This is a genomic window from Flavobacterium sp. LHD-85, assembly GCF_030929595.1.
Classification (GTDB): domain Bacteria; phylum Bacteroidota; class Bacteroidia; order Flavobacteriales; family Flavobacteriaceae; genus Flavobacterium.
On record NZ_JAVFVR010000007.1, the window covers coordinates 57672 to 115342 of the forward strand.

Below are 57671 nucleotides of genomic sequence, written 5' to 3' on the forward strand. Positions count from 1 at the left end.
AGAATTTAGCAATTTCTGGGTTTGGCCAAGCTAATCCTAAAACCATCATTGTTAATCCAGAGATTCCGAAAAGCATTAATGTTTTTCCAGCATTTTTTCCACCAACAAAACTTACAGCGATAAATAATAAAATCCAGATTGGGTAAATGTAGAATGAAGAAACATCGTGAGCAGCAAAGATGTTTGCTCCGATAATTACTCCAAATGCAGCAGCTGGTACAATAAATTTAAGTGCGGTATTTACCAAGTTTGAAGTGTTGAATACGTTTACTCCACCATTCCAACGCCCGATCATTAAACTTCCCCAGTAAAGCGCAATAAATGGCGCAACTGCATCTTCCAGAACGTTTCCGAACTCGTGAGTGTGCAATAACGCAGGTAAATTACTGATGATAGTAACCTCAGTTCCAACATAAATAAAAATTCCTAACATACCCAAGTATAATTGCGGATAGTCAAGAATATTGAAACTGCTGTGTTTGTCTTTGATGATTGCTTCTTCCTCTTTTACAGGATCTTCAATCTTAGAAAAGTTCATGAAAACGGCAACGGCAATAAAGGCAAGACCCAAAATGATAAAAGGTAATTTAATATCTTCTAATGAAAGGGATGTTTTTTTGTTGTCTCCCATTCCGAATAAAGCGATACCTAGTAGAATAGCTCCGATAGTTGTTCCGAAAGAGTTGATTCCTCCAGCAAGAGTTAAACGGTGCGCTCCAGTTTCTGGGCTTCCCATTTTAATAGCTAACGGATTTGCTACAATTTGCTGAATTGAAAATCCTAATCCTACTGTAAATAAAGCTGTTAAGAAGAAAGGGAAACTTTGAGTTGTAGCAGCTGGAACGAATAAAAATGAACCTACAGCAGATAAAATTAGTCCTGCAGACAAGGTTCTTTTGTAGCCATATTTTTGTAAAACGTCTACTTTTAACGAAACGATAAAGAATATAATTGATCCAACAAAATAAGCGGCATAGAAAGCCCATGCTACTAATTGAGATTGTACTTGCGATAACGTAAATACTTTTTTGAATACTGGAATCAGGATATCATTGGCTGAACCAACAAAACCCCAAAAGAAGAAGACGATTATCAAAGAGATAAATTGCCCCCATTTGGTTTGCACATTTTCTGAACTCATAATAATAAGGTTAATTTTTTATTTTATTGTTTTTTGAAGACCGTAAATATATTTGTTAGGATTATCAAAAAAAAATAAAAAGGTATAAATAATGTTAAATTTAAACCAACGACTATGTTTTTTCAACAAAGTGTTAATTTTAACCCAGTTAGAAAATGTAATTCGTAATTATATTTTATTCCAATATCTTGTTTTTAACCTCTTTACTGTAGTTTCGGCCTATCGGAATGTTGTAAGATTGTATTTGAACGCGGTTTCCTTCTATAGATTTTACTTTATTTAGTGCAATTACATAGGATTTATGGATTCTCAGGAAACGATCTGCTGGTAATTCTTCTGATAGCGATGTAAGAGATTTATGAGTAATATAGGTTTTGTCTGGCGTGACAACTTTTATATATTCTTTCATTCCTTCGACAAATAGAATTTCCTCAATATTAATTTTCATCATTTTTTTATCGACTTTAATAAAAATATGAGAGTCACCTTTTGCGGTTTCAACTTTAATATTGTTTTTGAGATTATACTCGGTGGTAATTTTATTAATGCATTTTATAAATCTTGGCAGCGGAATTGGTTTAACGAGATAATCCAGTACATCCAAATCGTAGCTTTCTGCAGCAAATTCTCTAAAGGCAGTAGTAATGATAACTTTGGTTTTGTTTTCAATAAGACTGATAAGCTCAAAACCGGTCATCATAGGCATGTTTATGTCTAAAAAGACGGCATCGACAGGAGTACTGTTTATAAAATCGAGCGCCTCTAAAGAGTTATTGAATGTTGCAACAACTTCAAAATCTGTAAAATTGGTAAAATAATTTTGTAAGACTTTGATAGCTAGAGGCTCATCATCAATTAACACGCATTTAATCTTCATTCTGAGTAGGTATTTGCAATCTGATTATGTAGAAATTTAGTTTGGTTTGGTGTTTTAGGCTAAAATTGTTTTTGTAAATCAGTTTTAGTCTTTTTTTTGTATTAACCAAACCAATTCCTCTTTTCGGATTATGATTTTGTGAAATTACAAAATTATTTAAGATTTCAAAATCGAGTATTTTGTTGTCAATAACTTTACAATTGATTTTTATTTTTAGATTTTTGTTATTCAAGCCGCCATGTTTGAATGCGTTTTCAACCAATGAAATAAAAATTAGCGGCGGTACAACGACATCGTCAATGTTGGATTCTAGATTTATGGTTACTTCAACATTTTCAAAACGCAACTTTTCGATCTCAATATAATTTTGAATATAATCTATTTCTTTTATTAATGGAACAAACTTGGTTCCTTTAACATCATATAAAACATATTCCATCAAATTAGAAAGTTTGATGATTACATCAGGAACTTTTTTTGACGATTCTAATGATAGAGCATACAGATTGTTTAAGGTATTAAAGAAAAAATGCGGTTGAATCTGGTTTTCTAAATATTTCAACTTAATCTTAAATTGATTTTCTCTTAAAGATCTGTTTCTTTCTCTTTCTCTTAGCCATGTTAATGTAAGATAGACTGATGAGGCCATTGCCAGTACATACAACTCTCCAATACAGACGGCAACGATATGGTTAATTTCAAAAGGATGATATTCTCTATTGGCTTCTGGCCAGATATTTTCAGATATAATATAATAGGTAAGGGCAGTTTTTGCTAAATAAATGGCAAATAAACTGAGAAGCAATAAAAAAGTATACATAATATACTTCTGCTTAAGTACATATCTCGGAACTAAAACAAATAAATTTAGATATACTAATGGTATAACCAGCGAAAATTCAATTAGGTTAGATTTGAATGCGTACGGGTAATCATTAAAATAAGCACCCCATCTTAAAAAGTTTAAAGTAAAGTATACTCCCCAAAACCAGATATGATTTTGCAGTTTGATGTCAAATTTAACTTTTCTTATTTCTTTCAACTGGCTTTAAGTTCTTTACGAGATTTTTAGATTTTCTTAACAATACTGAAATATTGTGCAACTTTAAACAATTAACTGCAAAAAGCCAATTTTTTTGAATAAAATTTCGCAAAAAAAGGATATTGGTGCTTAATTTTTCTATTAGAACGTTTTCGTAAAGCGTATTATTGAATGATTTATGTCGTTCGTTTAAATTTTGTTGCTGTTGGTTTAATTTATTTTTTTTAACAATGCCTTAAGAATAATTTTACTTCATAACTAACAAAATAAAAATAAACATGAAAAAAATTTTCTTAATCTTTATGATTGTTTTTACGGCGCAAGTTTCGCTTGCACAAGTAAAAAGTGTCAAAGGTGTGATTACAGATTCTGACGGTATGCCATTACCAGGAGCTTCTGTTGCTGTACAAGGAGGTCAAAAAGGAACAACTACCGATTTTGACGGATTGTATACTATTGAAGTTCAAAAAGGTCAGAGTTTGGTTTTTACTTATGTAGGACTAGAAACTCAGACGATAGTTGTAGGAGATGCTGCTACAATTAATGTGAAGATGGTTCAGGGGGCTTCAAATGCATTAAACGAAGTTGTGGTAACTTCTTTAGGTGTTAAGAAAACAAGAAAATCTTTGACTTATGCAGCTCAGGAACTTAAAGGAGAAGAGTTGACTCGTGTAAAAGATGCCAACGTTATTAATACAATTGCAGGTAAAGTTGCGGGTGTTGCAGTAACAAAAAGTTCTGGTGGTACTGGAGGATCTACAAAAGTTGTAATTCGTGGTAACTCTTCTATCATGAACAGCCAGCCGCTTTATGTTATTGATGGTATTCCTTTGTATAATGGAAGTTCAAACCAGCCAAACGACTCTTTTGGTAGTACAGCAGGGGGTAACCGTGATGGTGGAGATACTGTTTCTTTAATTAATCCTGATGATTACGAAGGAATGACAGTACTTAAAGGTGCAGCAGCTTCTGTATTATACGGATCTCAAGGAGCAAATGGTGTAATCTTACTTTCTTCTAAAAAAGTGAAGGAAAATACTGGGAATTTAGCTATTTCTTCTGTAACAACTTTCGAATCTGTTCATTCATTACCAAAATTTCAGTATGAATATGGTGCACCTAATCAGCAGTTTTCATGGGGAGGAAAAGTACAGTCAAATGATTTTGTAAAAGATTTTTTTAATACTGGTGTTACACAAATTACTTCTGCAGCATTTACAACGGGAACAGATATTTCTAGTACAAGTATCTCTTATGCTAATACTACAGCTTCAGGTGTTATAGAAGGAAATGGATTAAAGAAAAATAACTTCGGAATTCGTCAGACAGGTAAATTTTTCAACAATAAATTAACTGTTTCTGCTGATGCAAAATATACTACTCAAACTATTGATAATAGACCAGTAAATGGACTTTATTCAAACCCATTGACAGGGGTATATTTATTCCAAAGAGGAAATGATTTTAATTATTATAAAGATAATTATGAAGTATTTCTTCCTACTCAGAATCTGTATGGACAGAATTTTTATACTCCATTAGATGCTGATATTTATGTTCAAAATCCTTATTGGTTAATCAATAGAAACAAATCTGTTGATAAAGATAATTTCTTTAACGGAAATATCGCTTTAGATTATAAAGCAAACAATTGGTTGAGTATTGGAGCAAGATACAGTTATAACAGAATTGAAAATGATTTTGATAAAAGAATTTATGCTACTACAAACACTTCTTTATCTAATAAAAATGGTAGATACATTAACGTAGCAACTTTAAGCACACAGCGTTATGCAGATTTAATTGCTAAAATCAATACTAACTTCAACGAAAACTTTAGTTTTAATGCAATCGTTGGGACAAGTATTAATAATACTTTAGCAAATCATGCTACTACTTTAGATTCTGGTATAGCTGGTGGACTTGTTAATGCTAACTTATTTACTTTAGGTAATTTTGGATATGTTGGCGGTACAGATAATTTAAGTCTTCAAGCTACAGGTTCGTCAAGGGAAGTTCAGTCTTTATTTGCCTCTGCAACTTTTGGTTACAAAAATATGTTGTATTTAGACGTTACAGGACGTAATGACTGGTCTTCTACACTTGTGAATACAGATACACCATCATATTTCTATCCATCGGTAGGGGTTACAGCTCTTATTAGCGAAATGGCAACTTTACCAGAGTGGATCAATTTTGGAAAAGTGAGAGGAACTTATGCTCAAGTTGGTAATGACGTTTCGGCTTTTGTAACTTCTCCAAAATCAACTGTTCAAGGTGGTCAAATTATTCCTCCTACAGTAGGACCAAGACCTGGTGAATCATTAAAACCGGAATTAAAATCAGAATTTGAGTTTGGTACTGAGTGGAGAATGTTCAACAATAGATTAGGTTTTGAAATCTCTTACTACAATTCAGAAACTAAAAACCAATACATTCAGGTTCCTGCACCTGCAACAAATCCTTATGGTTATGTTAATTATGGAATTAATGCTGGTAGTATTGCCAACCAAGGTATAGAGCTTGTTGTAAGCGGAAAAATTATTGAAGGACAAAAATTTTCTTGGGAGACTATGGTAAACTATTCTCACAATAGAAATAAAGTGAAAGAAATTCCAGAAGAATTAGGAGGTACTATTCCTTTAACTCCAGTAAACAACATCAATTACAGATATGCCTTAACTGAGGGAAGACCATTTGGTGTTATCGAAGGTAGAGGTATTGTTAGAAATGACAAGGGAGAAATGGTTTTAAATGCTGAGAAGAAACCAGTGGTTGAAGCTGATTTCCATGAAGTTGGTAATGCAAACCCAGATTTTATGTTAGGTTGGTCAAACACTTTCAAATTTGGTTCTTTCACAGCTAATTTCTTAATAGATGGACGTTTTGGAGGAGATGTAATGAGTATTACAGAATCGATGAATGATTTTTATGGAGTATCAAAAAGATCTGGAGATGCAAGAAATGCAGGTGGTGTTGCAGTAAACGCAGTTATGCCTGATGGAACAAAGGTGACTTCGATACCTGCACAAGATTATTACAATGCAGTTGGAGGTCTTAATGGGGCAACTGCTGAATATGTATATGATGCTACAAACGTAAGTTTAAGAGAAGTTTCACTTGGTTATACTTTCAATAAAAAAGCTATTCCATTTGTTAATACGGCAACTTTATCATTAATAGCAAGGAATTTATTCTTCTTTTATAAAGATGCACCATTCGATCCAAACATAGCTTTAAGTACAGGACAAGGTTTACAAGGAGTTGATATTTATGGTCTGCCATCAACTAGAAGCATTGGTCTTAATTTAAATGTAACTTTCTAATTAAAACATCATGAAAACAAATAATATAAAAAAATCATTAATCTGCTTCGGTCTTTTAGCCTTAGTTGGCTGTACAGATAATTTTGATGAGATTAATAGTAATCCAGATGGATTTACCTATGAGGAAATAACACAGGATTTTAATCATATAAGAGGACCTTTCAAAGGCATGTTTGATAATGTAATGGTAAATACTCCAGGTTGGAAGTATCAGGTAGCCATTGATTTATCTGGAAATGCTTGGGGAGGTTACACCACTCCTCCAGGTTTTGATGGAGCTAATAATCTTTCTTATGCACTTTCTGATAATTGGAATCTTTGGGGTTGGGAGGCTATTTATGCACAAGTAATGGCAAACTATTTAAAAGTTGAAAGAGAGGCGAAAGGCAAATATGATCAGTTTTATGCTCTAGCTACTATTATTAAAGTACAGACTTTACATAAGGCGGCAGATTCTTGGGGACCAATTGTATACTCAAAATTAGGTACTACAGATGCTACAATTGGATATGATTCTCAAGAAGAGGCCTACATGTTAATGTTTAAAGATTTAGATTTTGCTGTTAATGAATTAACAAAAAGAGTCGATGCTAAAGAAAAAAGTGCATTTACAGACACAGATCGTTCTACATACGATGGGAACTACGAAAAATGGGTTAGATATGCTAATTCATTGCGTTTACGATTAGCAATGCGTATTGTAAAAGTAAATCCTGCACTGGCTAAAGCAGAAGCAGAAAAAGCAATCAGCCAAAAATTTGGTGTAATGACAAAGGTTGATGATAGTTTTATTGTATATAAAAATGTGGCACAACATCCTCTTAGAGTAGCGGCTTATGAATACAATGATAGTCGTATGTCTGCAGATATGGAGTCTATTATGGGGGGATATAATGACCCTAGAATGAGTGTTTATTTTTATGAATCTGAGCAATTTCCTGGACAATACAAAGGAGTTCGTACTGGTGGAACTCAGGGAGATAAAACTCTGCATATGAAATTTTCGAACTTTGGTAAAATAATCGATAAAGACAAACAAGTAGTTTGGTTGAATACGGCTGAAGTATATTTCTTAAGAGCAGAAGGTGCTTTAAGAGGCTGGAATATGGGCGGTGACGCTGCAACATTCTACAAAGCAGGTATTACGGCTTCTTTTGAACAGCTTTCTGTAGGTGGTGCTGCTGACTATATTGCAAATAATGTAAAAACAGCTAAAGATTATGTAGATCCTGTTGCTCCATTTAATAGTGGTTTAGCTGTAAATAAAGTAACTGTTGCTTGGGATGAAACTGCAAGTAACGAAGTGAAATTGCAAAAAATCATTACTCAAAAATGGATTGCTAATTTCCCTGACGGTATGGAAGCTTGGGCTGAGCACCGTAGAACAGGTTACCCTAAATTATTGCCAGTTCTTAACAATCAAAGTGCTGGCGCTATTACTACAGAGTATGGTGTAAGAAGAATAAACTTTGTATCTACTGAAAAAGACGGAAACCCTGAGGGTGTTAAAACAGGTATTGCAAAACTTAACGGTCCTGATAACGGTGGAACTAGAACTTGGTGGGATGTTAATGCTCCAAATTTCTAAAAACGAGAATATTAAGTTTGGTTAGTAGTATGGTATAGATGGTGAAAACTGTCTATACCATATCTTAAAGCCAAAATGGTAACTACTACAAAAAAGAAAAAAATGAAAAGTGCTTTAGAAATAAAACCTGATATTAGTTACAAAAGCGCTGGGAAATTTGAAGAAACTCGTTTTGAGAAAATTCATAACGAAATCTTCAAAAATTCTATTGAAGCTTCTGTAATTGTAGCGCATGAAATTGCGCAGCTAATTAGATCTAAGCAAGAAAAAAATAAACCTTGTGTTTTAGGTCTGGCAACAGGTTCTTCTCCTATTAAAGTTTATGAGGAACTAGTGAGAATGCACAGAGAAGAAGGACTAAGTTTTAGCAATGTAGTCACCTTTAATCTGGATGAATATTATCCAATGACTAAGGAGAACAATCAGAGCTATCATTATTTCATGCATGAGCATCTTTTTAATCATATTGATATCAAACCTGAAAATATTAATATTCCTGATGGTACAGTAGGAATTGATGAAATCAATCAATATTGTATCGATTATGAAATGAATATTAAGAACGCAGGAGGTCTTGATTTTCAATTGCTTGGAATTGGTAGAACAGGACACGTTGGATTTAACGAGCCAGGTTCGCACATTAATTCAGGAACAAGAATTATTACCTTAGATCATATCACAAGAGTTGATGCTTCATCTGCTTTTAATGGTATTGATAATGTGCCGAAACGCGCCATAACTATGGGAGTTTCGACGATTCTAAGATCAAAACGTATTGTTTTGATGGCTTGGGGACAAAACAAAGCAGATATTATCAAACGAACAGTTCAAGGTGATATCAGTTCAGAAGTTCCAGCAACATTTTTGCAAAATCATCCAAATGCAACTTTTGTTCTAGACCAGTCTGCAGCATCAGAATTAACCCGTTTCAAAACGCCTTGGTTAGTTGGTGAATGTCTTTGGACACCTGAATTAAAAAGTAAAGCAATTGTTTGGCTTTGCCAAAAAACAAAACAGTCTATTCTAAAATTGACAGACCGTGATTACAACAATAACGGAATGTCTGATCTTTTGGCTCAAGAAGGTTCTGCTTATGATATGAACATTAATATGTTTAATATTTTACAGCATACCATTACTGGTTGGCCGGGAGGAAAACCAAACACAGATGATTCATTTCGTCCAGAAAGGGCAAATCCGGCAAAAAAGAGAGTTATTCTTTTTAGTCCGCACCCAGACGATGATGTGATTTCTATGGGTGGAACATTTTCAAAATTAATCAAGCAAGGGCACGATGTTCATGTCGTGTACCAAACTTCAGGAAATATTGCCGTTTCAGATGATGAAGCGCTAAAATTTGCAGAAGTGGCCAGTGATTTTATTGGAGAAGGACTAGCTGATATTAATTTCAAATCGGTTATCGAATTTTTGAATAATAAATCCGAAAATCAAATCGATTCTTTGGAAGTTCGAAAATTAAAAGGGCTTATAAGAAGAAGAGAATCTTACGGAGCAACAAGATATATCGGGTTGAAAGATGAGAATACGCACTTTTTAGATCTTCCTTTTTATGAAACGGGACAGGTTAAAAAGAATCCGTTAGGACCAGAAGATATTGCGATTGTAAAAGATATCATTGCAAAAATAAAACCACATCAGGTTTTTGCTGCTGGAGATCTTGCAGATCCGCACGGAACTCATGAAGTTTGTCTAAATGCCATTTTTGCCGCATTAAAAGAACTTAAACCAGAACCGTACATGAATGATTGCTGGTTGTGGCTTTATAGAGGAGCTTGGCACGAATGGGATATTCATGAAATCGACATGGCTGTTCCGCTAAGTCCATCTGAGGTTTTGTTAAAACGTCATGCCATTTTACATCACCAGTCTCAAAAAGACAGAGTAATGTTTCAAGGAAATGATTCTCGTGAATTCTGGGTTAGGGCAGAAGATCGAAATAAAAACACAGCCATATTATACGATGAACTAGGTTTGGCAGAATACGAAGCAATAGAAGCCTTTAAACGTTTTGATTACTAAAAAAAATCTCGATTCATTTTTATAATGAATCAAATAGCAAAATTCAGATTGGTCTCATTGCGAAGTGAGGTAAAAGCTGAAATCACTCTGAGTTTTGTTTTTTATATAATTTAGGATACTGATTAAAAAACTATCCAACCAAAAAAAAGAAAAATGAAATACTTATTTGTACTATTATTTGCAGGTATATCGGCAGGTGCTCAAGTCCAGAAAGAGCAGCTGAATCTTATGCCTTGGCCTCAGAATGTTGTTATTAACGAAGGTAATTTTAATTTAAGCAAAAATTTTAAAGTAAACATTACAGGAAATCCAAATGCTAGAATTTTTGGAGGAGTAACTCGTTTTTTGCGCCGTTTAGATGGTAGAACAGGTATATTTTTTGAACAAGGTTTTATTGAAAAACTAAATGAAGTGCCAAATGCTGAATTGCAGATTAATTGCGCCAAAAGCGGTAAAATTGGTTTGTATGAAGATGAAAGTTATCATTTAGATATTACTTCAAACAAAATTACTCTAAATGCTTCAAGCGATTTAGGTGCTTTACATGGTTTGGAGACTTTATTGCAAATGCTTCAAAACAATTCAAAAACATTTTATTTTCCAGTTTCAAAAATTTCAGATTTTCCAAGATTTACATGGAGAGGTTTGATGATGGATGTTTCAAGACATTTTCAGCCAATTGACGTAGTTAAAAGAAATATTGATGCATTGGCAGCAATGAAAATGAATGTTTTTCATTGGCACCTAGTTGATGATCAAGGTTGGAGAATTGAAATGAAAAAACATCCTAGGTTTACTCAAGTAGCTTCGGATGGAATGTATTATACACAAGAGGAAATTAAAAATATCGTAAAATATGCCGATGAGCGTGGTATTTTAATTGTTCCAGAAATAGATGTTCCAGGTCACGGATCTGCAATTTTAACAGCTTATCCAGAAATTGGAAGCAAAGTGATTACGCTGACAGGAGGGACATCCGAAAAAAATATTCAAGGTACAGCAATCGCTACCTATGGAATTGAAAGAAATGCTGGTATTTTTTCACCAACATTAGATCCTTCAAATCCTAAAACATATCAATTATTAAGTGAAGTTTTTGATGAGGTTTGTCCGTTGTTTCCAGGCGCTTATTTCCACATTGGAGGAGATGAAAATGAAGGAAAAGACTGGGATGCAAATCCTAAGATTCAAGAATTCAAAAAGAAACACAATTTAAAAAACAACCACGAACTGCAAACATATTTCACAATGCAGTTGGCTCCGATGTTAAAGAAACACGGAAAACAATTGATGGGTTGGGAAGAAATTTTAACTAAAGATTTATCTAAAGAAGCTATTGTACATTCTTGGAGAGGACCAAACGAAGGAATGCCAGCAGGACAATCTCTTGTAGATGCTGTTAAAAAAGGATATAAAACAGTTCTTTCTAATGGATATTACATCGATTTGATGTACCCAATTGCGAGTCATTACTTAAATGATCCGATGCCAAAAGGAGCTAATTTAACTAGCGATGAAAAAGCAAGAATCTTGGGTGGAGAAGCTACAATGTGGACCGAATTGGCTACACCAACCACTATAGATTCAAGAATTTGGCCAAGAACCGCAGCAATCGCTGAGAGACTTTGGTCGGCAGAAGATGTAGTAGATGTTGAGAATATGCGCAAACGTTTAGAAAATATTTCTTTCAGATTAGAAGAATTAGGTATTACACATATTCGTAACAAAGATGTGATTTTAAGAAATATTGCCAACAATCAAAATATTCAATCGCTTGAAGAATTTTCTAAAGTTAGCGAGCCTTTAAAAGGATATACTCGTAACAAAGGAGGAACAGAGTATCAGATGTATTCTCCGTTTACTTTGTTTGCAGATGCTTGCGGACCAGATGCAAAAGATGCCCTTGCATTTAATGCAGCAGTAAATCAATATTTAGCAAATAAATCGGCAGATAATAAAGCAAAAGTGACTGCATTTTTTAGCAAATGGATTGCAGTGCATAAAGACTTGACAACGTTAAGTGAAAATGCGCCATTGGTGCAGCCAATTTTGCCTTTGTCTAAAAAATTAAGTGATGCATCGCAAGAATTATTGCTTGTATTAGATAATAAATCGACTTTAAAACCAGCAGATTTAAAAAATTTAATAGAGCAATGCAATACTAAAGATCATGCTGACGTAGAATTGTCAGTGTATGAAAGCTTAAAGAAATTAATATAAATTTTGGTTGAGTTAGTGTTATTAGAGTTACATTAATCAGGCTTTTAATTATCTCTGCCGGAGTTCCTCGGTAGAGATAGTTATAGCCAAGATTTCAGAAGCAATTAGCACTTAACTTATTCGAATAATAAATTATATAAGCCGTGAGAATAAGTATTAACCTTTAAAACCAAATAGAAGAATTAGAATACAATAAAACATGACAAAAAACGAGAGTATAGATTGATGATTAGTCCCAAATTTATCATTTGTATTTAAGATTAATTTTTAGAATTATAAATAAATATCAATCACTGCTATTTACTAATGATTATGAATGAATCAGGAATAGTAATATTTATCTATAGAATGTAATTTGAGTTTATTTCCAATCGACAGCGGGGTTCCAATCTGCAGTTGAGCGAAACCTAGAAGACTTTAAAACTTCTGAGGCCCAATTATTTATTTTCTATTAACTAATATTTATTAACTATGAAACATTATTACAGATTGCTCTTTTTGTTATTGTTTCCCTTACTAGCGTTGGCTCAACCAGCTCACGGAAAAAAGGTAGTGGGGTATTATGCGCAATGGTCTATCTATGCTCGGGATTTCAATGTTCCGAAAATTGATGGAAGTAAAATAACGCATTTAAATTATTCTTTTTATGGGACAACTTATGATCCTGCCCATCCAGAGAATACAAAGTTAAAATGTTTAGATACCTATGCCGACTTTGAGCATATGGAAGGTGGAATTCCGTGGGATGCTCCCGTAAAAGGAAACTTTTATGATTTGAAGAAATTAAAAGAAAAGTATCCTCATTTAAAAGTTTTAATCTCTGTAGGAGGCTGGACAAAAGGACAAGATCTTTCTCCAATTGCTGCAAGTCCTGTAGCAAGAGCGGCTTTAGCAGCAGATATGGCAAACTTTATTACTACATATCCGTTTATTGATGGTTTTGATATCGATTGGGAATATCCTCTTTCGGGCGGAACTGACGGTACAGAAATAGTAAATGGAGCGCCTGTTCCTCCGCAAAAATATAGCCCTGACGATAATAAAAATTTAGTGCTTTTACTGAAAGCAATGCGTCAGGCAATGCCAAATAAACTGGTTACAATTGCTGCTGGAAACAATGTTAGAAATGTTTCTAAACAGTATTTAGGGCCAAACAACAGAGCACAATACGGAATGACAGAAGATATTTCGACTTATTGTGATTACATCACCTATTTCGGATACGATTTTGGAGGAAACTGGTATGATAAAACTTGCTACAATGCTCCTTTATATGCAAGTGGAAATACAAATGACCCGTTGTATGGCGCAACGCAATCAGAGTCATTAGACGAATTGACCAATCAATATTTAAATGTAATTGGTTTTCCTGCCAATAAATTAATCATGGGATTGCCTTTCTACGGAAAAAAATTCGATAACGTTGCGGCAAATTCAACAAACGGACTGTTTGTTGCAGCACCGAGATATATAGTTCCTGGATGTACAAATCCGCAAAACCCAACAGGAACATGGGATGGTTCAGGAGCTTGTGAAAAATCTGGAAGTATCGAAATCTGTGATTTAGTCGGAGATCCAGTTACTAATTCGCATGCTTATTTAGATCCAAATACGATGATGGTAACGCCATCTGCTGCTTCGGCAGGATGGGTTCGTTATTTTGATAATACTACAAAAGTTCCTTATTTATATAATGCTACTAGAAAAGAGTTTATTTCTTATGAAGATAAACAGTCAATGGACTTAAAAGTGCAGTATATAAAATCGAAAAACTTAGCTGGAGGTATGATTTGGGAATTATCTCAAGATACCAGAGGCGCAATTCCAAATTCATTATTAAACCAAGTTGATATTTCTTTTGGAAGCGTTGTTCCAGGAACTATAAGTATTTCGGGTTCTGTAAAAAACGGATCGGCTTTGGTTACAGATGTTACTGTTGAATTGCGTAATGCAGCCAATGCAGTTATCCAAACAGTAGTTTCTCAAACAGGAAATTTCACATTTAATAATCTAACTTCAGGACAAAATTATTCGCTAACAGCTCTAAAAGCGAGTTATACATTTGTTCCAGTATCGTTAAACAATGTAACTGTAAATCAGACAGGAGTTGTAATTAACGGAACACAGCCAACTTATACGGTAAGCGGAACAGTTCTTGACGGAACAACTCCAGTTTCGGGCGTAACCGTTTCGGCAGTTTCTGGAAGTACAACTTTAACAGCAGTTTCAAATGCAAGCGGAGCTTATAGCGTTGCAGGTTTAACAGCGGGTTTAAACTTTACAGTTTCAGCTGCAAAATCTGGATTTTCTTATACTCCCGCTTCAACAGTTTACAATGCAATTGATGCTAATAAAACGTTGAACTTTACACAAGGTGCGGCAGTGGTAACTTACACTGTAAGTGGAACAGTTCTTAATGGAAGTACTCCAGTTTCGGGCGTAACCATTACAGCAGCTTCTACAGCAGGGAATGTTACAGCAACAACTAATTCAAGCGGAGCATATTCATTGACTTTAGCTTCTGGCGGAAATTATACTGTAACAGCAGCTTTGACTGGCCAGACATTTACTCCAGCTTCAACAGTATATTCTAATTTGAATGCGAATAAAACGTTGAATTTTACTCAGGATGTTGCAACAACTACAAGTAAAATTAGCGGAACAGTTAAAAACGGAACAACTCCAGTTGCAGGTGCAAAAGTAGAAATCGTTTTGCCATGGACAGATAATGCACATCCGTGGAAAAGTGTTTTGGCAACAACAGATGCACAAGGAAAATACAGTTTTGATAATGCTGTTACAGACGGTTATACAACAGTTACAAGTTTGAAATTAAATACTTGGTCAAACGGAGAAGTAAATTATTACCCAAATAATTTAGCAAACTTTCCTGTTCCAACAACTCCAACGGTTTACAATTTTAATACAAGTTCAACGGCTAAAGCGGCATTAGCAGCAGCGACAAACTTGATCAGCGGAACTGTAAAAAATGGTTCTACGCCTGTTGCAAATGCAAAAGTAGAAATTGTTTTGCCTTGGACAGATAATACGCACAACTGGAAAAGCGTTCTAGCAACAACAGATGCATCAGGAAATTATATTTTTGATAATTCAGTTGTAGCAGGATATACACAAATTTTAAGCTTGAAATTAAATTCATGGCAAAATGGGGAAGTGGCTTATTATCCAAATAATTTAGCAAACTTTGCCGTTCCTACAACGCCAACAGTTTATAATTTTAATACACAAACAACGGTTGTGACTAAGCCGGTCGTTGCGATTACAGCGCCAACAGCTTCGACGATTGCTATAAATTTAGGGTCATCAATTAATTTTGTTGCAAGTGTTGGATTAAGTGCCACAGATGCGACTACAATCTCATCTGTTGTATTTAATTTAGACGGACAAACTATAAGTGCTACCAATTCATCGGGAACTTATACATCGGTTTGGACACCGGTTGCTAATCAGTTTGGAGTTTCTCATACATTAACCGTTACTGCTACAGCATCAAACGGACAAACAGATTCAAAAACTTATAGTTTTACATTAACTTGTTCAGGTGCAAACTGTCCAAATACATTGCCTGTAATTACTTGGAATTCACCATCAAATACTACGGTATACCAAAGTTCTTTCCAAGCTGTTCCAATTTCAGTGACAGCTGTTGATAGTGACGGATCGATTTCAGGAGTTACCATTACAATCAATGGGGGGACATTTAATATGACAGCAGGGACAAATAATACCTATACGTATAATTTTACACCAACTGCATATCAGGATTATCCAATTGTAATTAAAGCAACCGATAATAAAGCTGCTGTAACAACATTAAACAATACCATTAAAATTGCTACAATAAGTGGTAATAGATTTATTCCGCTTCCTTCTAAAATTATTTTAGGATACGCACATTCTTGGGAAAATACAGCTGCTCCATTTTTATACTTTTCTCAAATGGTTGGAAGTAAATTTAACGTAGTTGATTATTCTTTCGTAGAAACCGTGAACCGCGATGGCTATACACCAATATTAACTACAAATGACGCTAGATATTTGACCAATGGTGTTTTTGATAAGCAATTGTTGAAGAATGATATAAAAGCCTTAAGAGATAGCGGTGTTCCTGTTATTGTTTCTATAGGAGGTCAAAATGGTCATGTTGTTTTAGAGAATGTTACTCAAAAAAATATTTTTGTTAATGGTCTAAAAGCAATTATTGACGAATATCAATTTGATGGAGTTGATATTGATTTTGAAGGCGGATCGATGAATTTTAGCGCAGGAGGTTTAAGAGATATTTCGTATGCGGGTATTTCTGCTTATCCAAGATTGAAAAACGTAGTAGATGCTTTCAAAGAATTAAAAGCGTACTATGGTCCTGGATTTTTATTAACTGCAGCTCCAGAAACACAATATGTACAAGGAGGATATACTACCTATACGGATACTTTTGGTTCTTTCTTGCCAATTATTCAAAACTTGCGTAACGAATTGGATTTGTTAGCAGTGCAATTGTACAACACAGGAGGTGAAAACGGATTAGATGGCCAATATTACGGTACAGCTAAGAAATCAAATATGGTAACAGCCTTAACTGATATGATCATAAAAGGATATAACATTGCTTCAACAGGAATGTATTTTGATGGTTTGCCAGCTTCAAAAGTTCTTATTGCATTGCCAGCTTGCCCAAGTGCAGCAGGTAGCGGTTATCTAACGCCAACAGAAGGAATTAATGCCATGCATTATTTAAGAACCGGAACTACTTTTACAGGAAGAACATACACTATGCAACCTGGTGGGCCTTATCCTTCTTTAAGAGGTTTAATGACTTGGTCTGTAAACTGGGATGCCTCTTCTTGCGGTAATTCATCTGAATTGTCTAAAGCGTACGCAGCTTATTTTGCATCACAAGCTACAGCAAAAACATTGGCTGTAGAAGATATAACGGCAGAAAGCAACACAACTGTGGCTTATTTTAGAAATAATACTTTATCGGTATCTAATGAGACAGAAGACATTGCTCAAGTTGATGTATTCAATACGATAGGACAGAATGTTACAAGCCATAGAAACATTCAAAACAATAAAGAAGTACTGCTTAATTGCCCAAGTTTTGCTAGTAAACAGATTTTTGTTGTCATAGTAACCGATAAATCGGGACATAAGAAATCATTGAAAGTAATGAACTTTTTAAACTAAAAGAATAATTGAAAATATAGAAATAAAAAACGGGACGGTTAAAATTGAGTTTGGTTATTTATGTTTTAATCTATTTTATTTCTAAAAAATGCCACTTTAGGTAATTTGTTATTTGGTTTTTGCCTAAAGATGCGCATTATGAACCTGGTAGTTTTACTGCCAGGTTTTTTTTATATTATACTGATAAAAAAATGGAATGTATAGTGCTCTGTAATTTTTTTTAAAAGTATTTTGCAGTAATATTTAAATGTAAAGTAAAATGAAAAATAGCATCTCTATTATGAAATATATTTTCTGTATAATTGGTTTGATAATATGGGTGCAAGCCTTTTACATTTATAAAGAAAAACAGATTTTTTTAGAAAAGTTAAGTGCTGTCCCGGGTATTGTGGTAGATGAAACAGAAACCAATAGTCCAACTATATCTTTCGTTACAAAAGACGGCAGACAGATTCAATTTATGCCTGATAGCGATGATAATCTGTTAAACTATAGTCCAGGTGAAAAAGTTGAAGTTTTGTACGATCCGAACAATCCTAAAATAGCAAAATTAAATGCTTTCTTTTTTTTATATACCGGAATATTAGTTGTAGGAATTTTTGGGGCAGTTTTCTTTTTAGTTAGCTTCTCATTTTTTCGATCCGATTATTTAAAGAGGAAGAAAAAACACTTTTTACTGCAAAATGGTAAACGCATTGTGACAAGATTTAAAGGACTACAGCTTAATATGCATGTGACTGTCAACAGCAGTCATCCTTATTTTATTTGTAGCAAATGGCTGGATTCTACAAATAATAAGACCTATGTTTTTAAAAGTGAAGATATTTGGCTTGATCCTAAAGATATTAAAATTCATCAGGAAATTGAAGTTTTAATTAATCCATTAAATCCGGAAGAATATTACATGGATATTTCATTTTTGACTGAGATAGATAATTTTTAAATCTCTTTTAAATAGTATAAAAAACTGCTAGTCTTTACTGGCAGTTTTTAAATTTTTACAAATTTAAATAACAATTATTTTTAGGATGACACAAATTTGTTTCAGAATGAAAAAAAATGGGAATGAATCTACTAAATCTGCAGAATCTGCGAGAAACCCTTTGCGAACTTTGCGCATACCTTCACGTCTTCGCGGTTAAAAAACTTTCACTATTTTTGAGGTCAAATACAATTGTTTCAGAATCCATGCAGAAATTCATTAGCTTAATTGCACTACTCTTTATTTTTACCATAAGCACAGCTCAAAATAAATTCGGAAATCCAGAAGTTGATCCCTTACAAATTCAGAAAACGTACGACCAATGGTCGGTTTATAATAAAGGAATTATGCTTTCGAGAGATTTTACCGCACTTGATTCCTCTTCAAAAGAAATCTCAAAAGAAGCTTTTTTAGATCAATTGGCAAATGGGAATTTCATTCCAGTTCGATTGAAATCAGAAGCGAATATGTATGTTTATAAGCTATTCAAAATTCAGGCAAAAACAGATACAAGCATAAAAGCAACAATCAACCAAATTGGTTTTGATGCTTATAAAAACGATAAAATGGAAGGAATGGCATTTCCAAAATTCTCATTCAAAGATTTAGACGGAAATCTGGTGACAAACGAGTCCATGAAAGGAAAAATCATTGTGATCAAATGCTGGTACATTCACTGCACGCCATGCATTAGAGAATTTCCTCAAGTCAATAAATTGGTAGAAGAATATAAAGACCGAAAAGACATAGTTTTTATGAGTTTAGCCGAAGATTCAGCTGAACAGTTAAAAACATTTTTGGCAAGAAAACCATTGTCATATTCAGTAATTCCAGACATGAAAGTTTATATGAATGAATCGTTGCAATTGAATTCATTTCCAACACATTTCATTTTAAACAAAGAAGGAATGATTTCTAAAGTGCTTCCTAATTTTGAGAGTTTAGAAGTGGCTTTGGCGAAAGAAAGTAAGCTGTAATTGAATTAATCTCGCAAAGTCGCGAAGGCGCAAAGTTTTTTTGCAAAGTAACCACATTTTTGTCTTTTCGACGAAGGAGAAATCTCCACAAGTAGCTCGACAAAGATTGGCGATTATAGAAGCGGAGTTTCTCGCGAAGATTTCTCGTACCTCGAAATGACAAGATTACGTAGTAATCAGATTGGTAAAAAAAAACTTTGCGCCTTTGCGACTCTGCGAGAACCCCTCGCCAGCATAAAAAACTTTGAACCTTTGCACCTTTGCAACTCTGAACCTTTTTCCGTACTTTTGCACCAAATTAATTAAAAAGACATTCATGTTAACAGTCAATAATTTATCAGTTCAGTTTGGTAAAAGAATTTTATTCGACGAAGTAAATACTACGTTTACTCACGGAAATATTTACGGCGTTATTGGAGCTAATGGAGCAGGAAAATCTACTTTCTTAAAAGTGATTTCGGGCGATATTGATCCAACTTCAGGGCATATTCATTTAGAGCCAGGAAAACGTATGTCGGTTTTAAACCAGAACCACAACATGTTCGACGAGTATACTGTTTTGGAAACCGTTTTAATGGGAAATAAAGTTCTGTACGCTGTTAAAAAAGAAATGGATGAACTTTATTTAGATTATAATGATGCTAATGCAGACAGAATAGGGGAGTTACAAGTTCAGTTTGAAGAAATGAACGGATGGAACGCTGATTCTGATGCTGCAGCAATGTTATCTAACTTAGGAATCACAGAAGCAGATCATTATACTTTAATGGCTGATATGGAAGGAAAAATGAAAGTACGTGTGCTTTTGGCGCAGGCACTTTTCGGAAATCCTGACTTGCTGATTATGGATGAGCCTACCAACGATTTGGATTTCGAGACAATCGCTTGGTTAGAAAACTTCTTGGCAAACTACGAAAACACTGTAATCGTTGTATCTCATGACCGTCACTTTTTGGATGCGGTTTGTACACATATTTCTGATATTGACTTCGGAAAAATCAATCACTACTCAGGAAACTATACATTCTGGTACGAATCTAGCCAATTAGCGGCAAAACAGCGTGCGCAGCAAAACAAAAAAGCAGAAGAGAAGAAACAAGAGTTGGAAGAATTTATTCGTCGTTTTAGTGCAAACGTGGCGAAATCGAAACAAGCAACTTCTCGTAAAAAAATGATTTCGAAATTAAATATTTCTGAAATTAAACCTTCTAGCCGTCGTTATCCTGCGATTATCTTTGATCAGGATCGTGAAGCAGGAGATCAGATTTTAAATGTAGAAAACTTAGCGGCTTCTGTAGACGGAGAAGTTTTATTCAAAGACATTAACTTGAATATGGCAAAAGGCGATAAAATCGTTCTTTTCTCTAAAGATTCACGTGCTACAACTGCTTTCTACGAAATCTTAAACAACGAACAAAAAGCAGATGCTGGAACTTTTGATTGGGGAATTACAACAAACCAAGCGTATTTACCAGCTGAAAACCACAAATATTTCGAAAACGATTTGACTTTAGTTGATTGGTTACGTCAGTATGCTAAAACAGAAGAAGAGCGTGATGAGGTATTTATTAGAGGTTTCTTAGGAAAAATGATTTTTTCTGGAGAAGAAGCTTTAAAAACGTCTAGAGTTTTATCTGGAGGAGAAAAAGTACGTTGTATGTTGTCTAGAATGATGATGGAGCGTGCTAATGTTTTAATGTTAGACGAACCGACAAACCACTTAGATTTGGAGTCTATTACCGCTTTCAACAACTCATTGAAAAACTTTAAAGGTTCTGTAATCTTCACAACGCATGACCACGAGTTCGCGCAAACTGTTGGTAATAGAATCGTAGAATTGACACCAAACGGAGTTATCGATCGTTACATGACATTTGATGAATATCTTGATGATGAAAAGATTCAGGAACAAAGAAAGAAGATGTACAATCTTTAATCTATAAATCACAATATTAAAAATCCCAAATTCCAAATAAAACTTGGAGTTTGGGATTTTTTGTGTTTAAAAATATAGCCACTAATTACACGAATTTCCACGAATTAAATTTGTGCTAATTTGTGTAATTCGTGGCAAAAAAAAACAATCCCAGCTATAAAAATTGGAATTTGGGATTTTTTATTTGTTTATTTTACTACTATTTGCTTCCGAACATTTTAGCGAAAATCCAGATAATAATCGCAATGATAAAGATTACGATAAAAATTCCGAATCCCATTCCGGCTTTGAAAATGTCTCCAATAATTTCACAGCTTGTAAATGAAAATAGTATTATAAATACCATTAACAATCTTAGTATTTTATTTTGCATGGCTCTGATGTTTTAAATTGATACTTAAAATTACTTCAGCAATAGGCAAAATGTGTTATAGAATTTTTTGGAAATGTTTTAGGATTTGGATTTTATAATTTTGATTTCTAAAGTGACAAGCCCAATAATTACTGCTATTTCCATTAGAAAGTAAATAATCCCAAAGAAAGAAACACTTTCATAATTGTAGATTAAAATGCCAAATGTTAGGATGCAATAAAGAATGTTAGCTGTACAGATTATTTTTAAATATGGTTTCCAATTTTGTTTGACTAAAAAGTAACAGCTGAGGGAATAAATGAAAAATAGGAATGCAATAATTGAAAGGTATTTGAAAATATCTTTTGGTAAGCCGAAAAAATCATTGAAAATTCTAAGTATAAAAAAGAGTAGGATGGAAGTAAGCAATGCTCCAAAGCTATCTAATAGAAATATATTTTTAGGTTTTGCTGTAAATTGTTGGATGCTTTCTTTCATTTAAGTTATCATTTTTCGGCGTCCATATTCATTTTTTACATCTGCTAATTTTAATTCCATACAATTGTCCAAAGTTAAAAAATGAATTGATTTTGATGCTTTGCCAGTTTGATATTCACTTAATAAATCTTTCCATATCGAAGGGTAAAATATGCCTAAAGAAAAGAAAAGTAAACAAGGAAAAGTAAAGTTGCCATTTCCAATTAAATATGCTTGCATTCTGATTTCATCTTTCATTGTCATTTCGTACTCCAAAATGACGTGTTTTAGATCATGATTTTCAAATTTCGGAATTAACCTATATTGCTTGTTGTCTAACATTTCAGCAACTTCTCGTCCAACCGTCCCGTATTGTAAGGTTCGTAAATGATTTAGCTTTGGAGTTAAATAATTTTTTCCATGAATGAGTTCTAAAAGCCAAATAATGCCGCCTGTTACTTTTATGTCTTTTGATTTTCTAAGGATATATCTCATTTGAAGGTTATATACTTTGTGGGCACGGAAAGAATTTCCGCGCTATCGGGTTAGGAAGATTTTTTGTAGTGCTGTTTTCATTTACGATTATCAATAAGATATCATTAAAATACTAATGATTTAAAAAATCTAAAGCTTTTTGTGTCAAAGTACATTTCTTCTCATGAAAAAATGCTAAACATTTTCTTAGCTCCAAATCATTGTTAGTATTTCCAACAAAAGTATATTTAGAATTTGTTTTGGTGATTTCAATATTAGTGGTTTTGTAAGCTAAATAAATATCTATTTTTTCAATGTTCTCGTAACATTCGGTTTTACTCCATAAGCCACCTCTATGTTCAAAAGAATCTTCTTTTAAAATTAACTTAGGATTAAAGTTGTTGGTTCCCCAAACAAATGGAAGTTGCATAGTTTTTAAACCTACGAAGCCAGCAATTAATTTCACATCAATATCTTTTCTATTAATATGTACAACGATAGGGTTTTGACCATCTAAATCTCTTTTTGAACGACCAAATAAACCTATTTCGCTTTCATTAGAATGAGCTGTATTTATTTCTGATGGATGAACATATGTGTACATACCGTAATAATGACCAGATACTGTCCATCCTTCAGCTTTTTTAAGTGTAGCAACTCCAAAATCACCTGCAGGAGATCCTATATGAACAGGACCGTACTCAGACATAATCTTAATTGCTTCTTTTCTTATGTCTTCAATCTTATCAGTATTGTTAAAAATAATGTAACTGCCATTTTCAAATAAAACCCAATCTTGGAATTTAGGGTTGATGGCTAGTTTTACATTTTCAATTAAAGTTTGGCTCATTGTTTTTGTTTTGAAACTTATGAAATAAAAGTATTTAAAACACTAAAATATATTATAAAAGGGAAAGTAAAATGTAAAAGGCAAAAATATTTCCAACCCTAACACCCCAACAAATAAAATCAGATTCCGTATATTTGCGCAACCAAACATTACAATCACTTATGAGTCAAAAAGTATTACTTAATTCGAAAGAAGTTACTATCATACTCCATCGTTTGGCTTGTCAGTTAATCGAAAAACATCTTGATTTCTCAGAAACTATTTTAGTTGGAATTCAGCCAAGAGGCGTTTTTTTAGCTGAACGTTTAAAACAAATATTAGAAAACGAATACAAGGTTCCTGAAATTTCTTTAGGATATCTGGACATCACTTTTTTTAGAGATGATTTCCGTCGTACTGATAAACCGCTTGAAGCCAATAAAACCCAAATCAATTTTATAGTCGAAGACAAAAAAGTCATTTTTATTGATGATGTTTTGTTTACCGGAAGAAGTATTCGTTCGGCATTGACTGCCATTCAGTCTTTTGGAAGACCTTCAGAAATTGAATTATTGGTTTTAATAGACAGACGTTTCAGCCGTCACTTACCAATTCAGCCCGATTATAGAGGCCGTCAGGTAGATGCTATTAATGGTGAAAAAGTAATTGTAAGCTGGAAAGAAAATGATGGTGAAGATGTTGTTCACCTAGTGACGAATTAAGTTTAATCGGTTAACCGGTTAATTGTTTAATCGGTAATTACACCGATTAAGCGATTTAAAAAAAACGATTAAACAATTCAACGATTAAATATATAAACACACACAATGAAAGAATTAAGCGTAAATCATTTATTAGGAATTAAATATATCAACGAAAATGATATTAACCTGATTTTTGAAACGGCAGATCATTTTAAAGAAGTCATTAATAGACCAATTAAAAAAGTTCCTTCATTACGAGATATTACTATTGCCAATATTTTCTTCGAAAACAGTACCAGAACCAAACTTTCTTTCGAATTAGCGCAGAAACGTTTATCTGCTGATGTGATCAGTTTTTCTGCAGCTCAGTCATCGGTTAAAAAAGGAGAGACTTTGATTGATACTGTAAATAATATCCTTTCGATGAAAGTGGATATGGTTGTAATGCGCCACTCTAATCCCGGAGCGGCTTATTTTTTATCTAAAAATGTCAAAGCGAGTATTGTAAACGCTGGAGACGGCGCGCACGAACATCCAACTCAGGCTTTATTAGACAGTTATTCTATCAGAGAAAAATTGGGCGATGTTGCTGGAAAAAAAGTAGTTATTGTAGGCGATATTCTGCATTCGAGAGTGGCCTTATCTAACATATATGCTTTGCAGATGCAAGGCGCAGAAGTAAAGGTTTGCGGACCAAAAACTTTGATTCCGAGATATATTGAATCTCTGGGTGTTACAGTTGAACCGAATTTGCGAAAAGCCTTAGAATGGTGCGACGTAGCGAATATGCTTCGCGTACAAAACGAACGTATGGATGTGAATTTCTTCCCATCAACGCGTGAGTATGCACAGCAATATGGAGTAGACAAACCACTTTTGGATTCGCTAGGAAAGGAAATCGTAATCATGCACCCAGGACCAATCAATAGAGGAGTAGAGATTACTTCTGAAGTTGCTGATTCTGATCAGTCTGTGATTTTAAATCAGGTGGAGAATGGTGTGGCGATTAGAATGGCGGTTATTTATTTGCTGGCTTCTAAGATTCAATAGTTTTTTAGTTTTCAGTCACAGTCGCAGTTTTCAGTTTTGAAATGAGTGTTACACTGAGCGTAAAACTTGAAACTTGAAACCTGAAACAAAAAAACTTATTAAATTAGCATAATCAAATATAAGCCCCTCAAAAATATAAAATGAAAGTAGATCAAAAAGGACATACCGTTACGATTAAAGATACTCAAGGAGATGTAAACGCTTTCTTGGAAAAAGTGACGCAACAATTTAAAACCTTTGAAAAACAAAATATTATAATCGATTTATCAGCTGATTCTAATATTTCAGAGAATGATTTAAAAGCTTTTTTACCGCTTTCTAAAGCTCATAAAAAAGCAAAAAAATCGTTTGTAATTGTAGCTTCTGATCTTGATTTTAATGCTATTTCTGATAAATTAGCTGTTGTTCCTTCACTTTTGGAAGCTCATGATATTATCGAAATGGAAGAAATAGAAAGGGATCTAGGATTTTAATATTGGTTTAATTGTTTATTCGTTTAACCGTTTAATCGATTTGATTAATTTTAACCGATTAAACGATTTACCAAATAAACGAATAAACAATAAATTGAAACTAACTATACTTGGCTGTTATGCCGCAACTCCCAGAACGCTTACTAATCCGACTGCGCAGGTTTTAGAGATTAAAAACAGATTGTTTTTAATTGACTGTGGAGAAGGAACTCAGGTACAGCTTCGTAAAAACAAGATTAAATTTTCCAAAATTAATCACATTTTTATCTCACATCTTCATGGAGATCATTTGTTTGGATTAATAGGAACTATTTCCACTTTTTCGCTTTTAGGAAGAACCACAGATTTACATATTTATGGTCCGAAAGGAATTAAAGAATTAATCCTGATTCAGTTAAAACTTACAGAATCTTGGACTACTTATTCTTTGTTTTTCCATGAATTAGAATCGAATCAAAGTGAAATTATTTTTGAAGATAAGAAAGTTATTGTAAAAACAATTCCGTTAAAACATCGTGTTTATACGAATGGCTATCTTTTTCAAGAAAAACCAGACGAAAGAAAACTTGATGTTGAAGCCGTTCAACACTATAATATTCATGTTGCCTATTATCAGAAAATAAAAAACGGAAGCGACATTAGGCTTGACGATGGAACTGTTGTTGAAAACAAAAAACTTACTTTTGATCCGCCACCAGCAAAAGGTTATGCATTCTGTTCTGATACAGTTTACAACGAAGAGATAATTCCGATTATACAGAACACCGATATTTTATATCACGAATCGACATTTTTGGAATCTGAAGCAAGATTGGCAGAAAAAACACTCCATTCGACAGCAAAAGAAGCAGCAAATATTGCTTTAAAGGCCAATGTAAAGCAGCTTATCTTGGGGCATTATTCGACGCGTTATGATGGTTTGGAGCCATTTAAAAAAGAAGCAGAAGAAGTTTTTCCAAATGTGCTTTTGGCAGATGACGGGGTGAGTTTTGAGTTTTAATCAAAGGTTTTGAGATGCTGAGGTTCTAAGGGACTAAGTTTTGGTGTAGTTATTTCAAGTTTAAGGTGACGGAATCTTAATATATGATTGTCACACTGAGCGAAGTCGAAGTGCTTTTTTTGAGTAGAACTTGCTTTGTAGATGTGGGCTTCGACTACGCTCAGCCTGACAAACTTGAAACCAGAAACAAAACAAATCTAAAATCTAAAGTCAACAATCTAAAATAATAAATCATGAATGATTTAAGCAATTATAGAAAATCTTACGAGAAAAGCGAATTATTAGAAACTAATATTCCTGAAGATCCGATTAATCTTTTTAACCGATGGTTTCACGAAGTGGAAGATTTTGGCGGAAGCGGGGAGGTGAATGCCATGACGGTTTCGACAATTGGATTGGATGGTTTCCCGAAATCGCGTGTAGTTTTATTGAAGAAATTTTCTGAGGAAGGATTTATATTTTACACCAATTATAATTCTGAAAAAGGGAAAGCAATAGAAGCTAATCCAAATGTTTGTTTGTCTTTTTTTTGGCAGGAAATGGAGCGTCAGGTTATTATAAAAGGAATTGCCCAGAAAACATCTGAAATTATTTCGGATAATTATTTTGACTCTCGTCCTGATGGAAGCAAACTTGGAGCGATTGTTTCTCACCAGAGCGAAGTGATTCCGTCGAGAACATTTTTAGAAGAAAACTTAAAAAAACTAGAAGCTGAGTTTGAAGGAAAATCAATTCCGAGACCTGAAAATTGGGGAGGATATATTGTGACTCCATTGCAAGTTGAATTCTGGCAGGGAAGACCAAATAGACTTCATGATAGGATTCGTTATACTAGCCAGTCAGATTTTTCTTGGAAGATTGAAAGGTTATCTTCGTAAAAGTATTTTTACGTAGGAATTTTATATGTAAAATTAAAAAATTAGTGCATTTCATCGATTATTTTTGCACTTTAACGGTAAATTGAATACGTTTGGAATACAATAAAGCAAACGATATTTATTCAAAGATAAATTTAAAGGATTTGCCCCAACATTTACTTTAAACCGCTAAAATGCTGATGATTATGAAAAAGATTATGCGCACCATGTTGTTCATTGCGATTTTAGTCGCAATGAACGCATGTTCTGCTGACACCGCCGAGGCAAGCTCGGATACTGCATCGCCAACAGAAGCGCTTGTTGCTAACTACACTTATAACGATACCGAAATAGAAACGATGAGGTTGATAAACGAATACCGTGTGAGTATTGGTTTAAATGCTTTAGAAAGAATTAATCATATTTCTTATAAATGTGAAGAGCATAATAAATATATGATTGAGAATAATGTTGTAGATCATAACGATTTTGTTGCTAGATCTTCTAATATGACAAATGTATTGGGAGCGAAAAAAGTAGGAGAGAATGTTGCTTACAATTATAAAACTCCTGAGGCAGCAGTAAAAGCTTGGCTTGATAGCCCCGGTCACAAAGAGAACATAGTTGGCGATTATACTCATTTTGGATTATCTGTGACAACAGATTCTGCTACAGGAAAAAAATATTATACTAACATATTTGTTAAGCTTTAAAGATTTATTGAACAGGTTGGTTTTTTAAAAGTCGTTGCGATTCATAGAATTACAACGACTTTTTAAATTAAAAAAAGCTGCCTGTAGGCAGCTTTTTTTCGTATGTTTTTTTAAGATTATAATGCTGTAATAATAAATTCGCTTCGTCTGTTTGCCTGATGTTCTGCTTCAGTACATGGAACTCCGTCAGCACATTTGTTTACAAGCTCTGTCTCTCCGTAGCCTCTTCCAGTTAAGCGGTTTGGCGCAATTCCGTTTTTAACGAGCCATTGTACAGTCGATTTTGCTCTTCGATCAGATAAAGCTTCGTTGTATTGGTGCGAAGCTCTGCTGTCTGTGTGCGAACGGATATCTAGTTTCATCGTTGGATAATCGTTCAAAACAGCCAGTATTTTTTCTAGATCTAAAGCGGCTTCTGTTCTAATGTTAGATTTATCTAAATCAAAATAAATCATTTTAATACCAAAACATTTTCCTAAATCATCGCCCACAGTAACTTTACAAGTTGCTTTTTCCAGAGCAATCGGAAGGTTAGTTTTACCATTTGTTTTTTCAATAGTAACACTTAACTCTCTTGTTGTGTAGTCAGGTTTTTCGGCTCTTACATAATACGTTTTTCCGCATTCTACATCAAAGGTATATAATCCAGTACCATCGGCAACTGCAGAATTTTTTAGATTCATTTGATCATCATATAATGTAACTTTTGCTCCCGGAAGTGCAACTCCTGTTTCTGCGTCAGATATTATACCATACAGCTCTTGGGCACATTTAAGTCTTCTGGTTTCTAGAAATTTATAGATGTCATCAGATCCTTGTCCGCCATCTTTATTGGAAGAAAAGAAACCTCTTCTGGTTTCAGGATCAATAATATAAGCAAAATCATCTTTTGGAGAATTGACATCTGCTCCTACATTTTGGATTTCGCTTATTTTTCCATTTTTATCAATGTTGGCAACAAAGACGTCTAAACCTCCTAAGCCAGGATGTCCGTTAGAAGAAAAGTATATCTCGTTTTCAGAAGTTAAATAAGGATATGTTTCTTTTCCTTCTGTATTAATTGTATTTCCGAGATTTTCTGGAGGACCATAGCCACCGTTAGCGTTGATGCTTACTTTATATAAATCGGATTCTCCTATAGAACCAGGCATGTCGGAAGCAAAATATAGTGTTTTTTCATCTGGACTAAGAGCTGGGTGAGCCGTACTATAATTATTGCTATTGAAAGGCAGCTCAGTAATATTGGTCCATTTATTATCTTTTCCCAGCTCTGCTTTGTAAAGTTTTACTAATGTGACTTTGCCTTCGTCTTTTCCTTTTTTACCATCAATAAAGTTATTTCTTGTAAAATAGACTGTTTTTCCATCTTTTGTAAAAACTGGAGAAGCCTCATGAAATCGGGTATTAATAGCCGATTTAAATTTGTTTACTTTAGATGTACCGCCCGTTGCAGGGTCTAAATCGGCATCATAAATATTTGTAAAATATTCGCCTGTCCATTTGTGTTTGCGTTTTATGAAATTTCCAGTATCTCTTGCAGAGGCAAAGTAAATTTTGTTATTGTAAACAAATGAACCGTAATCTGAGTACCTACTATTTATGCCTGCATCTTCTATCTGGTACCTCCCAGAATTTTCTTTTATCTTGTCCATATAGTTTGCATTTTCTTTATAGAGCTTTCCCCTATTGTCATTTTTTGAAATGGCATTAAAATCGTCCAAAAGCTTATTGGCTTTAGCCATATCACCAGTTGATTTTAGGGATTGCGCATATCGAAAATAGTATTCTGGTTCGGGATTTGGATTCATTGCAAATAATTCGCCGTACCATTTAGCCGCGTTTTGAAAATCTGAATTAAAATAATAGGCATTTCCCAGTTTTTTAAACATGTCTTCAGATTTGTAGCCCTTATTGGCAACTTTTTCATAAATTTTTATTGCATCTACGTAGGCATAGCCATCATATTTTTTGTCTGCAGCATTTATTTTTGACTGCTGAGCATAACAGCTAAATGAAAAAGCGCCTATAATTGTAACGAAAAGTAGTGTATAGTTTTTCATGATACCTTATTTTTAGAAGAAACGAGGAGTTGTCATTTTGCCTTTGTTTGAGAAGAATTCATAACGCAGGAATATCTCATGTGAACCTGAATTGTAATTATTTAAATTGGTGGTTTCTCGATCGTAGCCGTACCCTAAATAAAGTCCGTCTGTAATCTGAAATCCTACCATAGCACTTAAAGAAGCGCTCCATCTATAGGCTGCACCAAGCATAAATTTATCATAGAACATGAAATTGGCAGATAAGTCTACCTGAAGCGGTGCCCCTTGAACCATTTTGGCTAAAATGGCGGGTTTAAATTTTACATATTCGTATTTGTCAAGATTGAATACATAACCTCCCATTAAATAATAATTGATTTTGTCTTTAAAAATTGCTACATCATTATCGTCGTAACGATTCGTTTCAATAAAATTAGGAACAGACAAACCAATATATGCTTTGTTAGAATGCCAGTAAACTCCAGCACCCACATTTGGAGAGAATTTATTATTTAAATCCTGAAACTGAGGATCTCCTTGATCTGCAGGATTTAATTTTGTAACATCTAAATTGAAGATGTTTGCAGTTCCTTTAATACCAAATGAAAGTTTAAAATCGGCAGATGTTTGTATTGTATATGAAACATCGACTGAAATGTTGTTTTCATTTGTTGGCCCAATTTTGTCATTTACTAATGAAGCGCCTACACCTAGTTTACTATTATTTATAGGAGAGTTAACTGAAAAACTGCTTGTTTCTGGTGCTCCGTCAAGACCAACCCATTGGGTGCGGTAAAGACCAAAAATACTAAGTGCTCCACGAGAACCTGCATAGGCAGGATTTATATTTATTGTGTTATACATATACTGTGTATACTGTGCATCTTGCTGTGAATACCCTGAACATGTAACTAACAGAATGACGAAGAAAAATAATTTTGTTCTCATAGTAGATTTTATTTAATAATTACTATTGACTATTTAAATCATTGAATTTCAATGTGTTCTATTCAAAATTAATCAAATTTTTCGGATTTTTTTTAAACACCTTGTAAGCTAGTTGCTTACAAGGTGTTTTAATTACTATTTGGATAGATATAAATATCCGTCTAATTTATGTTCTTGAACATTGTTGTTTCCATCCAGAGATTTATAGTTAATAATGTAAAAATAAGTTCCAGTTGGTAGTCCATCAGATTGCTTAACAGTTGTTCTTCCTCTTGAAGTTCCATCAAAAGCATTTGTTGTATTATTGTAGTTCGTAGTTTCAAAAACTAAAACTCCCCAGCGGTTATATATTTCGACAGAATTGCCTGGATAACAAGTTGTGTCATCGATATTGTCAATTTTGAAGAAATCGTTTATGTTGTCGCCATTTGGAGAAAAAGCATTATGTACTAAGACATTACCACAAGCTAGGACTCTACAATCATCATTGATTTCCATGTTTAATACTATGCTTCTTGGGCATCTTTCATCAGCTATAATGTATTCAAAAGTATAATTGCCCAGTGCTAAACCAAAAGGATTAAGAATTCCACCCTGTAAGGCATTAGTATTGCTTCTATCCTGCCAAACTCCTGTTAAAGGACTTCCTTCTGGAAGTAGGTTGCTCAAGTTTATCAGTGTTGAATCATCTGTACAAGCTGTACTTGTGGTTTCAATAACACCCTGAGGCAGTACTATAATAGTAACAGTTGCAGAATCGCAATTTTCAGAACTTAATTTATCACAGATGGTATAGCTGTAAGTGTAAGTGCCAGCAGGTGTTAAGCTAGATACATTTACGTTTCCAGAAGCATCAACTGTAATGTTTGGATCAGTTTTAGTATTATTTCCTTCAGTAAGAAGTGTAAAGCTTACTAATTCTAATGTTACAGGAGTTCTTCCTTTCAAATCATTGCTTAATATATTGCCTACAAGTCCAAAAGAGTTACATCCGATATTACTGTAGGTGTCATCATTTGCAACTACACGGGAAATAATAGTAACAGTTACTATAGCAGTATCACAATTTCCAAAATCGGCTTTTTCGCAAATTTGGTAAGTTAATGTGTACGTTCCACCTTGCGTATTCGGTGCGACATTTACAGATCCGTCAGGGTTTAATGTTAATGAACCTGTTGGGTCGGCAACAGCAGTTGTCAATGTAACATCATTTATGTTTACTGTAGAGCCATTTAATGTGTCATTAGTTAAAACATTAATTACATTAGTTTGCCCTGAGTCTCCAATTATTGGTGCAGGAGTATCATCATTGGCTACTATAGCAAATGTTGGTCTAGCAGTACAGAAAGGATCTGCAGGAGGATAGCTAACAGTGATAGTCTGACTAGGATTTAGAGATAAGGTCACATTTGCAGTTGGACGTAATTTTTCGAATCCGTCAGCTCCTTCAATCCATCTATTGTTTTCAAAAATCCAGCCTGGCCAGTCAATTCCTTTTCCTTGATCATCTACCACAGCTCCAGGCCATAGTACACGTCCGTTTAATGGCAGATCAGTCATTGTTGTTACTACATTGTTATTGCTATCTGCCCACGCAATGGTCACGCCATTTATAGGAGTAAAGTTTCCTGGTGTTACTGTATAATCAAGATAAGGAACATCGTTTACGCATATTGATGTAGCAGTAACGGTCATTACTGGAGCTTCTATTGTAACTGTAATAGTTGCAGTGTCGCAGTTATCTGTCTGATCAGCTTCGCAGATTTGATATACCATTGTTAATGTTCCTACTGGAGCATTTGGCAATACATCAACTGAACCATCAGCATTTAATTGTAAAAACTCGTTTGGTGTTACAGTTGTTATGATTACATCAGATGCAGTTATCGGATTTCCTTCTAAGGTATCATTTGGCAATACATTTAATACATTAGTAGTAGTATGGTTTACACCTGCAATCGGGCCTGCGCTGTCATCATTAGCCACAATGTCTTTGTATTCTTTACAGCTTACTCCGAAATCAAGATCTAAATGAACTAAATCTTCTGGTGTAACTGTAACGACATAACCGCTATCTGTTGTTGTTTTACAAACTGTATGCAACTGTGCTTTACTTGTTTTTCCAGCTATGTTTTTAGCAGACATTGAAGGAATAACTTTTACCAAGCCAGTAAATCCTAAGTTTGCAGCCATAGTGTCGAAATTTGCATCTCTTACCAGTTTTACTGTATATTGTCCATAAGGATTTTCACTTTCTGGGCGGTCTCTCCAGTATCCTGCAATTCCTATAATAATATCTTTGTGGTATCCATTTGGACCATCAACAATTACATTTGGACTAAGTGCATTTCCGAAACCACCAGCATTTAACTCACCAACATTTAGAGGGCCGGCAAAGCTTCCGTCTCCGTTAAGATCTATCCATTCCCATTGGCTATAGTCAACAGCTCCATTTGAGTCTGGAATGTTTTTGGTAACAGCACCATCGTTATTAGCGTCGTACCATTCATCTTGAATTCCGTTGCTATTGGTATCGTACCAAACATAATCTCCAAGAACAGGAAGTGTTGAAGCTCCGTATTGGAAGTTATGAACTTGGAAAGCACACTCTTCTAGAGTAGTAAAGAATAAGCTAGAATCAATAGGGTATAATTGATATGCACTATTTAAATTAGCATCTTGTACTTGTACCAAATAACTTCCGGCTGGCATTCCTGTGAAACTGTACATTCCGTCTGCACCTGTAATACGCATTTGTATTGGTCCTGTAGTTGTTCCCTGAGGAATCAATGTTACAGGTACGTTTGCAAGAGGAGTGTTAGTATCTACATTTATGATTTGGCCAGATATTTTAACTCTATAATTTGGCTCTGTAATTACCACTGTTGCAGTTGCTGTACAAATTTCATTTTCAGTATTTACTGAAGATGTTGCAGTAAGTGTATAGGTTCCAGCTGGCAGATTAGTATTTCCAACTACCTCATTGTTTTGATTGGTAATAACTACAGTAGCTCCAGGAGTGCTGGTAACTGCAATTGAACCGTCGCTTTCTCCTTGGCAGCTTACATTTGTAGCAATACCGCTCACAGAAACTTTATTTTCAACTGTAAAGGTTTGAACTAATTCAGTTTTATTGCCTGCACAGTCTGTTAGTGTAAAAGTTCTGGTTAAGATGTAAGATTCTCCATTACATCCAGTTCCTCCATTATTAGTGTCGCTTACTGTGATATTTACAGCTCCTGAGCAATTGTCTGTGGCATCTTTTATGTCATCTGGACTTCCTGCTGGAATGTCTGCAGCACTTTGTATGTTCGCAACATCTGCTGGTGCAGTACCTGTTGGAGGCGTAGTATCTCTTACTGTTATAATTTGAGTATAAGAAACTGAATTTCCTCCACAATCACTTGTAGACCAGTTACGAGTTAAGGTATATTCTGTACCGCATTCGTTTTTAATATCGCTTTTAGTCTCACTGAAAACAATTGGTAAGTTTCCATTGCAATTATCAGAAGCTTCCATATTAAATGGCTCTGGAACTGCATCACAAGAAACTGTAATGTCTGCAGGAAGTTCACCAGCGAAAGTTGGGTTTGTAGTATCCTGAATTGTAATTACCTGAGTAAAAGTATCAGAGATGTTACCACAGTTATCTTTTACAGTCCAAGTGTTGGTGTAAGTTCCTGCGTTTGCACAGTTTTCAGAGGCAACAAATGATCCGCTTACTTTCTCGATGTTTAAAACATCTGAATCGCAGAAGTCAGATGCTGCAGGGAATTGAGCCTGAGCAGTAGCAAGAGCTTCCGCATCACTGCATTCTAAAGTTACATCTAGAGAGCCAGTAACGGTATTCCATGTTGGCGCTGTTGTGTCCTGAATAGTGATTACTTGAGTGAAAGTGTCAGAAGTATTTCCGCAGTCATCTTTAACTGTCCAAGTGTTAGTATAAGTTCCAGCATTTCCGCATCCTTCAGTAGCAACGAACTGTCCGCTTACTTTTTCAATGTTTAAAACATCTGAATCGCATAAGTCAGCAGCTGCTGGGAACTGAGCCTGAGCAGTGGCAAGCCCTTCTGCATCACTACATTCTAAAGTCACATTTAAAGTGCCTGCAACGGTATTCCATGTTGGCGCTGTAGTATCTTGGATTGTGATTACTTGAGTGAAAGTTTCAGAAGTATTTCCGCAATCATCTTTAACTGTCCAAGTGTTAGTATAAGTTCCTGCATTTCCGCATCCTTCAGAAGCTACGAACTGACCGCTTACTTTAGTAATGTTTAAAACATCAGCATCGCATAAGTCAGAAGCTGCTGGGAATTGAGCCTGAGCCGAAGCAAGACCTTCTGTGTCATTACATTCTAAGGTTACATCTAAAGCTGTTGGAGCAGTAGTCCAAGTCGGAGCAGTTGTATCTTGGATTGTGATCACTTGAGTGAAAGTTTCAGAAGTATTTCCGCAGTCATCTTTTACTGTCCAAGTGTTGGTATAAGTTCCTGCATTTCCGCATCCTTCAGTGGCAACGAACTGACCGCTTATTTTAGTAATGTTTAAAACATCAGCATCGCATAAGTCAGAAGCTGCAGGGAATTGAGATTGTGCAGTGGCAAGACCTTCTGTGTCATTACATTCTAAGGTTACATCTAAAGCTGTTGGAGCAGTAGTCCAAGTAGGAGCAGTTGTATCCTGAATTGTGATTACTTGAGTGAAAGTTTCAGAAGTATTTCCGCAGTCATCTTTAACTGTCCAAGTGTTGGTGTAAGTTCCTGCATTACCGCATCCTTCAGTGGCAACGAACTGACCGTTTACTTTAGTTATGTTTAAAACATCAGCATCGCAAAGGTCAGAAGCTGCTGGGAACTGAGCTTGAGCTGAAGCAAGACCTTCTGTATCGCTGCATTCTAAAGTTACATTTAGAGAACCTGTTTGTGTTGTCCAAGTTGGAGCAGTAGTATCCTCAATTGTGATCACTTGAGTGAAAGTATCAGAAGTATTTCCGCAATCATCTTTAACTGTCCAAGTGTTGGTATAAGTTCCGGCATTTCCGCATCCTTGAGAAGCTACGAACTGACCGCTTACTTTAGTAATGTTTAAAACATCAGCATCGCATAAGTCAGAAGCTGCTGGGAATTGAGCCTGAGCAGCAGCAAGTCCAGTTGTGTCGCTGCATTCTAAAGTCACATTTAAAGTGCCAGCAACAGTATCCCATGTAGGAGCAGTTGTATCTTGGATTGTGATTACTTGAGTGAAAGTTTCAGAAGTATTTCCGCAGTCATCTTTTACAGTCCAAGTGTTGGTGTAAGTTCCTGCATTTCCGCATCCTTCAGAGGCAATGAACTGTCCGCTTACTTTTGTGATGTTTAGAACATCAGTATCGCAAAGATCAGAAGCTGCTGGAAATTGAGCCTGAGCGGCTGCAAGTCCAGTTGTGTCGCTGCATTCTAAAGTTACATTTAAAGCTGTTGGAGCAGTAGTCCAAGTTGGAGCAGTAGTATCCTGAATGGTAATTACCTGAGTAAAAGTTTCAGAAGTATTTCCGCAGTCATCTTTTACAGTCCAAGTATTGGTATAAGTTCCCGCATTTCCGCATCCTTGAGAAGCTGCAAACTGTCCGCTTACTTTTGTGATGTTTAGAACATCAGTATCGCAAAGATCAGAAGCTGCTGGAAATTGAGCCTGAGCAGAAGCAAGTCCAGCAGTATCACTGCATTCTAAAGTTGCATTTAGAGAACCTGCCTGTGTTGTCCAAGCTGGAGCAGTTGTATCCTGAATTGTGATTACCTGAGTAAAAGTTCCAGATGTATTACCGCAGTCATCTTTTACAGTCCAAGTGTTGGTGTAAGTTCCTGCATTTCCACATCCTTGAGAAGCTGCAAACTGTCCGCTTACTTTAGTGATGTTTGAAACATCGGCATCGCATAAGTCAGAAGCTGTTGGAAATAAAGCTTGTGCTGCTGCAAGACCAGTTGCATCGCTGCATTCTAAAGTAGCATTTAGCGAACCTGCTTGTGTTGCCCAAGTTGGAGCAGTAGTATCCTGAATTGTGATTACCTGAGTAAAAGTTCCAGAAGTATTTCCGCAGTCATCTTTTACAGTCCAAGTGTTGGTATAGGTTCCTGCATTTCCGCATCCTTGAGAAGCTGCAAACTGTCCGCTTACTTTAGTGATGTTTGAAACATCGGCATCGCAAAGGTCAGAAGCTGTTGGGAACTGAGCCTGAGCAGCAGCAAGTCCAACAGTATCACTACATTCTAAAGTTACATTTAAAGTACCGGCAGCAGTTGCCCAAGTTGGAGCAGTAGTATCCTGAATAGTGATTACCTGAGTAAAAGTATCAGAAGTATTTCCGCAATCGTCTTTTACAGTCCAAGTGTTGGTGTAAGTTCCAGCATTTCCGCATCCTTGGGAAGCTGCAAACTGACCGCTTACTTTAATGATATTGGTTACATCGGAATCGCACAAGTCAGATGCTGATGGAGACATTCCTTGAGCTATAATAAGTCCAGCCGCATCGCTGCATTCTACAGTCGTATTTAAAGAACCGGCAGCAGTTATCCAAGTTGGAGCAGTTGTATCCTGAATTGTGATTACCTGAGTGAAAACGGAAGATGTGTTGTTGCAGTCATCTTTTACAGTCCAAGTGTTGGTGTAAGTTCCAGCATTTCCGCATCCTTGAGATGCCACAAACTGTCCGCTTACTTTAGTGATGTTTGAAACATCAGCATCGCATAAGTCAGAAGCTGTTGGAAACAAAGCTTGTGCAGCTGCAAGTCCCGCAGCATTACTGCATTCTACGGTTGCATTTAAAGAACCGGCAGCAGTTGTCCAAGTTGGTGCAGTAGTATCCTGAATAGTAATTACTTGAGTAAAAACGGAAGAAGTGTTATTGCAATCGTCTTTTACAGTCCAAGTGTTAGTGTATGTTCCTGCATTTCCGCATCCTTGAGACGCTACAAACTGTCCGCTTACTTTAATGATGTTTGAAACATCGGCATCGCATAAATCAGAAGCGGTTGGGAACAAAGCTTGTGCAGCTGCAAGTCCTGCAGCATTACTGCATTCTACAGTTGCATTTAGGGAACCGGCAGCAGTTGTCCAAGTTGGCGCAGTAGTATCCTGAACGGTAATTACTTGAGTAAAAACGGAAGATGTGTTGTTGCAGTCATCTTTTACAGTCCAAGTGTTGGTGTATGTTCCTGCATTTCCACATCCTTGAGATGCTACAAACTGTCCGCTTACTTTAGTGATGTTTGAAACATCAGTATCGCATAAGTCAGAAGCTGTTGGAAACAAAGCTTGAGCTGCTGCAAGACCAGCTGCATTACTGCATTCTACAGTTGCATTTAAAGAACCGGCAGCAGTTGTCCAAGTTGGTGCAGCAGTGTCTTGAATAGTGATCACCTGAGTGAAAACTGTTGAAGTATTATTGCAATCGTCTTTTACAGTCCAAGTGTTGGTGTAAGTTCCAGCATTTCCGCATCCTTGAGATGCCACAAACTGTCCGCTTACTTTAGTGATATTTGAAACATCAATATCGCATAAGTCAGAAGCTGTTGGAAACAAAGCTTGTGCAGCTGCAAGTCCCGCAGCATTGCTGCATTCTACAGTTGCATTTAAAGAACCAGCAGCAGTTGTCCAAGTTGGAGCAGTAGTATCCTGAATTGTGATTACCTGAGTGAAAACTGTAGAAGTATTATTGCAAATGTCTTTAGCGGTCCAAGTGTTGGTGTAAGTCCCAGAGTTTGCACATGCACCAGCGGCAAAAGTTCCGCTCACTTTTGTATAGGTTACGGTTCCACCGCAATTGTCAGTAGCAACAGGAGCTTGATTTTGTGCTGCTGTCAATCCTGCCGTATCGCTGCATTGCAAAGTAGCATTTAAAGCGCCTGCTTGAGTTGTCCAAGTTGGAGCAGTAGTATCGTTAACAGTTACTATTTTTTCACAAGTAGAACTGCATCCATTTAACGTAGTAGTTAATAATAATTTAAACGTTGTATTACAAGTGGAGCCAGCTTGAACCGTTACGTTTTGTAAATTTGTAGCCGATGTAATTGTAGCACCATTTGCAGTTGCCGGAGGCAAAGACCACGAATAGCTGGTCATATTGGCTGGAGCCGAATAAACATTAGAAGAAGACAAACATACAGGACCACTAGTGCCAGTAATAGAACAAGCAGTTGGAGTATTTACCGTTACGGTTGCTTCACTTGTCGCAATATTACTTCCAGAGCATAAACCTGAATTAGAAAATATTGCTCTGAATTTTGTGGTTTGTGTTAAATTGCCAGTATTATAAGCTGTTAAGCCTACAGTATTAGCAATATCTACCCAAACTGAAAATGGAGCAACAGATGATTGCCATTTAATTACATTAGAACCAGCATTGAGACCTGTTATTGTTAAAGCAGCACTAGCTCCTGAACATATAGTTGAGTTGGGTCCAACTGTTCCTTTTAGTGGAATTCCAAAAGTAAGTGGAGTATTAGTACATAGACTTGAATTAGGTGAGTTACCACTAACAGAAGCTAATTTTGTAACGTTAATTACGCCAGGATTATTGGGATCACAAATGTTAATTCCCAAACTTCCAAAAGGAATATTAAACTCTAAAAATGTAGAACCAGAATTACAATTGGCATTACCCGATTTAGCACCAAGACCTGGAGGGATAACATTAGTTTGAGTTTTAACATTGCCATTTCCCGTATATAAAGTAAAACCATTTCCGTTAGAATTAATTTCTAAGATATATTCAGCACCAGCTACAGTAATGGTTCCTCCAAATGAATCTGATGTTAATCCTGTTGCTGGATTATTATCGGTATCTAAGTACAATCTAAAAAGTGCCGAACCACCATTCCCAATGTCCATACCTAATCTTAAAACTTGATTTTGGGTATCAACTTTAGCGCGAATCGTCCCAATGTTACATGTTGAAGAAGGGTTAGCTAATATAACTGTGCTATAAACTGTTCCAGTTGCATATTCATCACCACCTGAACCAGGGCCAGGACAGTAATTGCCATCATATGTATTCTGAGAATAGCCACTTGTAATAAATATTAAAAGCAACGTAATATAAACGTACTTAATATTAATATTCATGAAATAAGTAATGTTTTTCATAATCTCTAATTTTTTAATCTTTAGTAAATTTATTTTGAGATTCTTTGAGTTATAATCCGTTTTAAGTGATTATAAATTGCCTAGGCTTGTTCTTAATTAAAATTTAGTAGTGACTTAAAGATTGGGGCTGTAGAAAAAATGAGTGTTTTTTGTTTTTTTAGGTTTAGGTTAATGTTCAGTAAAAATCTCAAGAAGATGGAAAAACTGTTCTATTCATTTAAATGGGACAAATAGGTTATTAATCACATCATACATTTCTAACAAAAAAATAACTTACAATTTTGACACTTTTTAGGACCGTTCAAGTGACACTTTTTTATTCTTATAAATTGTTTCTCTGTTTTGTGATATATTTAATATTTTAACAGAATCAAAGTTATATTAGAGTTTTTCTAATACGATTTTTTTATCTGTAACTAACCTAAAAACTCGTTGAAGTGTTGTTTTTTTGTCAAAAAATGACTGAAAAACACTTTTTTTTAACTCAAAAAAGTAAAATTTTTCTTCTCCTTTTTTTGCTTTATTCATGATATTAAGTTTTTTTGTAGTGTATTAAATGATTAATAATCAGGTATTTAGTTAATTTTTTAGAAGATTGCAGAATATCGACTAAATACTAATTTTATAGATGAAGTACATAAAATGACAAAAAGCGGCTTTTCTAATTTTTGTAGTCCAAAAGTTTTACAGGTGATTTATTCTTGTTAAAATTTTGTTATAATGTTAACGGAAATAAAAAAAAGAAAAGGTTTGAAATTTCTTTTGTAAATTAGAACTTAATTAAAAAATTACCTGCGAATCAGGTTTTTAAAAAATGCTACTTATGAAAAATCTTATATTAATTCGTCATGCGAAATCTAGCTGGGAAGCACCACTAAAAGATTTTGATCGTCCATTAATGAAAAGAGGAATTTTAGATGCGCATGATGTTTCATTAAATATTTCAGAGTATCTTCCAAAAACGTATATTATTTGGAGCAGTACTGCCGCGAGAGCTACAGAAACTGCTTTGATTTTTGCGCAAAACATATCTTATCCGTTAGAAAGCATTATTTTTAGGGATGATTTATACACTTTTGATGAGAAGCAACTCGAAAAAGTTATTAAATCATGTGATAATAGTTTTGAAAGCGTTATTCTTTTCGGACATAACGAGGCTATTACAAATTTTGTTAATAAATTTGGGGATGTTTTTATAGAAAATGTACCAACTTCAGGCTTTGTTTCGTTACAGTTTGATGCCGAAAGTTGGGACACGATCCATAAGGGCAAAACACATAAAACTATTTTCCCCAAAGATTTAAAATAATTACAGTGTACGAACAGAAATATATCGATAGAGAAAAAAGCTGGTTAGCGTTTAATGCAAGAGTACTTCAAGAAGCAGGAGACAATACAGTGCCACTTTTAGACAGACTGCGTTTTGTTGGAATTTTTTCAAACAATTTAGACGAATTTTTTAGAGTTCGGTACGCAGCTATTCGGCGATTAAGTCTCTCAGGCATTTCTGGCGAAAAATATTTAGGTGGTATTTCTGCCCACCAATTAATTAAAGATATTACCGAAATCGTAATTCAGCAGCAATCTGAAAGTTTGCGTATTCTAGGAAATATTGAGGCTGAACTTGAATCTGAGAATATTTTTATTATCAATGAAACGCAGATCACACCAAAACAGGAGTGTTTCTTAAAAGATTTTTATACCCAAAAATTAAGTCCAGAATTGGTAACTATCATTTTAAATGATTTGGCCGTTTTTCCAATTCTAAAAGATACATTAGGATATTTGGCAGTTCGTTTAGAGTTGGCCAATGATGAGGTTCGTTATGCCTTAATTGAAATTCCAAAAAACATCAACAGATTTGTTGTTCTTCCTTCTGAGGACGAAAAACAATATGTTATTTTGATAGATGATGTTATTCGTTTTAAACTGAAAAACATCTTTAATATATTCGATTACAAGAGCGTTTCTGCTCACATGATTAAAATTACCCGTGATGCGCAATTGGATATAGACAGTGATTTGAGTAAAAGTATGCTCGAAAAAATCGCTTCGTCTGTAAAAGACCGCCGAATTGGAGAGCCTGTTCGTTTTATTTACGATAATTTAATTGAAGAAGATACCCTGCAATTTTTCTTGGATAAAATGAAAATTGTAGAAACAGATAGTATAATTCCAGGAGGAAGATATCATAATCGTCGCGATTATATGAGTTTTCCAAATCTTGGTAGATACGATTTGTTGTACAAGCCAAACGAACCGTTGCCAGTTCCTGGCTTGAACCTTGAAGGGAGTATTCTTGAAAAAATCTCTAAAAAAGATTATTTGGTGCACGCGCCTTACCAGTCATTCTCTTATCTGACTAAGTTTTTGCGTGAAGCGGCTTTAGATCCAAAAGTTACAAGCATTAAAATTACCTTATATCGTTTAGCTAAGAATTCACAAATTATCAGTTCGCTGATAAATGCGGCCAAAAACGGCAAAAGGGTAGTAGTGCAAATCGAACTTCAAGCACGTTTTGATGAAGCTTCGAATATTTCGTATGCAGAACAAATGCAGACAGAAGGAATCGAACTTATTTTTGGTATCAAAGGATTGAAAGTGCACAGTAAGATTTGTGTAATTGAAAGAATGGAGGAAGGTAAAAACCGTCGTTACGGATTCATTTCAACGGGAAACTTCAACGAAGCAACAGCAAAAATTTATACCGATGTAACGCTTTTTACTTGTCATCAAGGAATTTTAAAAGATACATCAAAAATATTTGAGTTTTTCGATATCAATTATAGAGTCCATAGATACAAACATTTAATCGTATCGCCTCATTATACAAGAACTAAATTCATCAAACTAATTGATCGTGAAATTCTTCATGCATTGGCCGGAAGAAAAACACACATCAAATTAAAAATGAATAGTTTGTCTGATTTTAAAATGATCGATAAATTATATGAAGCAAGTAATGCGGGAGTGAAAATCCAGCTTCAGGTAAGAGGAATATGTTCTCTAATTCCAGGAATTCCAGGAATGAGTGAAAATATTGAAGCTATAAGTATTGTAGACAATTACTTAGAACATTCGAGAGTTTATATTTTCGGAAATGCTGGTTTAACTGAAGTTTACATTTCTTCTGCCGATTTTATGACCAGAAATCTTGATGGCAGAGTCGAAGTAACCTGTCCGATTTACGATCTTGAAATCAAAAAAGAATTGATTGATAATTTCAATATTGCATGGAAAGGAAATGTAAAAGTGAGATATCACTCCTATAAATTAGATAATAAATATAAGCCTAAAAATCATCATGCCCCATTTAGAGCACAATTTGAAACCTATAAATATTATCAGAATAAAGTAGCGATACTTGAAGAGGTTCCTCAAAAAGTAAATTAATAATAAATACCAATTTCAAATCATAAAGTGAGCATGATTAATATTAGGAAGTTTGCAGCGATAGATATCGGTTCAAATGCGATGAGGCTTTTGATCGCTAACGTTGTGGAACAAGAAGGCAAAGAACCGCAGTTTAATAAAAGTTCCCTTGTTCGTGTGCCAATTCGTTTAGGACAAGACGCCTTTACAGTTGGAGAAATTTCACCAGAAAATATAGATCGAATGGTAGATGCCATGAAAGCATTTAACCTTTTGATGAAAGTACATAAAGTAGAGCGTTATATGGCATTTGCAACTTCTGCAATGCGCGAAGCCTATAATGCCAAAGAAGTTGTGGCTTTAATTAAGAAAAAGGCTGACATAAAAATCGAAATTATCGACGGTAAAAAAGAGGCTGCAATTATAGCTTCTACAGATTTGCATCATTTAATTAAATCTGACGAAACCTATCTTTTTGTAGATGTTGGAGGTGGTAGTACAGAGTTTACCTTATTTTCTGACGGAAAAATGATTACTTCAAGATCTTTCAAAGCTGGAACCGTTCGTTTATTGAACAATATGGTTCATGATTCAGTTTGGGATGAAATCGAAAAATGGATTAAAACCAACACGGCAGATTATGATGAGGTAACACTGATTGGTTCTGGAGGAAACATCAATAAGTTGTTTAAAATGTCTGGGAAACAGCAGGAAAAACCGCTTTCGTACATTTATGTTAACTCACAGTATGCATTCTTAAATTCGTTGACTTACGAGCAGAGAATTGCCGAATTAGGTTTGAACTCCGACCGTGCCGATGTAATTATCCATGCAACTCGTATTTATCTAAATGCGATGAAATGGAGCGGTGCGCGCCAGATTTACGTTCCTAAAATCGGACTTTCTGATGGTATCGTAAAAGCAATGTATTACGGTAAAATTTAATATTATTTTTTTTAATGAATAAAGGCAGACTAGAAGCTTTTAGTGATGGCGTTTTGGCAATCATTATAACGATTATGATTTTGGAAATTAAAGCGCCGCAAGGACATGAATTTGCAGATTTAAAACCGCTTATTCCGAAGTTTTTAAGTTATATTTTGAGTTTTATCTACGTTGGAATATACTGGAATAATCATCATTATTTGCTTCATAGTTTATCAAGGGTAAACGGAAAAGTATTGTGGAGCAATTTGCACTTTTTGTTTTGGCTGTCTTTAATTCCCGTTTCTACCGCTTGGATGGGGGAGCATAATTTTGAGAAAGCTGCAATGACAATGTATGGTGTTGTGTTGCTTCTCTCGGCAATCTCTTATATTATTTTGCAATATACTATTATGTGTACCGAAGGGAGTGATTCTGCTTTGAGAAAAGCGCTTAACAAAGATTATAAAGGTAAAATCTCTTTAGTTCTATACGTTATCGGAATTGTTACGGCATTCTTTAACCAGTGGGTTTCTGGAGCAGCTTATTTTACAGTTGCCATGTTATGGCTTATTCCAGACAAAAGAATCGGAAGGATTTTTTCTTAAAATGAATAGTTTATGAAAGCTGTTTTTCAGTCCATTCAAGATTTTTCTGCAGATGAGTTAAGCCTTTTAGAGAGCTTGATTACATTTCGGACCTTAAAAAAAGGAGAACTTCTGTTGGCTGAAAATCAGGTTTGCAATGAAATAGTTTTTATAGAAAAAGGAATTCTCCGTTCCTTTTTTGTTAATCATAAAGGGGACGAAATCACCAATTGTTTTGCTTTCGAAAACGAGTTTATGGCTTCTTTTGCCAGTTTTATCACAGAAGAAAAAGCAGAAGAAAGCATTCAAGCACTTACCGATACAGAATTGCAGATTCTAGACCGAAAAGCTTTAGAAAAATTATATCAATCAGGTTTTAACTGGCAGGAAACAGGCAGAAAATTAACCGAATTAGAATTCGTAAACCTGCACAAAAGAATGGTTTCTTTTCAAAAATTATCGGGTGCAGAGCGTTACGAAGAACTTTGCCAAAATCATCAAAAGTATATTCAGTTAATTCCGCTGCAATATTTAGCTTCTTATCTAGGAATTACTCCGAGACATTTAAGCAGAATCAGAAAGGCTATTGTTTAATTTTTTTTGTTTCATCCTCCCGATGGTACAATGTCATTAAGTTAAGAGATTTTTGATTTCAGATTTGAGCTGAGAATTAAATAATAATATTCAGATATAGCCCGTAGTTTCAACCACGGGAGTACAGATTGTTTTTTTTTATTGTGTCCACGTGGTTGAAACCACTGCCTATGTGTAAAAATAGATGCAAAAAGATAACAATCGAGATAAAATGATTTAAGCAGATTTTCTTTAATATATTTATTCGTAATTAAAATTTGCGCAAATCTTCAGTCTTCAAAAATCTGCTTTATCTGCTCAATCTGCGTGAAAAATAATTTCAGGACATTTGTCCAGTAAAAGAAAATGTACTAATAGTATTTTTGAAAAAACATAAACATGAAAAAAATACTGATTATAAACGGACACCCAAATGCGGAAAGCTTCAATTTTGGAATTGCAGAATCGTATCAAAAAGGCGCCATTGCTTCAGGTACGCAAGTAGAAACCATCATAATTGCTAATTTAAATTTTAGTCCAAATCTCAAATTTGGTTATCAGAAAAGAACCGATCTAGAACCTGATTTATTAGAATCTTGGGAAAAAATAAAAAGAGCCGATCATTTAGTTTGGATTCATCCCGTTTGGTGGGGCGGACTTCCAGCGATAACAAAAGGATTTATAGATCGTTTGTTTTTGCCTGGAATGGCTTTTGAGTATCGCGAAAATTCGGTTTGGTGGGATAAATTGCTAAAAGGCAAAACAGCACACATTATCACAACCTTAGATCAGCCAAGCTGGTATTACAGATTGTTTTTCGGAAGACCTAGCGTGAATCAATTAAAGAAATCTACTTTGGAATTCTGTGGTATAAAACCAGTCAAAGTAAGTTATATCGGAATTGTAAAAGGTTCGACCGAAGAACAAAGAAAAAAATGGCTAGATAAAGTTTATAATTTCGGGCTTAAAAATAAATAGTTTTTTGTTCGCTACGACTCGAGCGATAGCAAATTGGCGGTAAATCTAATAAATTATTAGACATTATTAATAAAGGAAAAAAATTCGTGAAAATTCGAGAAATTCGTGGTTAACAAAAAAAATTAATCCTTCAAATCCAATCCAAATGTTGAACGCAAAAGCTCAATGTTTGGGTTGATTTCTAAGAAACGATTATATCTGTCTTGGTTATTATAAGTTCGTTTCGTTTCAGCCTGTTCATTTACAATTACTTCAATTGTTATATCGTGATTATGCAAATGACCTTTTAAATGCCCCAACAAACCATTCATCTGGCTTTCAAACTCTAGTTTTGATCCTTCGTTTGGAAGTTCGTAAGAAATTGTTGTTCCGTTTAGAATTGGATCGCTAATCAATAGAATCGATTCCATAATTCTAAGGCCTTTTTGTCCTAAACGTTCTGCATATTTGTTCCAATGAAGACGCATGTCGGTTTCGTTAAATTCCTCGGTAGGTAAAACAGAAGAAGGTTTAACGTACGATTTCGTGCTTGCTTCCAATTCTTTTTTCTTGCGGATACTAGCAAGAGAAAAGGCAGAAACTTTTGGAGCGCCGCTTGTATCTGCTTTTGGAACTTCTGGAGTTTGAACTTTTGGAGTTTCAGCAACTTGTTCTGGTTGAGGAATGGCAACTTTAGTTTCAGTTACAGCTTGAGAAGTTTGATTCTCGGTCGCTACAGAACTCTCAACTTTGGACTTTGGACTTTGCACTTCGACTATAGAATAGCCTCCGTTTTTAAAGTAAACAGGCGGAATTATGAATTGCTCAACTTTTTTTTTTCTCCATCAAAGTTGATAGAGGCCAATTGCATCAAACATAATTCAACTAAAAGACGTTGATTCTGACTTAATTTGTATTTTAAATCGCAGTCGTTTGCAATATCAATTCCTTTAAGTAAAAATTCCTGAGAACATTTTTGCGATTGTGTAGCATACATTTGCTGTGCTTGTTCACCAACTTCTAATAAAGTAATAGTCGAAGGTGTTTTGCTTACTAATAAATCTCTGAAATGTGAAGCCAAACCAGCAATAAAATGATGTCCATCAAAACCTTTGGCTAAGATATCATTGTATGCTAATAAAAGTTTCGGAATCTCATTTTCCAGAAGTAAATCAGTAATTGAAATATAAGTTTCGTAATCTAAAACGTTTAGGTTTTCGGTTACTGCCTGACGCGTCAAATTTGTTCCGCAGTAGGAAACTACACGGTCAAAAATAGACAAAGCATCACGCATGGCACCATCTGCTTTTTGAGCAATAATGTGCAATGCATCATCTTCAAAAACGATTCCTTGACTTTCAGCAACATCAGCCAAATGTTCTTTAGCATCTTTTACTGTAATTCTTTTGAAATCAAAAATCTGACAGCGAGATAAAATCGTTGGAAGGATTTTGTGTTTTTCTGTTGTTGCTAAAATGAAAATAGCATGTTTTGGCGGTTCTTCTAATGTTTTAAGAAAAGCATTAAAAGCGGCCGAAGACAGCATGTGGACCTCGTCAATGATATATACTTTGTATTGTCCAGTTTGTGGCGGGATTCGAACCTGATCGATAAGGTTACGAATATCATCAACCGAGTTGTTTGAAGCAGCATCTAACTCGAAAACGTTAAATGCGAAATCTTCGGTAGGATCGTCATATCCAGGCTGATTTATTTTTCTTGCCAGGATACGCGCGCAGGTTGTTTTACCAACTCCACGTGGTCCTGTAAATAAAAGAGCAGACGCTAAGTGATTGGTTTCAATAGCGTTCAACAAAGTGTTTGTAATGGCTTTTTGCCCCACAACATCCTTAAAGGTCTGCGGGCGGTATTTTCTTGCCGATACTACAAATTGTTCCATATTCTCTTTTATTCGATAGCAAATATAGAGTATAATTTAATGATTTAAAAATTTAAAAATTGAAAGATTTTTAAGTGGTTGAATTGTAGAAAGAAAAAAATATTATCTGCAACGTTTAAAGAAAAAGTAATACTTTTAATGCAAAATATTTAACAGCCTATTTATTATTAATTAGAAAATATGAACGCAAAACAAATAGTTAAATTAAGTAATATCATCGGAATTTCCTCTATACTTTTATTAGTATACTGGGTCTTTACATTTATTGTAATTGAAGTTTTCGGACTAAAGGTTTTTAGAGAAAACATGACCGAAAGCTTTTATTTAAGCATTCTCGGTATTCTTGCTCTTATGGCAGGATCTCTAATAGTGAATCTCATGTTTAATTTGACGAGAATTGCCGAAAGAAAAAATGAAGATGAAGTAAACACAAAATCAAATCGACGCAAGTTTGCTGTTCTGCTTTTAATTTTCCCGTTAATTCTAGTTATACTTTTTGGTGGTGATTATTTGACTTCTGCTAAAAAGGAAAAAATGCTGATTGATTCTGCAAAATCAATCATAGAATCAAACAAGTCAAATAGTGATAAACTTCTAAATTATACTTTTTCTAAAGCGTATATCAAGGAAACCACCGGTATTTTACGAGTTTTGTCTGAAACAGACAATAACTTTCCAAGTGTTACCTTAATAGTGAAAGATTCGATTAAGGATTCGCCTGTTTTTCTTGGTTTTAATGCCTATTATGATGAAATTTTGGAAGCAAATGATAGTATACGGCCTAAGAAAGTAAATTATATTTATAAGACAACTAAAGAAGAAAGAGCTTATTTGAATGAGGTTTTTGATAAAAACAATGATAAATTACGCTATAGTTCGAGAAAAGGAAATTATGAATTGTTTTACCCATATAAAAAGAATGGAAAAACGATCATTATCTATTTTTCTGAACAGCAGCGATATGGCAAAATAGGAAGCTGATAAATTTATAAGTTATGAAGAAGTATTTTCTACTGTTAGTTTTGCTTGCAGCATTTAGCGGAAAAGCACAAAAAACGCGAACGAGTCCAATTTATCAGTTGCGAATCTATGAGATTTTCGAAAGCAATAAAAAAATCTTTCATGAACGTTTTCGTGATCATGCCATGCGTATTATGGAGAAATACAACTTTAAAATCATTTCGATTTACGAATCAAAATCAGATAAGAAAACTGAATTTGTATATTTTTTGGAATGGCCAGACGAAACAACGATGAAAAAAGCTTGGGAAGATTTTAGAAAAGATCAGGAATGGATTGACATCAAAAAAATGTATACCCAAAAATATGGCGATGTAGTTGGTAATATCGAAGATCGGGTATTGACTAAGCTTGATTATTCTCCTAATTAAAAAAATGAGAAGAATTTATTTTTATGCCATTCCTAAGGAACGAAAAGAATTTCAGTTTCTAGGAATGACATAGGTTATTGAATACTTTTTTTGTTCTCATTTTTTTTTACTTGATTTATAAAAGATTTTTTCTTTTGAAACCGATTGTTCTAGCCCTGATGGTAGCGGCATCCTTTTGTGGCGGGGTTCGCCACAAAAGATATAGCGGACAGCAGGTTCCCGGCTCCTAAAATTATCTTCCCTTAATACTTAAATCCAATAAAAACTGCGCTGTTTCTTGATCTGAATCGGCTGAGAAACCAGCAACATAAACTCCTTTTTTGCCCGTAGTCGACTTAATTCCGTATACAACTGCCTCATCCGCTGGGTCTGACTCACCCTCGTATCGATACACATGAACAATTTCAAATTTCTCAGGATTCTTTTTAATTGCGTCTGCATTTCGATTAAAATCGCACGTAAATCCTTTTTCATTCAATTGATCTAAAGCCTTTGAAACAGTTGCGTAATGATACATTCTTTTCATGATAAACTGTATTTAAAATTATAGAATTCTAAAGATAACTATTTTAAAATTAAAAAGTTATGATAAAATTCATAAAAACTGAAATTTAAAATCATTATTGTTAGTTCTTAAATCGCTACTTTTGCAGCGCAGACCGCCTTATCGTCGTCCCGATTCATCGGGAGGGAGGAAAGTCCGGACACCATAGAGAAGCATAGCGGGTAACGCCCGTCGGTCCCGATGAAAATCGGGATTAGGACAAGTGCAGCAGAAAGTATGTACAGGTAATGCTGTAGTGAAACCAGGTAAACTCTATGCGGTGAAATACCAAGTATATCGGCATTTAAGGGCTTCTCGTCCGTTGCCGAAGGGTAGGTAGATTGAGTCCATCAGTAATGGTGGATCTAGATAAATGATAAGGTATTGTTTTGTTGCAAAATAAGACAAGAACAGAATCCGGCTTACAGGTCTGCATTTTTTATATATTTGTGAACTATCTAACTAATCCTCATGAATATTACCACTCCAAATCCTTCTTCAAAATTTAAAAAAAGCCTTTTTAGAACCATTGTAACCAATCTTACTTTTTGGGTCTTAATTGCTATTATTTCAGGCGTTTTGCTAGGACATTTTTCTCCAGAAAATGGCGTAAAAATGGAATTTCTAGGCAAGAAGTTTATTCAGCTTATTTCACTTTTTATTGGTCCAATTATTTTCTTAACCATTGTTTTGGGAATTTCGGGAATGGGAAACTTGAAAAAAGTGGGGCGCATTGGCGTTAAAGCTTTAACCTATTTTGAAGTAGTTTCAACCGTTGCTCTTGCAATTGGCGTTGCTGTAGCATATATATTTAAACCTGGAAAAATTGATAAATCGGGATTGACTTTTGGCGATGCAAGCCAATATACAAATGGCGGAGCAAAGGATTTTTCGTGGTTGCAGTTCTTCTTATCCAACTTTACATTACAGGTTTTATTGGCTGCTATTATATGCGGAATCGCGCTGAACTTTTATCAGAAAAGAGAACAGACTATTTTGGTTTTAGAGCGCTTTTCTAAAGTAGTTTTCTTTGGTTTAAAATATGTAATGTATCTCGCTCCAATTGGTGCTTTTGGCGGAATGGCTTATACAATTGGGAAATTTGGTCTTGCCACTTTGATTCCGCTTGGCAAATTGATGCTATGTGTTTATCTGACTATGGCGTTGTTTGTCTTTTTGGTTTTGGGAAGTATATTACGATATTACAAAATCAGCATTCTTTCAATTTTAAAATATATCAAAGAAGAACTTTTGCTGGTTCTCGGAACTTCATCTTCTGAAGCTGCTTTGCCAAGCATTATGGTAAAACTCGAAAGAATGGGCTGCAGTAAATCGGTTGTGGGATTGGTGATTCCGACTGGTTATTCTTTTAATTTGGACGGAACCTCTATTTACCTTTCAATGTCGGTTCTGTTTATTGCGCAGTTGTATGATGTGCATTTAAGTTTTTTCGAAATTCTAACTGTAATCGGAATTTTGATGATTACTTCTAAAGGCGCAGCAGGCGTAACTGGAAGCGGATTTATTGTTTTAGCATCAACCTTAACAGCATTGCATAAAATTCCAGTTGAAGGTTTGGCATTTCTATTGGGTGTAGATAAATTTATGAGCGAAGCTAGAGCGATTACCAATTTAATTGGAAACACAGTGGCAACCATAATAATTTCTAAAACAGAAAGAGATTTTGCAGAACTGAATCTTGATCCTTTATCAGAATGATTTTGCCACAAAGACGCTAAATCGCAAAGCTTTTGTTTTTCTTTGAGCTTAAAATTGCTCGCAAAGTCGCGGAGTCGAAAAGATTTTTTTTGAGTTGCCTCCAGCTTTAGCTGGAGTTTACGGAGAATTAAATTTTAAAGGCTTTAGCCAAACAGCTTCTAGTTTGGCTAAAGCCTTTGTCTTTCTTTAATTTGTGATCATCCAGCTAAAGCTGGACGCTATTTAAATTGAATTTTATAAATAATCTTTGCCTGCAAAGTTAAAAAAAATTAAAAAAAAATCTTTGCGATTTTGCGCCTTTGCGAGATTAAAAAACTTCGTGCCTTAGCGCCTTCGTGGCAAAAGAAAAGACTACGATTCGTCCTTCGTTGTTCGCACCAGACTAATGCCCGACATGAAAAATACGATTCCTAATATTCCGTAAATAATAAGCGATTTTATATCTCTGGTTTCTCCGGACGTGCCAGCAAAAATAACAGCTGTATAAATAAGTCCTATAATTCCGAGGATTGTAAGCAACCCGCCGAAAAATCTTTTTAGGTTCATGATTGTTAGATTTAAAAGTTCTCTAACAAAGTTAAATTTTACAAAGATAATTCCTGTTATACAATTGCTTATGCAAAATTATATGATTCGAATGCTATTTTTCTATTTTAAATTCCAATCCGATATTTCTAACGCTTTCTATTTTGATTTTTGGATCTGAATTAAAATACTTTCTAAGTCTGCTGATAAAAACATCCATGCTTCGTCCTGAGAAATAATCGTCTTTTTTCCAGATTGACATTAAAATCTGATCTCTTTTTAATAACTGATTATGATTCAAATATAAATACTCAATAAGAGATGCTTCCATTTCTGTAAGCTGCTGAACATGATTTTTATTGTTAAGAGTTAAGCGTTCGTTATCAAAAATATACGAACCAATTTCGATTATGTTATTTCCGTCTAGACTTCTTTTTTGTTCGATTCTTTTTAGGATATTCTGTAGACGAAGAACCAGTTCGTCAACCTCAAAAGGTTTTGCGATATAATCGTCTGCGCCAAGTTTTAGACCAATGATTTTATCTTCTTTTAATTTTCTCGCTGTTAGAAAAATAAAAGGAATTTCAGGATTGATATTAATAATTTTTTCTGCCAATGAAAATCCGTCCATTTTGGGCATCATAACATCAAAAATACAAATGTCAAAAACCTGGTTTTTAAAATAGTCCAAAGCAATCTCGCCGTTTTCTGCCCAGATTACTTCAAATTGATGTAGTTCTAGATACTGTTTTAAAATTGCAGCAAAATCAAAATCGTCTTCGGCTAAAAGTAATCTTTTCAAAATAAGGGAATTAAACTTTTAATAAAATAGTAAATTGGGTTCCTTTTCCTAACTCGCTAATAACGTTAACAGAGCCTTGATGTGCTTTTACAATTTGGTCAACATAATACAAACCTAAACCTAAACCTTTTGTATTATGCAGATTTCCTTGTTGCACACGATAGAACTTTTCAAAAAGAAAGGCTTGCTTGTTTTTAGCAATTCCAATTCCGTCGTCTTCAAAACTGATAGAAAATTGATTTTCTACCATTTTTGTTTTTATTGTAATAGTGTTAGATCCGTATTTTGCAGCATTTTCCAAAACATTCAAGAAAGCCGTTGTTAAATGAAATTTATCCAAAACTAGAATCGTTTTCTCAGTTTGAAAATCGGTTTTAAGATTGATTTTTGGAAACGTAATTTTAAAATCATTCACAATAGAAAGCAGAAAATCTTCGGCATCTATTTTTTCTTTTTGCAATTCAATTTCATTTTCTGCTAAAGAATTCGCCATAACCTGATCAATCAAATTTTGAAGACGGTTATTCTGGCGTGAAATTGTACTCACAATGGCGTTGAAATTTTCTTCGTTTTCACGAATGCTTTTCTGTGCCAAAATCTTTGTCGAGATCCCTAAAGTAGCCAACGGTGTTTTTAGTTCATGCGTGATATTATTGATAAAATCGGTTTTTACATCACTCACTTTTTTCTGTTTTATTAAAGCTTTTAAGGCAATGACAAAAAGCGTGATTAAAGTCAGAATTGATAATAAAGACAGAATAAGAATAAAAGTCATTCGTCTCAGAATTATCATTTCCCAATCCAGTACAGAAACATACATAGAATCTTCTGTCAGCAATTGATATTCCTGATTTTCAAAAGTTCCGTTGGTTGTTCCAACATAATTTCTAACTAAAAAAGCATGATTTAAAGACGCCAGATTTCCATACAATTTATTCTGAATAAAAGGTTTTTCCGAGAAAATCGTATCGGCTTTTTTGGCACTTTGATATAAAATAAATTTGTTGAGAACAATCGCAAAATCAATTTTAAAATTCGGCAAATCTCTTTCGAATTTTCTTTGGATTTCTCGAGTTACAGCGCTCTGGTATTCATTCTGTAAAACGCCAATCTTAATATCTAGTTTTGTGTTTTTTCCTTTTATATATCTTTCAGAAAGGCTTTTGTAAAGCGCTTCTTTTTTTGCTACAAAAGCTGAATCAATATCGCTGTAATTATTCGAAATCTGAGCAATTTCATTTTTAATCTGCGTATGAAACTGTGCCACTTTATATTCGTAGGCTGTTTTTACCAAATAACATTGCACGGTCATAAGCACAATTAGTGCAATGACAGAAAATGCGATTAATAAATTGATTCTTTGTTTCATATTCCTTCGAATTCTGTTTCAAAAATACAGTTTTTACCATACAAATGGGAGATTAACCCTGCATTAACCTACGATTAACTTTCGGAAGTCGGTTTTCAAAGCATTTTTGCAGCAACACTAATCAATTTAAATTTTAAAATGAATCTTTACCAGCCATTAAAACTTCTAATAGCACTTTTACTTTTTTGTCTTTCATTTATTGCTAATGCACAGAATGAAACACCAAAAGATTCTACTTCAAATCAATTAGATGAAATCGTTGTCACGCAGGAGAAAAAGACATTTACAAACTCAAACGGAAACATAAAAGTTGACGTTGCCAATTCGGTTTACAGCACAATTCCAAATCCAGTCGATTTGCTTTCAAAATTGCCATCGGTTCAAGTAAGTACTGATCGAGAAAGTATTTCGATTGTCGGAAAAGGAAATCCGCTCATTTACATTGACGGGCAAAAAGGAACGATAACCGATTTGAATGCTTTAAGTGTCGCCGATATAAAGACAATTGAGATTATAAAGAATCCATCTTCTAAATATGAAGCCGAAGGGCGTGCGGTGATTTTAATTACCAGAAAACTAAGTAAAAAGGACAGTGTTAGAACTGAAATTTCTGAAGTGGCATCTTTCAAAAAAAACTATAACAACTATTTAGGCTTTAATTCCAATTTTAAAAAAGGAAAATTAGAATGGAAAGCCAATTTTAATTACAATAGATTAAATCCTTGGGAAAAGCATACTTTAGATTATGAAATTCCAAAAGCTTCCATTGTTTCCAATTATGATGTAATGGCAAATACGCATCGCAATCAATACATTTTTGGAGGCGGAATGTTTTACAAAATAAAGGAGGAGGATTATTTCTCCATTAATGTAAATGGAAAGCTTCAGAATGATACTTTCGACATTAACACTTTTACTTTTAACCAAAATCAGGATCAAGTAAACAATGTTTTCACGCTGAGCGATAATTCGAGTAAAAAGGATTTTGTAAATGCATTTGTGAATTATTCAAAAAGAATAAAATCGATAGACACACAGCTTTTTGCTGGTTTCCAGTATTCTAATTTTAATCAGCATTTAGAAAGTTTAGTGGCCAATAATTATAATGAAACCGATTTTGAATTGTCGCAAAATCGTGATCAGAAATTTAATGTTGATGTTTTTTCTGGAAGAATCGATTTGGAGAAAAAGTTTAAGAATGAAATGAATCTGGAATATGGTGCATTGTATCTAAAGGCAAAATCAGTATCAAACGCAGACATTTTTGATTTTGAGAAAAACTCTAACGAAATTTCAGATTATGATTTTAAAGAAGAAAACCTAGCGGCTTATATCCAGTTTTCGGGAAAGCTGAAAAAAGTAGACTTTTCATTCGGACTAAGGGCCGAAAATACCAATGTATACGCAAAATTTAGAACGCAAGTTTCGCCTTCTATTGATAAAAATTATACCAATTTGTTTCCGAAAGCCAATATTGCTTTTTCTATTGACAGTACAAAAAGCATTATTCTAGATTATGCAAAAAGTATTGTGAGACCTAAGTATTCTTCATTAAGCCAAATAGCAACTTATATAAATCCATATTTTTTGTACGGAAGCAGTATAAATTTGGGTCCGGCATTTGTAGACGAAATTTCGAGTTCCTTTCAATATTTGGATAAAACTTTAAAATTTAGTTATTATCAAACTAAAGATGTTGTAAATCCGACTTTTGTATTTAATGAAGAAACAAATGTTCTGATGATTACCGATATTAATTTTAAGCGAGAAAGCGGTTTTACAATAGATTTGACGCTTCCATTTACCTATAAGTTCTGGACAGCAACAAATTCTCTCATTTTTGCAAAAAGTAAGACTGAAGATGACGCAGCTTTATTGCATCCATCAAAACCTTATTTATATTATTATTCCAACAATACGTTTAAATTGCCTAAGGAATTTGCTTTTGTTCTTTCTTTCTGGGGAATGACGAAACAAAACGATGGAATTTTTGAACGAAAAGCCAATTTTATAGTCGATTTGTCGCTGGCAAAAACATTTGGCAAAAACTGGAGCTGTACTTTAAATTACAATGATATTTTTAAAGCCACGACTTATACTGATGCCTTTAGCATTAATAACATAAATTCAAAGTTTAAATATTGGGTTGATGCAAATGAGATTTCTGTTGCAATTCGTTATTCTTTCGGAAAGATAAAAGATTCAGAATACAAAGAAAAAAGCGTCAATGAAAACGAAAACAGAATCAGATAAGGTTTAAAATTCCAAAAAATAAAAATTCCAAATTCCAATCCTGATATGTCAGGGAAAAATTGGAATTTGGAATTTGAGATTTCAATTTTAAAATTTGGTATTTGGAATTTTAAAATTTGGATTTTTTTAATTTATCCTTCATCTTCTTCAGTTTCTTTTTTAGAAACATCGTGTGGTAATTCTTCGTCATCATCTGTAGAATTTAGTTCGAAGAAACTAAAAAACGAACCGCCGTAACTTTTCTGGAAAGAAAAATTAATCATGTGGTCTAGTTTTGTATATTTTGAATGCTCGATAATCATCATGCCGTCTTCTTCCAATAAATCTCTTTCAAAAACGGTTAAAACAATTTTCTCAAAAGTTGCTTGGTCTAACCCGT

Annotated in this window: 41 protein-coding genes and 1 other RNA gene (2 of these 42 cut by a window edge); 25 read left to right on the plus strand and 17 right to left on the minus strand. The window is 34.5% G+C overall.

Features of this window, described 5'->3' with window-relative positions; translation table 11 throughout:
• The 3 genes from RB618_RS13290 to RB618_RS13300 all read right to left on the minus strand — a co-directional run.
• Positions 1–1141 carry the 5' portion of an MFS transporter gene (locus RB618_RS13290; protein ID WP_308069168.1) on the minus strand. The gene continues 329 nt to the left of window position 1, outside the view, so 1141 of the gene's 1470 nt are visible here — the first part of the coding sequence; its start codon is at positions 1139–1141; its stop codon lies off the left edge, out of view.
• 175 nt (positions 1142–1316) lie between these two features.
• On the minus strand, positions 1317–2018 hold the full coding sequence (locus RB618_RS13295; protein ID WP_308069169.1) for a LytTR family DNA-binding domain-containing protein: 702 nt from the start codon (positions 2016–2018) through the stop codon (positions 1317–1319).
• Positions 2008–3060 carry a histidine kinase gene (locus RB618_RS13300; RefSeq protein ID WP_308069170.1) on the minus strand — a complete coding sequence of 351 codons (1053 nt, stop codon included), beginning with the start codon at positions 3058–3060 and terminating at the stop codon, positions 2008–2010. The genes RB618_RS13295 and RB618_RS13300 overlap by 11 nt, the downstream gene beginning before the upstream one ends.
• Positions 3061–3338: 278 nt before the next feature.
• On the opposite strand from RB618_RS13300, the gene RB618_RS13305 reads away from it, so the two are divergent.
• The 8 genes from RB618_RS13305 to RB618_RS13340 all read left to right on the plus strand — a co-directional run bounded on the left by RB618_RS13305 (position 3339) and on the right by RB618_RS13340 (position 21337).
• Complete coding sequence (locus RB618_RS13305; protein ID WP_308069171.1) at positions 3339–6386, plus strand: SusC/RagA family TonB-linked outer membrane protein; 3048 nt, start codon at positions 3339–3341, stop codon at positions 6384–6386.
• Positions 6387–6396: 10 nt separating this feature from the next.
• Positions 6397–7974 (plus strand): RagB/SusD family nutrient uptake outer membrane protein, encoded by a 1578-nt coding sequence (locus RB618_RS13310; protein ID WP_308069172.1) that lies wholly within the window; start codon positions 6397–6399, stop codon positions 7972–7974.
• A 102-nt stretch (positions 7975–8076) separates the two neighbouring features.
• The gene (nagB, locus tag RB618_RS13315; RefSeq protein WP_308069173.1) at positions 8077–10014 is read left to right on the plus strand and encodes a glucosamine-6-phosphate deaminase; all 1938 of its coding nucleotides are present in this window, start codon (positions 8077–8079) and stop codon (positions 10012–10014) included.
• Between the two features lie 153 nt (positions 10015–10167).
• Entirely contained in the window at positions 10168–12234 is a 2067-nt protein-coding gene (locus tag RB618_RS13320) for a family 20 glycosylhydrolase (protein WP_308069174.1), read from the plus strand.
• A gap of 471 nt (positions 12235–12705) precedes the next feature.
• The gene (chiA, locus tag RB618_RS13325) at positions 12706–17442 is read left to right on the plus strand and encodes a T9SS-translocated chitinase ChiA (RefSeq protein ID WP_308069175.1); all 4737 of its coding nucleotides are present in this window, start codon (positions 12706–12708) and stop codon (positions 17440–17442) included.
• A 259-nt stretch (positions 17443–17701) separates the two neighbouring features.
• A complete protein-coding gene (locus RB618_RS13330; RefSeq protein WP_308069176.1) occupies positions 17702–18385 on the plus strand; it encodes a DUF3592 domain-containing protein in 684 nt (227 codons plus the stop codon).
• 245 nt (positions 18386–18630) lie between these two features.
• Complete coding sequence (locus RB618_RS13335) at positions 18631–19401, plus strand: TlpA disulfide reductase family protein (protein WP_308069177.1); 771 nt, start codon at positions 18631–18633, stop codon at positions 19399–19401.
• A gap of 316 nt (positions 19402–19717) precedes the next feature.
• Complete coding sequence (locus RB618_RS13340; protein ID WP_308069178.1) at positions 19718–21337, plus strand: ABC-F family ATP-binding cassette domain-containing protein; 1620 nt, start codon at positions 19718–19720, stop codon at positions 21335–21337.
• Positions 21338–21536: 199 nt separating this feature from the next.
• Here RB618_RS13340 and RB618_RS13345 read toward each other — a convergent pair whose 3' ends face one another.
• The 4 genes from RB618_RS13345 to RB618_RS13360 form a co-directional block, all read right to left on the minus strand.
• The gene (locus tag RB618_RS13345; protein WP_308069179.1) at positions 21537–21710 is read right to left on the minus strand and encodes a hypothetical protein; all 174 of its coding nucleotides are present in this window, start codon (positions 21708–21710) and stop codon (positions 21537–21539) included.
• Positions 21711–21788: 78 nt separating this feature from the next.
• On the minus strand, positions 21789–22187 hold the full coding sequence (locus RB618_RS13350) for a hypothetical protein (protein ID WP_308069180.1): 399 nt from the start codon (positions 22185–22187) through the stop codon (positions 21789–21791).
• Positions 22188–22661 carry a hypothetical protein gene (locus RB618_RS13355; protein WP_308069181.1) on the minus strand — a complete coding sequence of 158 codons (474 nt, stop codon included), beginning with the start codon at positions 22659–22661 and terminating at the stop codon, positions 22188–22190.
• 112 nt (positions 22662–22773) lie between these two features.
• Positions 22774–23490: a hypothetical protein gene (locus RB618_RS13360; RefSeq protein ID WP_308069182.1), complete on the minus strand. Its 717-nt coding sequence runs from the start codon at positions 23488–23490 to the stop codon at positions 22774–22776.
• Between the two features lie 161 nt (positions 23491–23651).
• Here RB618_RS13360 and pyrR point away from each other — a divergent pair, with 161 nt between their 5' ends.
• The 6 genes from pyrR (at position 23652) to RB618_RS13390 (ending at position 28266) form a co-directional block, all read left to right on the plus strand.
• Positions 23652–24191, plus strand: coding sequence for a bifunctional pyr operon transcriptional regulator/uracil phosphoribosyltransferase PyrR (pyrR, locus tag RB618_RS13365; protein ID WP_008468864.1), 540 nt, complete (start codon positions 23652–23654; stop codon positions 24189–24191).
• A gap of 105 nt (positions 24192–24296) precedes the next feature.
• On the plus strand, positions 24297–25223 hold the full coding sequence (locus RB618_RS13370) for an aspartate carbamoyltransferase catalytic subunit (RefSeq protein WP_308069183.1): 927 nt from the start codon (positions 24297–24299) through the stop codon (positions 25221–25223).
• 140 nt (positions 25224–25363) lie between these two features.
• Positions 25364–25696 carry a ribonuclease Z gene (locus tag RB618_RS13375; RefSeq protein WP_308069184.1) on the plus strand — a complete coding sequence of 111 codons (333 nt, stop codon included), beginning with the start codon at positions 25364–25366 and terminating at the stop codon, positions 25694–25696.
• A gap of 94 nt (positions 25697–25790) precedes the next feature.
• Positions 25791–26696: a ribonuclease Z gene (locus RB618_RS13380; RefSeq protein ID WP_308069185.1), complete on the plus strand. Its 906-nt coding sequence runs from the start codon at positions 25791–25793 to the stop codon at positions 26694–26696.
• 233 nt (positions 26697–26929) lie between these two features.
• Complete coding sequence (gene pdxH, locus RB618_RS13385; RefSeq protein ID WP_308069186.1) at positions 26930–27574, plus strand: pyridoxamine 5'-phosphate oxidase; 645 nt, start codon at positions 26930–26932, stop codon at positions 27572–27574.
• 173 nt (positions 27575–27747) lie between these two features.
• A complete protein-coding gene (locus RB618_RS13390) occupies positions 27748–28266 on the plus strand; it encodes a CAP domain-containing protein (protein WP_308069187.1) in 519 nt (172 codons plus the stop codon).
• A 116-nt stretch (positions 28267–28382) separates the two neighbouring features.
• Here RB618_RS13390 and RB618_RS13395 read toward each other — a convergent pair whose 3' ends face one another.
• The 4 genes from RB618_RS13395 to RB618_RS13410 form a co-directional block, all read right to left on the minus strand.
• Positions 28383–30326 carry an OmpA family protein gene (locus RB618_RS13395; RefSeq protein WP_308069189.1) on the minus strand — a complete coding sequence of 648 codons (1944 nt, stop codon included), beginning with the start codon at positions 30324–30326 and terminating at the stop codon, positions 28383–28385.
• A 12-nt stretch (positions 30327–30338) separates the two neighbouring features.
• Complete coding sequence (locus tag RB618_RS13400; RefSeq protein ID WP_308069190.1) at positions 30339–31256, minus strand: type IX secretion system membrane protein PorP/SprF; 918 nt, start codon at positions 31254–31256, stop codon at positions 30339–30341.
• A 135-nt stretch (positions 31257–31391) separates the two neighbouring features.
• Positions 31392–40376, minus strand: a complete 8985-nt coding sequence (locus tag RB618_RS13405; protein ID WP_308069191.1) for a gliding motility-associated C-terminal domain-containing protein — start codon at positions 40374–40376, stop codon at positions 31392–31394.
• Positions 40377–40757: 381 nt separating this feature from the next.
• Complete coding sequence (locus RB618_RS13410) at positions 40758–40904, minus strand: hypothetical protein (RefSeq protein WP_308069192.1); 147 nt, start codon at positions 40902–40904, stop codon at positions 40758–40760.
• A gap of 295 nt (positions 40905–41199) precedes the next feature.
• On the opposite strand from RB618_RS13410, the gene RB618_RS13415 reads away from it, so the two are divergent.
• The 6 genes from RB618_RS13415 to RB618_RS13440 all read left to right on the plus strand — a co-directional run bounded on the left by RB618_RS13415 (position 41200) and on the right by RB618_RS13440 (position 46810).
• The gene (locus RB618_RS13415) at positions 41200–41685 is read left to right on the plus strand and encodes a histidine phosphatase family protein (RefSeq protein WP_111377238.1); all 486 of its coding nucleotides are present in this window, start codon (positions 41200–41202) and stop codon (positions 41683–41685) included.
• A 5-nt stretch (positions 41686–41690) separates the two neighbouring features.
• A complete protein-coding gene (gene ppk1, locus RB618_RS13420; RefSeq protein WP_308069193.1) occupies positions 41691–43769 on the plus strand; it encodes a polyphosphate kinase 1 in 2079 nt (692 codons plus the stop codon).
• Between the two features lie 33 nt (positions 43770–43802).
• A complete protein-coding gene (locus tag RB618_RS13425; RefSeq protein ID WP_111363603.1) occupies positions 43803–44693 on the plus strand; it encodes a Ppx/GppA phosphatase family protein in 891 nt (296 codons plus the stop codon).
• 14 nt (positions 44694–44707) lie between these two features.
• Complete coding sequence (locus RB618_RS13430) at positions 44708–45280, plus strand: TMEM175 family protein (RefSeq protein ID WP_308069194.1); 573 nt, start codon at positions 44708–44710, stop codon at positions 45278–45280.
• Between the two features lie 12 nt (positions 45281–45292).
• Entirely contained in the window at positions 45293–45853 is a 561-nt protein-coding gene (locus tag RB618_RS13435; RefSeq protein ID WP_308069195.1) for a Crp/Fnr family transcriptional regulator, read from the plus strand.
• Positions 45854–46231: 378 nt separating this feature from the next.
• Complete coding sequence (locus tag RB618_RS13440) at positions 46232–46810, plus strand: NAD(P)H-dependent oxidoreductase (protein WP_308069196.1); 579 nt, start codon at positions 46232–46234, stop codon at positions 46808–46810.
• Between the two features lie 122 nt (positions 46811–46932).
• Here RB618_RS13440 and RB618_RS13445 read toward each other — a convergent pair whose 3' ends face one another.
• Together RB618_RS13445 and dnaX are read right to left on the minus strand one after the other, a co-directional pair.
• Positions 46933–47559, minus strand: a complete 627-nt coding sequence (locus RB618_RS13445) for a DNA polymerase III subunit gamma/tau (RefSeq protein WP_308069197.1) — start codon at positions 47557–47559, stop codon at positions 46933–46935.
• A 44-nt stretch (positions 47560–47603) separates the two neighbouring features.
• Positions 47604–48689 carry a DNA polymerase III subunit gamma/tau gene (gene dnaX, locus RB618_RS13450; protein WP_308069198.1) on the minus strand — a complete coding sequence of 362 codons (1086 nt, stop codon included), beginning with the start codon at positions 48687–48689 and terminating at the stop codon, positions 47604–47606.
• Positions 48690–48869: 180 nt separating this feature from the next.
• On the opposite strand from dnaX, the gene RB618_RS13455 reads away from it, so the two are divergent.
• Together RB618_RS13455 and RB618_RS13460 are read left to right on the plus strand one after the other, a co-directional pair.
• Positions 48870–49670, plus strand: a complete 801-nt coding sequence (locus RB618_RS13455) for a hypothetical protein (protein WP_308069199.1) — start codon at positions 48870–48872, stop codon at positions 49668–49670.
• Between the two features lie 14 nt (positions 49671–49684).
• Positions 49685–50080, plus strand: coding sequence for an NIPSNAP family protein (locus tag RB618_RS13460; protein WP_308069200.1), 396 nt, complete (start codon positions 49685–49687; stop codon positions 50078–50080).
• Positions 50081–50312: 232 nt separating this feature from the next.
• Here the strand turns inward: RB618_RS13460 and RB618_RS13465 are convergent, their stop codons facing one another.
• Positions 50313–50606: a hypothetical protein gene (locus RB618_RS13465; protein WP_308069201.1), complete on the minus strand. Its 294-nt coding sequence runs from the start codon at positions 50604–50606 to the stop codon at positions 50313–50315.
• Positions 50607–50731: 125 nt separating this feature from the next.
• On the opposite strand from RB618_RS13465, the gene rnpB reads away from it, so the two are divergent.
• Positions 50732–51065, plus strand: an RNA gene (rnpB, locus tag RB618_RS13470) — RNase P RNA component class A.
• 30 nt (positions 51066–51095) lie between these two features.
• Positions 51096–52343, plus strand: a complete 1248-nt coding sequence (locus RB618_RS13475) for a cation:dicarboxylate symporter family transporter (protein WP_308069202.1) — start codon at positions 51096–51098, stop codon at positions 52341–52343.
• 640 nt (positions 52344–52983) lie between these two features.
• Here the strand turns inward: RB618_RS13475 and RB618_RS13480 are convergent.
• Positions 52984–53670 (minus strand): response regulator transcription factor, encoded by a 687-nt coding sequence (locus tag RB618_RS13480; protein ID WP_308069203.1) that lies wholly within the window; start codon positions 53668–53670, stop codon positions 52984–52986.
• Positions 53671–53680: 10 nt separating this feature from the next.
• Positions 53681–55039, minus strand: a complete 1359-nt coding sequence (locus RB618_RS13485) for a HAMP domain-containing sensor histidine kinase (RefSeq protein WP_308069204.1) — start codon at positions 55037–55039, stop codon at positions 53681–53683.
• A gap of 138 nt (positions 55040–55177) precedes the next feature.
• Between RB618_RS13485 and RB618_RS13490 the strand changes: the two genes are divergently transcribed.
• Complete coding sequence (locus RB618_RS13490; RefSeq protein ID WP_308069205.1) at positions 55178–57292, plus strand: TonB-dependent receptor domain-containing protein; 2115 nt, start codon at positions 55178–55180, stop codon at positions 57290–57292.
• 131 nt (positions 57293–57423) lie between these two features.
• Here the strand turns inward: RB618_RS13490 and RB618_RS13495 are convergent, their stop codons facing one another.
• Positions 57424–57671, minus strand: partial view of an RsmD family RNA methyltransferase gene (locus RB618_RS13495; RefSeq protein WP_111377221.1) — the 3' end only. The gene runs 358 nt beyond the window's last position; 248 of the gene's 606 nt are visible here — the last part of the coding sequence; its start codon lies beyond the right edge, outside the window; the stop codon is at positions 57424–57426.

Coding starts and splice junctions, on each gene's coding strand:
- RB618_RS13360 (WP_308069182.1), bottom strand. CDS start 23,490: ATGAGCCAAACTTTAATTGAAAATGTAAAACTAGCCATCAACCCTAAA.
- RB618_RS13335 (WP_308069177.1), top strand. CDS start 18,631: ATGCAGAAATTCATTAGCTTAATTGCACTACTCTTTATTTTTACCATA.
- RB618_RS13375 (WP_308069184.1), top strand. CDS start 25,364: ATGAAAGTAGATCAAAAAGGACATACCGTTACGATTAAAGATACTCAA.
- RB618_RS13490 (WP_308069205.1), top strand. CDS start 55,178: ATGAATCTTTACCAGCCATTAAAACTTCTAATAGCACTTTTACTTTTT.
- RB618_RS13340 (WP_308069178.1), top strand. CDS start 19,718: ATGTTAACAGTCAATAATTTATCAGTTCAGTTTGGTAAAAGAATTTTA.
- RB618_RS13455 (WP_308069199.1), top strand. CDS start 48,870: ATGAACGCAAAACAAATAGTTAAATTAAGTAATATCATCGGAATTTCC.
- RB618_RS13415 (WP_111377238.1), top strand. CDS start 41,200: ATGAAAAATCTTATATTAATTCGTCATGCGAAATCTAGCTGGGAAGCA.
- RB618_RS13400 (WP_308069190.1), bottom strand. CDS start 31,256: ATGAGAACAAAATTATTTTTCTTCGTCATTCTGTTAGTTACATGTTCA.
- RB618_RS13395 (WP_308069189.1), bottom strand. CDS start 30,326: ATGAAAAACTATACACTACTTTTCGTTACAATTATAGGCGCTTTTTCA.
- RB618_RS13430 (WP_308069194.1), top strand. CDS start 44,708: ATGAATAAAGGCAGACTAGAAGCTTTTAGTGATGGCGTTTTGGCAATC.
- RB618_RS13440 (WP_308069196.1), top strand. CDS start 46,232: ATGAAAAAAATACTGATTATAAACGGACACCCAAATGCGGAAAGCTTC.
- pdxH (WP_308069186.1), top strand. CDS start 26,930: ATGAATGATTTAAGCAATTATAGAAAATCTTACGAGAAAAGCGAATTA.
- RB618_RS13310 (WP_308069172.1), top strand. CDS start 6,397: ATGAAAACAAATAATATAAAAAAATCATTAATCTGCTTCGGTCTTTTA.
- RB618_RS13355 (WP_308069181.1), bottom strand. CDS start 22,661: ATGAGATATATCCTTAGAAAATCAAAAGACATAAAAGTAACAGGCGGC.
- RB618_RS13345 (WP_308069179.1), bottom strand. CDS start 21,710: ATGCAAAATAAAATACTAAGATTGTTAATGGTATTTATAATACTATTT.
- RB618_RS13320 (WP_308069174.1), top strand. CDS start 10,168: ATGAAATACTTATTTGTACTATTATTTGCAGGTATATCGGCAGGTGCT.
- RB618_RS13295 (WP_308069169.1), bottom strand. CDS start 2,018: ATGAAGATTAAATGCGTGTTAATTGATGATGAGCCTCTAGCTATCAAA.
- RB618_RS13350 (WP_308069180.1), bottom strand. CDS start 22,187: ATGAAAGAAAGCATCCAACAATTTACAGCAAAACCTAAAAATATATTT.
- dnaX (WP_308069198.1), bottom strand. CDS start 48,689: ATGGAACAATTTGTAGTATCGGCAAGAAAATACCGCCCGCAGACCTTT.
- RB618_RS13370 (WP_308069183.1), top strand. CDS start 24,297: ATGAAAGAATTAAGCGTAAATCATTTATTAGGAATTAAATATATCAAC.
- RB618_RS13390 (WP_308069187.1), top strand. CDS start 27,748: ATGCTGATGATTATGAAAAAGATTATGCGCACCATGTTGTTCATTGCG.
- RB618_RS13410 (WP_308069192.1), bottom strand. CDS start 40,904: ATGAATAAAGCAAAAAAAGGAGAAGAAAAATTTTACTTTTTTGAGTTA.
- RB618_RS13330 (WP_308069176.1), top strand. CDS start 17,702: ATGAAAAATAGCATCTCTATTATGAAATATATTTTCTGTATAATTGGT.
- RB618_RS13305 (WP_308069171.1), top strand. CDS start 3,339: ATGAAAAAAATTTTCTTAATCTTTATGATTGTTTTTACGGCGCAAGTT.
- RB618_RS13460 (WP_308069200.1), top strand. CDS start 49,685: ATGAAGAAGTATTTTCTACTGTTAGTTTTGCTTGCAGCATTTAGCGGA.
- chiA (WP_308069175.1), top strand. CDS start 12,706: ATGAAACATTATTACAGATTGCTCTTTTTGTTATTGTTTCCCTTACTA.
- RB618_RS13405 (WP_308069191.1), bottom strand. CDS start 40,376: ATGAAAAACATTACTTATTTCATGAATATTAATATTAAGTACGTTTAT.
- RB618_RS13465 (WP_308069201.1), bottom strand. CDS start 50,606: ATGAAAAGAATGTATCATTACGCAACTGTTTCAAAGGCTTTAGATCAA.
- nagB (WP_308069173.1), top strand. CDS start 8,077: ATGAAAAGTGCTTTAGAAATAAAACCTGATATTAGTTACAAAAGCGCT.
- pyrR (WP_008468864.1), top strand. CDS start 23,652: ATGAGTCAAAAAGTATTACTTAATTCGAAAGAAGTTACTATCATACTC.
- RB618_RS13425 (WP_111363603.1), top strand. CDS start 43,803: ATGATTAATATTAGGAAGTTTGCAGCGATAGATATCGGTTCAAATGCG.
- RB618_RS13485 (WP_308069204.1), bottom strand. CDS start 55,039: ATGAAACAAAGAATCAATTTATTAATCGCATTTTCTGTCATTGCACTA.
- RB618_RS13475 (WP_308069202.1), top strand. CDS start 51,096: ATGAATATTACCACTCCAAATCCTTCTTCAAAATTTAAAAAAAGCCTT.
- RB618_RS13435 (WP_308069195.1), top strand. CDS start 45,293: ATGAAAGCTGTTTTTCAGTCCATTCAAGATTTTTCTGCAGATGAGTTA.